Origin of the sequence: Vampirovibrio sp., assembly GCF_041737375.1 — a bacterium.
Lineage (GTDB): Bacteria > Cyanobacteriota > Vampirovibrionia > Vampirovibrionales > Vampirovibrionaceae > Vampirovibrio.
In genome coordinates, this window is record NZ_JBGSRV010000015.1 from 1 (window position 1) to 57,527 (window position 57,527).

55 protein-coding genes and 1 tRNA gene (1 of these 56 running past the window's edge) are annotated in these 57,527 nt (G+C 50.5%); 25 read left to right on the forward strand and 31 right to left on the reverse strand.

What is annotated here, in order from left to right:
* Positions 1-214 precede the first annotated feature (214 nt).
* From ACEW81_RS10185 to ACEW81_RS10205, 5 genes are all read left to right on the forward strand, one after another.
* On the forward strand, positions 215-1,831 hold the full coding sequence (locus ACEW81_RS10185; protein WP_373532881.1) for a hypothetical protein: 1,617 nt from the start codon (positions 215-217) through the stop codon (positions 1,829-1,831).
* 359 nt (positions 1,832-2,190) lie between these two features.
* Complete coding sequence (locus ACEW81_RS10190; RefSeq protein WP_373532882.1) at positions 2,191-3,834, forward strand: AAA family ATPase; 1,644 nt, start codon at positions 2,191-2,193, stop codon at positions 3,832-3,834.
* Positions 3,835-4,426: 592 nt separating this feature from the next.
* Complete coding sequence (locus ACEW81_RS10195) at positions 4,427-6,283, forward strand: 2-oxoacid:acceptor oxidoreductase subunit alpha (protein ID WP_373532883.1); 1,857 nt, start codon at positions 4,427-4,429, stop codon at positions 6,281-6,283.
* Positions 6,273-7,262, forward strand: a complete 990-nt coding sequence (locus ACEW81_RS10200; protein WP_373532884.1) for a thiamine pyrophosphate-dependent enzyme — start codon at positions 6,273-6,275, stop codon at positions 7,260-7,262. Before ACEW81_RS10195 ends, ACEW81_RS10200 begins: the two co-directional genes overlap by 11 nt.
* A 159-nt stretch (positions 7,263-7,421) precedes the next feature.
* Positions 7,422-7,709 (forward strand): hypothetical protein, encoded by a 288-nt coding sequence (locus ACEW81_RS10205; protein WP_373532885.1) that lies wholly within the window; start codon positions 7,422-7,424, stop codon positions 7,707-7,709.
* Positions 7,710-7,742: 33 nt separating this feature from the next.
* Here the strand turns inward: ACEW81_RS10205 and ACEW81_RS10210 are convergent, their stop codons facing one another.
* The 6 genes from ACEW81_RS10210 to ACEW81_RS10235 all read right to left on the reverse strand — a co-directional run bounded on the left by ACEW81_RS10210 (position 7,743) and on the right by ACEW81_RS10235 (position 14,617).
* Positions 7,743-10,553, reverse strand: a complete 2,811-nt coding sequence (locus tag ACEW81_RS10210; protein ID WP_373532886.1) for a vitamin B12-dependent ribonucleotide reductase — start codon at positions 10,551-10,553, stop codon at positions 7,743-7,745.
* Between the two features lie 118 nt (positions 10,554-10,671).
* A complete protein-coding gene (locus ACEW81_RS10215) occupies positions 10,672-11,475 on the reverse strand; it encodes a flagellar biosynthetic protein FliR (protein WP_373532887.1) in 804 nt (267 codons plus the stop codon).
* Positions 11,476-11,485: 10 nt separating this feature from the next.
* Positions 11,486-11,998 (reverse strand): flagellar biosynthetic protein FliQ, encoded by a 513-nt coding sequence (locus ACEW81_RS10220; protein ID WP_373532888.1) that lies wholly within the window; start codon positions 11,996-11,998, stop codon positions 11,486-11,488.
* Positions 11,999-12,035: 37 nt separating this feature from the next.
* On the reverse strand, positions 12,036-12,668 hold the full coding sequence (gene fliP / locus ACEW81_RS10225) for a flagellar type III secretion system pore protein FliP (protein WP_373533018.1): 633 nt from the start codon (positions 12,666-12,668) through the stop codon (positions 12,036-12,038).
* A 76-nt stretch (positions 12,669-12,744) separates the two neighbouring features.
* A complete protein-coding gene (locus tag ACEW81_RS10230) occupies positions 12,745-13,209 on the reverse strand; it encodes a FliO/MopB family protein (protein ID WP_373532889.1) in 465 nt (154 codons plus the stop codon).
* 34 nt (positions 13,210-13,243) lie between these two features.
* Complete coding sequence (locus ACEW81_RS10235; RefSeq protein ID WP_373532890.1) at positions 13,244-14,617, reverse strand: FliM/FliN family flagellar motor switch protein; 1,374 nt, start codon at positions 14,615-14,617, stop codon at positions 13,244-13,246.
* A 314-nt stretch (positions 14,618-14,931) separates the two neighbouring features.
* Between ACEW81_RS10235 and rpsT the strand changes: the two genes are divergently transcribed.
* Positions 14,932-15,189 carry a 30S ribosomal protein S20 gene (rpsT, locus tag ACEW81_RS10240; RefSeq protein ID WP_373532891.1) on the forward strand — a complete coding sequence of 86 codons (258 nt, stop codon included), beginning with the start codon at positions 14,932-14,934 and terminating at the stop codon, positions 15,187-15,189.
* A 55-nt stretch (positions 15,190-15,244) separates the two neighbouring features.
* Here the strand turns inward: rpsT and ACEW81_RS10245 are convergent, their stop codons facing one another.
* Together ACEW81_RS10245 and ACEW81_RS10250 are read right to left on the reverse strand one after the other, a co-directional pair.
* Positions 15,245-16,270 carry a glycosyltransferase family 9 protein gene (locus ACEW81_RS10245; RefSeq protein WP_373532892.1) on the reverse strand — a complete coding sequence of 342 codons (1,026 nt, stop codon included), beginning with the start codon at positions 16,268-16,270 and terminating at the stop codon, positions 15,245-15,247.
* Positions 16,267-17,382: a glycosyltransferase family 9 protein gene (locus ACEW81_RS10250; RefSeq protein WP_373532893.1), complete on the reverse strand. Its 1,116-nt coding sequence runs from the start codon at positions 17,380-17,382 to the stop codon at positions 16,267-16,269. Before ACEW81_RS10250 ends, ACEW81_RS10245 begins: the two co-directional genes overlap by 4 nt.
* Before the next feature lie 89 nt (positions 17,383-17,471).
* Between ACEW81_RS10250 and ACEW81_RS10255 the strand changes: the two genes are divergently transcribed.
* Entirely contained in the window at positions 17,472-18,875 is a 1,404-nt protein-coding gene (locus ACEW81_RS10255; protein WP_373532894.1) for a tetratricopeptide repeat protein, read from the forward strand.
* Here the strand turns inward: ACEW81_RS10255 and ACEW81_RS10260 are convergent.
* On the reverse strand, positions 18,872-20,041 hold the full coding sequence (locus ACEW81_RS10260) for a hypothetical protein (protein WP_373532895.1): 1,170 nt from the start codon (positions 20,039-20,041) through the stop codon (positions 18,872-18,874). The two genes, ACEW81_RS10255 and ACEW81_RS10260, sit on opposite strands and share 4 nt — an antisense overlap.
* On the reverse strand, positions 20,038-21,564 hold the full coding sequence (locus ACEW81_RS10265; protein WP_373532896.1) for a hypothetical protein: 1,527 nt from the start codon (positions 21,562-21,564) through the stop codon (positions 20,038-20,040). Before ACEW81_RS10265 ends, ACEW81_RS10260 begins: the two co-directional genes overlap by 4 nt.
* 263 nt (positions 21,565-21,827) lie before the next feature.
* Between ACEW81_RS10265 and ACEW81_RS10270 the strand changes: the two genes are divergently transcribed.
* Both ACEW81_RS10270 and ACEW81_RS10275 read left to right on the forward strand, forming a co-directional pair.
* Positions 21,828-23,336, forward strand: a complete 1,509-nt coding sequence (locus ACEW81_RS10270; RefSeq protein ID WP_373532897.1) for a YdgA family protein — start codon at positions 21,828-21,830, stop codon at positions 23,334-23,336.
* Positions 23,333-24,208: a hypothetical protein gene (locus ACEW81_RS10275; RefSeq protein WP_373532898.1), complete on the forward strand. Its 876-nt coding sequence runs from the start codon at positions 23,333-23,335 to the stop codon at positions 24,206-24,208. The genes ACEW81_RS10270 and ACEW81_RS10275 overlap by 4 nt, the downstream gene beginning before the upstream one ends.
* Before the next feature lie 12 nt (positions 24,209-24,220).
* Here the strand turns inward: ACEW81_RS10275 and cdaA are convergent, their stop codons facing one another.
* The 3 genes from cdaA to ACEW81_RS10290 all read right to left on the reverse strand — a co-directional run bounded on the left by cdaA (position 24,221) and on the right by ACEW81_RS10290 (position 27,195).
* Positions 24,221-25,198, reverse strand: a complete 978-nt coding sequence (cdaA, locus tag ACEW81_RS10280) for a diadenylate cyclase CdaA (RefSeq protein ID WP_373532899.1) — start codon at positions 25,196-25,198, stop codon at positions 24,221-24,223.
* A 311-nt stretch (positions 25,199-25,509) separates the two neighbouring features.
* Positions 25,510-26,913, reverse strand: coding sequence for a diaminopimelate decarboxylase (gene lysA, locus ACEW81_RS10285; protein ID WP_373532900.1), 1,404 nt, complete (start codon positions 26,911-26,913; stop codon positions 25,510-25,512).
* Between the two features lie 205 nt (positions 26,914-27,118).
* Positions 27,119-27,195: transfer RNA gene (locus ACEW81_RS10290), tRNA-Arg, on the reverse strand.
* Between the two features lie 190 nt (positions 27,196-27,385).
* Between ACEW81_RS10290 and ACEW81_RS10295 the strand changes: the two genes are divergently transcribed.
* The 5 genes from ACEW81_RS10295 to ACEW81_RS10315 all read left to right on the forward strand — a co-directional run bounded on the left by ACEW81_RS10295 (position 27,386) and on the right by ACEW81_RS10315 (position 32,328).
* Complete coding sequence (locus ACEW81_RS10295) at positions 27,386-27,634, forward strand: hypothetical protein (RefSeq protein ID WP_373532901.1); 249 nt, start codon at positions 27,386-27,388, stop codon at positions 27,632-27,634.
* Positions 27,635-27,913: 279 nt separating this feature from the next.
* Positions 27,914-28,339 (forward strand): flagellar export protein FliJ, encoded by a 426-nt coding sequence (locus ACEW81_RS10300; RefSeq protein WP_373532902.1) that lies wholly within the window; start codon positions 27,914-27,916, stop codon positions 28,337-28,339.
* Positions 28,340-28,373: 34 nt separating this feature from the next.
* Complete coding sequence (locus tag ACEW81_RS10305; RefSeq protein ID WP_373532903.1) at positions 28,374-30,416, forward strand: flagellar hook-length control protein FliK; 2,043 nt, start codon at positions 28,374-28,376, stop codon at positions 30,414-30,416.
* Positions 30,417-30,464: 48 nt separating this feature from the next.
* The gene (locus ACEW81_RS10310; RefSeq protein WP_373532904.1) at positions 30,465-30,962 is read left to right on the forward strand and encodes a flagellar hook capping FlgD N-terminal domain-containing protein; all 498 of its coding nucleotides are present in this window, start codon (positions 30,465-30,467) and stop codon (positions 30,960-30,962) included.
* Between the two features lie 178 nt (positions 30,963-31,140).
* Positions 31,141-32,328, forward strand: coding sequence for a flagellar hook-basal body complex protein (locus ACEW81_RS10315; protein WP_373532905.1), 1,188 nt, complete (start codon positions 31,141-31,143; stop codon positions 32,326-32,328).
* 163 nt (positions 32,329-32,491) lie between these two features.
* Here the strand turns inward: ACEW81_RS10315 and ACEW81_RS10320 are convergent, their stop codons facing one another.
* Positions 32,492-33,262, reverse strand: a complete 771-nt coding sequence (locus tag ACEW81_RS10320; RefSeq protein WP_373532906.1) for a CPBP family intramembrane glutamic endopeptidase — start codon at positions 33,260-33,262, stop codon at positions 32,492-32,494.
* A 32-nt stretch (positions 33,263-33,294) separates the two neighbouring features.
* Here ACEW81_RS10320 and ACEW81_RS10325 point away from each other — a divergent pair, with 32 nt between their 5' ends.
* Positions 33,295-34,641, forward strand: a complete 1,347-nt coding sequence (locus tag ACEW81_RS10325; RefSeq protein ID WP_373532907.1) for an MlaD family protein — start codon at positions 33,295-33,297, stop codon at positions 34,639-34,641.
* Between the two features lie 217 nt (positions 34,642-34,858).
* Here the strand turns inward: ACEW81_RS10325 and ACEW81_RS10330 are convergent, their stop codons facing one another.
* The 9 genes from ACEW81_RS10330 to ACEW81_RS10370 form a co-directional block, all read right to left on the reverse strand.
* Positions 34,859-35,248: a ribonuclease III domain-containing protein gene (locus tag ACEW81_RS10330; RefSeq protein WP_373532908.1), complete on the reverse strand. Its 390-nt coding sequence runs from the start codon at positions 35,246-35,248 to the stop codon at positions 34,859-34,861.
* A complete protein-coding gene (cysS, locus tag ACEW81_RS10335; RefSeq protein ID WP_373532909.1) occupies positions 35,241-36,806 on the reverse strand; it encodes a cysteine--tRNA ligase in 1,566 nt (521 codons plus the stop codon). The genes ACEW81_RS10330 and cysS overlap by 8 nt, the downstream gene beginning before the upstream one ends.
* Before the next feature lie 21 nt (positions 36,807-36,827).
* The gene (locus ACEW81_RS10340; protein WP_373532910.1) at positions 36,828-37,445 is read right to left on the reverse strand and encodes a CDP-alcohol phosphatidyltransferase family protein; all 618 of its coding nucleotides are present in this window, start codon (positions 37,443-37,445) and stop codon (positions 36,828-36,830) included.
* A gap of 106 nt (positions 37,446-37,551) precedes the next feature.
* Positions 37,552-38,952 (reverse strand): glycogen synthase, encoded by a 1,401-nt coding sequence (locus tag ACEW81_RS10345; protein WP_373532911.1) that lies wholly within the window; start codon positions 38,950-38,952, stop codon positions 37,552-37,554.
* Between the two features lie 80 nt (positions 38,953-39,032).
* Entirely contained in the window at positions 39,033-39,443 is a 411-nt protein-coding gene (locus tag ACEW81_RS10350) for an ExbD/TolR family protein (protein WP_373532912.1), read from the reverse strand.
* Position 39,444: 1 nt separating this feature from the next.
* The gene (locus tag ACEW81_RS10355) at positions 39,445-39,978 is read right to left on the reverse strand and encodes an ExbD/TolR family protein (protein WP_373532913.1); all 534 of its coding nucleotides are present in this window, start codon (positions 39,976-39,978) and stop codon (positions 39,445-39,447) included.
* Positions 39,979-40,003: 25 nt separating this feature from the next.
* The gene (locus ACEW81_RS10360) at positions 40,004-40,681 is read right to left on the reverse strand and encodes a MotA/TolQ/ExbB proton channel family protein (protein WP_373532914.1); all 678 of its coding nucleotides are present in this window, start codon (positions 40,679-40,681) and stop codon (positions 40,004-40,006) included.
* Between the two features lie 16 nt (positions 40,682-40,697).
* Complete coding sequence (tolA, locus tag ACEW81_RS10365) at positions 40,698-41,858, reverse strand: cell envelope integrity protein TolA (RefSeq protein WP_373532915.1); 1,161 nt, start codon at positions 41,856-41,858, stop codon at positions 40,698-40,700.
* Between the two features lie 122 nt (positions 41,859-41,980).
* The gene (locus ACEW81_RS10370; protein ID WP_373532916.1) at positions 41,981-43,021 is read right to left on the reverse strand and encodes a hypothetical protein; all 1,041 of its coding nucleotides are present in this window, start codon (positions 43,019-43,021) and stop codon (positions 41,981-41,983) included.
* 238 nt (positions 43,022-43,259) lie between these two features.
* Here ACEW81_RS10370 and ACEW81_RS10375 point away from each other — a divergent pair, with 238 nt between their 5' ends.
* Positions 43,260-43,970, forward strand: coding sequence for a hypothetical protein (locus ACEW81_RS10375; protein WP_373532917.1), 711 nt, complete (start codon positions 43,260-43,262; stop codon positions 43,968-43,970).
* A gap of 217 nt (positions 43,971-44,187) precedes the next feature.
* The gene (locus ACEW81_RS10380) at positions 44,188-44,517 is read left to right on the forward strand and encodes a hypothetical protein (RefSeq protein WP_373532918.1); all 330 of its coding nucleotides are present in this window, start codon (positions 44,188-44,190) and stop codon (positions 44,515-44,517) included.
* Between the two features lie 136 nt (positions 44,518-44,653).
* Here ACEW81_RS10380 and ACEW81_RS10385 read toward each other — a convergent pair whose 3' ends face one another.
* From ACEW81_RS10385 to upp, 3 genes are all read right to left on the reverse strand, one after another.
* Positions 44,654-45,184, reverse strand: coding sequence for a YkgJ family cysteine cluster protein (locus ACEW81_RS10385; RefSeq protein WP_373532919.1), 531 nt, complete (start codon positions 45,182-45,184; stop codon positions 44,654-44,656).
* Positions 45,185-45,189: 5 nt separating this feature from the next.
* Positions 45,190-45,798, reverse strand: a complete 609-nt coding sequence (locus ACEW81_RS10390) for a YkgJ family cysteine cluster protein (protein ID WP_373532920.1) — start codon at positions 45,796-45,798, stop codon at positions 45,190-45,192.
* Between the two features lie 199 nt (positions 45,799-45,997).
* Positions 45,998-46,657 carry a uracil phosphoribosyltransferase gene (gene upp / locus ACEW81_RS10395; protein WP_373532921.1) on the reverse strand — a complete coding sequence of 220 codons (660 nt, stop codon included), beginning with the start codon at positions 46,655-46,657 and terminating at the stop codon, positions 45,998-46,000.
* 205 nt (positions 46,658-46,862) lie between these two features.
* Here upp and ACEW81_RS10400 point away from each other — a divergent pair, with 205 nt between their 5' ends.
* From ACEW81_RS10400 to rpsU, 3 genes are all read left to right on the forward strand, one after another.
* Positions 46,863-47,651 (forward strand): hypothetical protein, encoded by a 789-nt coding sequence (locus ACEW81_RS10400; RefSeq protein WP_373532922.1) that lies wholly within the window; start codon positions 46,863-46,865, stop codon positions 47,649-47,651.
* Positions 47,652-47,791: 140 nt separating this feature from the next.
* Positions 47,792-48,127 (forward strand): histidine triad nucleotide-binding protein, encoded by a 336-nt coding sequence (locus ACEW81_RS10405; protein WP_373532923.1) that lies wholly within the window; start codon positions 47,792-47,794, stop codon positions 48,125-48,127.
* A 115-nt stretch (positions 48,128-48,242) separates the two neighbouring features.
* Positions 48,243-48,416, forward strand: coding sequence for a 30S ribosomal protein S21 (gene rpsU, locus ACEW81_RS10410; RefSeq protein WP_303672654.1), 174 nt, complete (start codon positions 48,243-48,245; stop codon positions 48,414-48,416).
* A 157-nt stretch (positions 48,417-48,573) separates the two neighbouring features.
* Here the strand turns inward: rpsU and ACEW81_RS10415 are convergent, their stop codons facing one another.
* From ACEW81_RS10415 to ACEW81_RS10430, 4 genes are all read right to left on the reverse strand, one after another.
* Positions 48,574-49,926 carry an MlaD family protein gene (locus tag ACEW81_RS10415; RefSeq protein WP_373532924.1) on the reverse strand — a complete coding sequence of 451 codons (1,353 nt, stop codon included), beginning with the start codon at positions 49,924-49,926 and terminating at the stop codon, positions 48,574-48,576.
* A 180-nt stretch (positions 49,927-50,106) separates the two neighbouring features.
* Positions 50,107-50,913, reverse strand: a complete 807-nt coding sequence (locus ACEW81_RS10420) for an ABC transporter ATP-binding protein (protein ID WP_373532925.1) — start codon at positions 50,911-50,913, stop codon at positions 50,107-50,109.
* A gap of 3 nt (positions 50,914-50,916) precedes the next feature.
* Positions 50,917-51,738, reverse strand: a complete 822-nt coding sequence (locus tag ACEW81_RS10425; RefSeq protein WP_373532926.1) for an MlaE family ABC transporter permease — start codon at positions 51,736-51,738, stop codon at positions 50,917-50,919.
* 87 nt (positions 51,739-51,825) lie between these two features.
* On the reverse strand, positions 51,826-52,725 hold the full coding sequence (locus ACEW81_RS10430) for a UbiA-like polyprenyltransferase (RefSeq protein ID WP_373532927.1): 900 nt from the start codon (positions 52,723-52,725) through the stop codon (positions 51,826-51,828).
* Between the two features lie 87 nt (positions 52,726-52,812).
* Here ACEW81_RS10430 and ACEW81_RS10435 point away from each other — a divergent pair, with 87 nt between their 5' ends.
* On the forward strand, positions 52,813-54,039 hold the full coding sequence (locus ACEW81_RS10435) for a S1C family serine protease (protein WP_373532928.1): 1,227 nt from the start codon (positions 52,813-52,815) through the stop codon (positions 54,037-54,039).
* A gap of 14 nt (positions 54,040-54,053) precedes the next feature.
* On the forward strand, positions 54,054-54,779 hold the full coding sequence (locus ACEW81_RS10440) for a response regulator transcription factor (protein ID WP_373532929.1): 726 nt from the start codon (positions 54,054-54,056) through the stop codon (positions 54,777-54,779).
* On the opposite strand, the gene ACEW81_RS10445 is transcribed toward ACEW81_RS10440, so the two are convergent.
* Positions 54,753-55,100: a hypothetical protein gene (locus tag ACEW81_RS10445; protein WP_373532930.1), complete on the reverse strand. Its 348-nt coding sequence runs from the start codon at positions 55,098-55,100 to the stop codon at positions 54,753-54,755. The two genes, ACEW81_RS10440 and ACEW81_RS10445, sit on opposite strands and share 27 nt — an antisense overlap.
* A 25-nt stretch (positions 55,101-55,125) precedes the next feature.
* Between ACEW81_RS10445 and rpsL the strand changes: the two genes are divergently transcribed.
* The 3 genes from rpsL to fusA all read left to right on the forward strand — a co-directional run.
* Entirely contained in the window at positions 55,126-55,518 is a 393-nt protein-coding gene (gene rpsL, locus ACEW81_RS10450) for a 30S ribosomal protein S12 (protein WP_303672647.1), read from the forward strand.
* A 40-nt stretch (positions 55,519-55,558) separates the two neighbouring features.
* Positions 55,559-56,029: a 30S ribosomal protein S7 gene (rpsG, locus tag ACEW81_RS10455; protein ID WP_373532931.1), complete on the forward strand. Its 471-nt coding sequence runs from the start codon at positions 55,559-55,561 to the stop codon at positions 56,027-56,029.
* A gap of 117 nt (positions 56,030-56,146) precedes the next feature.
* Positions 56,147-57,527, forward strand: the 5' portion of a protein-coding gene (gene fusA, locus ACEW81_RS10460; RefSeq protein WP_373532932.1) for an elongation factor G. 716 nt of this gene lie beyond the right edge of the window; only the first 1,381 of its 2,097 coding nucleotides appear in the window; the start codon lies at positions 56,147-56,149; the stop codon falls past the right edge of the window.

Genomic DNA, 57,527 nt, shown 5'->3' on the forward strand with positions numbered 1-57,527 from the left:
TAGCGGCTTTCCAACCGGTTTTTTACAGCCGTTTCTTCTGATTTTTTTACGACGAAGTTTTTTTTGTAACCCAAAGAACTGGTCGTGATAAAATCCAAAAATCTCTAATTCAAAGTGGATCTAAATTAAGGACCCGGTCACTACATCATTCGTTGAGGAACGAGAATCTGCATTAGAGCCTATACGAATCAAACAAACTTTAATCTTTTTTCCCTTGCAGGGTGAAAAAATTATTAAGGGTGAAGCTCCAGCACCGGAACCTGAAGCTATTTGGCAAAATATCCAGCTCATCAATTCTCTTGAAGATGAAACGCTAGACTCAGACTCACCTTTCAATAAGGAAACCTCAATATGTGCGGGTATTGCAGTCTTATTTATAAACCCTGAATGTAAAGAGTGGATAGACTCAGAACCTGATAAAAAAGAATGGTGCATAGAATATCTAAAAGACATTCTAACAACACCTCCAGAAGATAATATTGGATTATTATTCAGTACGTATACGCTTGGATGGGATAATTTTGCCTGTCAGGCATTTGCTACTCTTTGGATAGAAGACAAATCACCGGATATAGGAACAGCTATCGCTTACTTTGCTAGTTTACATAGGGCTCAAATAACTAAAGAGGTATTTTACACACTTTCCAAACATAGAAAAACTTTGGGCGATGACTTTACCAAGCTTCAAAATTTTATCTTTATTGCCTCCGTTCTTAAATGGCGATACTCAATACTTCGAAACTTTAATCAAGTAAGCTTTGACTTCAACTCTGCCATAAGGCAAGAAATGTTGTTATTTATCGAAGATAAAGTTCCCCCTATTCTACCTGCCAATTGGCATAATTTCATCCAGAATTTACATGATAGGTTTGCGCAGTCTTATCTACCAGTAGAAGCCCAAAGGCAAGACGAAAGCACCTTTACGTACACTGATGAACCACCCACATCAGAACAGGAGATTCCTCTACTACGTAATCCCGGCATAGATATGGTAATGATTCAAGCCGCATTCTCTTGGCTACCATCCTTGCGTGAAGCCGTTACCCCCACAGAAAGAGAAAACTGGATTGTATTTTGGTCTCAAGCCTTAAGATGTATACTAGGAGCCCTCCCTGAGGAAGAGGACGACAACTATAATAAGATACGCACCCCATATGAAACTGATAATTGGATCCTTACTCGATGCGCTCGCATACTCTATGAGTTAGACTCAAATACAGCGGAAACTTTCTGGAAACCAATTCTTGAATTAGGCTCATGCAGGAAGTATTGGATTGAGCATTTTTTGCGGGAGTTCTTCCTCAACTATCCTAGTGCTATTGCAGACAAGAAGAATTTTTCTACCATCTGGCAAAAAATAATCGAGTTTGGTTTTTCCTCACCTATTTGGCAAAAGCAACAGTGGCATAAGTCTGATTTTTGCCACTGCTGGGCCTACTTTTTAGGCATAGACTCATCACTCTATCTACAAGAGTTTGATCCTGCACTGATAGCCAACATGAAACCTTACTATGAAAGATGGGCTAAAGATTTTCTTGTCTATGATACCTCTGTGCAAGAGTTTTGTTCCTTTCTACAGAAACCTTACGCCTTTGAGCTAATAAACGACTCTCTTATTTGGTTATGGAACTTCAGAGGTGATAGTCATGGGTTTTCCGATAAATATTTGCGCCCAAATGTAACTTCACTTATAGCCCATTGTTTTAATAGTCATTTCCAAATAATAAAAAAAGACCCGAATGCTTATCAGGCCTTTATAAAAATATTGAACAATTTAGCAGAGAGCCAGGAAAGTATTGCTCTTGAGATACTTGACAGATTGTCTACATAATCTGAGTAACTCCAATTATCAACAATGAGACCGTAACCCGCATTGTCCAAAAACATAACTGATATAAGGCACATAAAGAGAGATGTTGAATCACCGGCTTTGAATGAGTGGAGCCCATAAAATTCATGCGTTTAATAAAGACTTTCGAGTCTAAGCTTTTGATTTAAAAAGGATACCAATCATTTCTTGCTCTTCAATCAAATAGGTTCGAAACTCGTCCAGAAAGATCCACCATTCTCTCCCAAAGGTTTCAGAGCTTTACCGAGTGAGACGGAAATAGATTGTGGGACACTGATGGGACACCCCATATCAATACATATCAATTTTGCCCATCATGGAATCTTACCGTTTTATAAACAATGAAAAATCCCCCTATTTTATTTAAAATCCCCCAACCCAACCATATTAGTGCTGAGCCCTTGGAAATAAGTTTACCTCCAGGTCAAACCTTGTTTCTGCTTGGAGCAAACGGAACTGGGAAGTCAAGTTTGCTGTTTGAGTTTTTTCGTCAACTTCCAGAAGATGAGAGGGAAGGCGACAAGTTTAAGTTTTTACTTGGACATAGGCAGCAAATTTTTAAAGAAAACTCTGATCTTAACCCTGCAACTGCATCAAGCCGTTCTCATGAAATGAAATATTATCTTCAATCAGATGAAACCAGACATTTTGATTATATCTCAGCCGAGAGGCCCAAAATAGCAATCCACAATCTTTTGAAATTAGAATCACACTATGCTTTCTCTATCTCAAATGCGGTTCAGTCAAATGACACAGGGAAAACTGAACTGCTAAAAAAACAACTGTCGCCTACCGTCTTAATCTCGAATATCCTAAAATCTGCTGGCCTTACTATATCTCTCGAAGCTGTAGATAATGAAACAATACAGGCACATAGAAAAGATGGTGCGCCCTATAATATTGCTAAACTCTCCGATGGGGAAAGAAGTGCGCTTTTGCTATGTGCAGAAGTTTTAGTTGCAAGGGAGGGTTCTATCATTTTTATTGACGAACCCGAACGACACCTCCATAAATCCATTAACTTACCCTTAATGAAGGAGCTAATTTCTCAACGACCTGATTGCTCTTTTATCATTTCGACTCATGATATTAATTTACCTCTCAGCTCCCCAGGCTCTACAACCATAGCATTAAGGAGTTACCAATTCGCAGAATCCCAACAATCAAACTGGACTGCTGCGCTTATCGAACCTCATACAGAAGTCCCTGAAGATATTAGAGCCGATATTTTGGGCTCCCGAGAAAAAATACTCTTTATTGAAGGAAATACTTCCAGCCTTGACCAGCCTTTATATTCGATCCTCTTTCTAGAGTGTACAATTATTCCCAAAAACAGCTGCAACGAAGTCCAACAAGCTATCCAAGGCATTAGAAGTACCCAAGCCAATCATTGGGTAAAGGCTTGGGGAATAATTGATCATGATGGACGTACTATTGCAGACATAGAAAAACTAAAAGCCAAGGGATTATTTCCTTTACCTTTATATTCAATTGAGTCTGTTTATTTTCACCCTGGAATTATTGATTATATTGCTCAAGAGCAATCAGAGACACTAAAAAAACCAGCTTCAGAAATAGCATCACTAGCAGAGAGTAAAGCCCTGGAAAAGGCTATACATAGTAAAGACACACTAATTCAAAACATCGTCGAAAAGAAAACAAAAGAACAAATTTTGAAGCAGATCCCTAACAAAGCCACACTGTCAAAAGAAAAAAAGATAGAATTTTCGATTAATGTCCCCGAGCTCTTTGCCGAAGAAGAGGGTGCTTTCAAAACAATTATTGGCAATAAAAATTGGGAAGAGCTTATTAAAAGATATCCTGTTAAAGCAACTGGAGCACCAAACATTATAGCCAGCACACTTGGATTCTCCAAGGTGGAACACTATCAGAATAAAGTGATAGCTCTTCTCAAACGCTCCAAAGAAGCGCGTCATTTTTTACTCTCTTTGTTTCCTGAACTCATTGAAGCCATTAATCAATAACAACTGTTATTACCCAGACAACCCTCACAGAGTATACTCGTTCAAAAACACCAGAATAATTATTTGATACTGTGAAGGTCGCTGGATCGAGTCGACTAAAGCTATTAGGCTTTGCTCAAAAGCTTTTTATTTTGCGTGGACACACTGTAAATTTCTCATCAAGGTAAGTAAACGCTAGATTTTTCTGGTCTGCTTACTTAAGAGATTATAAAGGTAAAAACTATAATTAATTAACGGGTGTAACTCTCAACTGATCTTTGGGATTTATAATGGACAAAGCCGGAAATTAAACCAATTCTACAGCGAGAGAGTAGAGGGTGGTGAGAAATTCACGAAATGGGCGTTCAAACCGTGATTTTTTACGGATTGGCTGAAAAACGAAACTCGAGCGTGAAAAAGCTTAACGATGGTTTTGGTTTCTGTTAGAATGTGCAGACTTTGGAACCGGTATGCCTAGCTTCCGCTGACTTTAACGATTCCAAGACCTCGGCAAAGTCCAGTTTGGCGCTGCGCCCTCAATAGTGCCTATCTAGGGGGAGTCGGCGCCCAAACCCTCAGGAAATAGTCAAGACAAAGAAAGAGCAACAAAAAGATGAACCGCACGCATGATTTATGCTGGATGATCGGCGGCCCACAAGGAACCGGGGTTGATTCCTCCGCCACCTTGTTTGGCCGCGCAGCCGCAGCCGCTGGCTACTGGATTTACGGTCGCCGCGAATACCACTCCAACATCAAAGGTGAACATAGTTACTTCCAGGTTCGGGTTAAAAACGAGCCGGTATACTCTCACACCGACCCCGTTCACTTGCTGGCCACCTTTGAAAACTCCACCGCAGAACTTCATGCCTTTGAAGTGGTGGACAATGGCGCCTTCATCTACGATCCCAAAGTAACCGATCCGACCAAACTGGACTTGAAACCGGGCGTGTTGCTGTTCCCTATTCCTTTTGAGCAGATTTTAGAAGAAATTGCCCAGGCCACTGGCAAAACGCCTACCAGCTTGGCGATTATCAAAAACACCGTTGCCGTTGCCGCCTCCATGGCCCTGTGCCAGGTTGAAATCGGCGCCATTGAAGAGGCGCTGACTGGTATTTTCACCGGCAGCAAAGCCAAGCTGGTAGCGCTGAACATGCAAGCGGCCACCAAGGCTTATGAAGTCATGAAAAACAACCCGGATACCGAAAAATTCAACTACGTTCTGGAAAAACCGGCCAACCCACCCGCCAAAGGCTCCCGCTACATCCTGAACGCAGCCACCGCAACCGGCCTGGCTAAACTGAAGGCGGGTTGCCGTCTGCAAACCTATTACTCCATCACCCCGGCGGTGGATGAGTGCATTTACCTGGAAGATCTGTCTGAATACGGCCTGCCGGTGGTTCAGTGCGAAGACGAAATCGCTGCCATTAACATGGCCATTGGTGGTGGTACCACTGGTGTTCGCGCTTCCACTTCAACTTCTGGCCCCGGGATGGATTTGATGGCTGAAGGCCTGGGCTGGGCGGGCATCAACGAAGTGCCTGTGGTTATGTTCAACTACATGCGGGGCGGCCCCTCTACCGGATTGCCCACCCGTCACGAGCAGACCGACATGCTGGCCTGCCTCTTCAGCGGTCACGGCGAGTACCCCAAAATTGTGGTTTGCCCCGGAGATGCCAAAGAGCAGTTCTTTGACACCTTCAAAGCCTTCAACTACGCGGATCGTTACCAGACCCCGGTTACTTTTATCAGTGACAAGTTGCTGGCCAACAACACCGTGTGCTTCCCCAAGTTCGACGACAGCAACATGAAAGTTGACTTGGGCCTGATGGCAGGCAAAGATGCCACCTTCGATGAAAACAACGTGGAAGCGGCCTTGGCCAAATTCCCCCGTTTCAAAATCACAGAAGACGGCATTTCTCCTCGTGCCTTGCCCGGTATGCCCGGTCATATCTACTGGATGACGGGCGATGAGCACTGCGAATACGGCCACATTACCGAAGATCCAATCATCCGGATTCCCATGCAGGAAAAACGGATGAAAAAGCTGGATCTGGCCCTGAAAGAAATTCTGCCAGAAGACCAACTGATGGTTCACAATCCCAGTGGCGCCAGCAACCCGCCAATAACCATTGTTAGCTGGGGTTCTACCAAGGGCGTGGTTCTGGACAGCATTAAGGAGCTGAAAGAAAAGCACAATCTGGATGTTAACTTCATTCAGATTCGCCTGTTAAGCCCATTCCCGGTTGAAGCCTTCAAAAAAGCCATGGCCAACGTTAAACGGGCCGTGGTGGTTGAAAGCAGCTTCGGCGGCCAAATCACCCAGTTGATCACTATGCGTACCGGCATCCAGATTGAGCACGAAGTGCTGAAGTGGAGCGGTCGTCCGATCTCTGAAACCGAACTGGTTGCCGCCATTCAAGAAATTAACGAGAAACAGTCCAGAAAGGTGGTCTTGTCCTATGGTCTCTAGTCCCACCCCCTTGAAAACGCCACTAAAAGGCGCTCAGCTCAAAAGCGACGTCCATTCCGAATGGTGCCCCGGTTGTGGCGACTTCGGGATCACCAACTCCATTCAGCAAGCCATCGCTGGTCTGGGAATGAAGCCCTGGGAAACCTTCATCGTGTCCGGTGTGGGTTGCTCCGGTAAAGTCCCTCACTACATTCATACCTACGGGATGCACACCTTGCATGGTCGCTCTCTGGCTTTCGCCCAGGGCGCCAAGCTGGCCAACCCCAACCTGAACATCATTGCCGCCGGTGGTGATGGCGACGGCTACGGTATTGGCGTAGGCCACTTTGTTCACGCCGGACGTCGGAACATGGACATGACCTACATCGTATTCAACAACGAAGTCTATGGTTTGACCAAAGGGCAAGCTTCCCCTACCCTGGCTCAGGGCGCTCAACCGAAATCTCTGGCCCTGCCCAACCCCACCACGGCGATCAACCCGGTCACCCTGGCCTTGGCTTGCGGCTATACCTTTATTGCCAGAAGTTACGCCTTTGACGCCAAGCACCTGAAAGAAACCATCATGAAGGCTGTGCAGCACAAAGGCATGGCGTTGATTGATGTACTACAACCTTGCCCCACCTACAACAACCTGCACACGAAGGATTACTTCGCTGAAATGGTGGATGTGGGCGGCAGCCAGATGCCTCGTGTGTACTATCTGGAAAATGATGGTTACGACGGCAAGGTGAAAAACGGCAACGACATTCACGAAATCAACGAAAAGCAGGCCCAGTGCTTCGAACGGGCTCACCGTGTTGAAGATCGGGTTGCGTTGGGTGTTTACTATCAGGTGGAACGTCCTACTTTCCAGGATATCCTGCAAAAGAACATTCCCCTGCTAAACGAATTCACCCCGGTACAACTGCCCTACTACGACCCCAAGACCATGATCGCCAACACCGATCTGGCCAAGGCGGCAGCGGAATTCGTTATTTAAAAAAACGCATTACGCTAAACTATAAAAAGCCCTGCCAGCAATGGCGGGGCTTTTTGTCAAAATGGCCCGCACCAAAGCAGAATGGATCGTTTTCATGCAATTGTTCATCATCATTACGATTCAGGATTTTAAACAAGCTTTTAAAAAGGAGTGTCCATTATGGGCGTTAATTTCTCCAATGTAAGCGGTGCCGTGAAACGGGCCGTTAGCTCAAAAGCGCGTGAAGCGCATAAAGCGGAACAACAACAGGTTCAAGAACGAATCGCACAAGCCAGAGCAAGTATAAAAGCTCGCAGAGCCAATGAAAACCAGCAAGCCACTGCGTTGTTCAATCAAATTAAAGATGAAGTGGATCTGGAACAAGCTGTTAAATTGAAAAACTCACTGCCCAGCGTACCGACGCATCGGGTAGGCGCAAACGTGCCTAACCGCCGCAATAACGGGTAATACCAAGCAATCCGTTGGGGTTGTTGGGCCTCATCAGGAGCATCCTTGCGAATGGCCGCAGTTATCGCAACGATAACAGGCCCCATCTCGCAAAGTAAGGCTGCCGCATTGGCTACAGGGCGGGGCATCTCCCATCAGGTGCATCAACTGGTTGGCGCGAGCATCCCGAAAAGCACCCTTGGCGCCGGATGCGACACCTTTGGGGTCATCCATGGTTTCCGCTTGTTGAGCCTGAAGCCGCTGTTGAATGCGCTCAGCGGCTTCACCGGTGGGAGCTATCTGGGCCAGATCCGTTCGCCCTAGGTATTCCAGCCCCAAAATGCGAATCATCAAATCAACCACAGAGGTGCAATGCCGGATATGGGGGTGATCGCTCAACCCGGCAGGCCCAAAGCTGGTAAAGGCAAAGGCATTTAAAAAGGTTTCCAGCGGTACGCCGGCCTGTAAGGCCACCGACATGGAGAACGCCAGACATTGCAGCAACGGCAGGGTGATTTCATCGTTAAACGTGCCGTCCACCTCAATTGCCGCCAAGGCGTGATTTGAAAACGCTTTGCTGGTTAATTGCAGGGTTTGTGCCCCCATCGAAACCTTCACCAACAGGTCATCGCTAAGCGGTGGGCTGCTTTGGACTTCATCAGCCGGTTGCTGAGTGCCGCTTAAGGGCTGGGAAAACTTGGAGCCATCCCGGTACAAAGCGATGCCTTTTAGCCCTCGCTGCCAGGCGTCTACATAAATGGCCTCAATCTCTTCGACCGTGGCGGTATGCGGCAAGTTTACGGTTTTGGAAATAGCCCCAGACAAGAAGGGCTGAGCCGCCGCCATCATGCGGACATGGGCGAAAGGTTCAATATAGCGTTTTCCCTCACCCGAAGGGCTGGCGCAATCGAACACCGGGTAATGATCCGCCTGAAGGCAAGGGGCGCCTTCCACGGTGCTGGTGCGGTCAATGTGTTGCAGTATGGCTTCTATCTCGGCTGGAGGGTAGCCCAAGGTTTTCAAGGCCAAAGGCACACACTGATTGACGATTTTAAAATAACCGCCCCCGGCCAGTTTTTTCCACTTAATGAGCGCAAAATCCGGCTCAATGCCGGTGGTGTCACAATCCATCAGCAAGCCAATGGTACCGGTAGGGGCTAACACGGTGGCCTGAGCGTTTCGATACCCATATTGCATCCCCAGAGCCAATGCCTCGGCCCACACCTGCTGAGCCTCCGCCACCAGCGCTTCAAACCCGCAGGGCTGATTGGCCAAAACGCTGACCGCCTGTTGATGCTTAGTCAAAACTGCCAGCATGGGAGAACGGTTGGCCTCAAACCCGGCAAAAGGGCCTAAACGGGCAGCCAACTCCGCAGATGTGCGGTAGGCCTCACCGGTCATCAAGGCGGTAATAGCCCCGGTTAGGGCGTAACTTTGGGGGCTATCGTAAGGAATGCCATTGACCATTAACAAAGCGCCCAGATTGGCATAACCCAAACCCAAGGGGCGAAAGGCGTGGCTGTTTTCAGCAATGCGTTCGGTGGGATAGGAGGCCAAACCCACTAAAATTTCCTGAGCCGTGAAAAAAATACGGCAAGCTTGGCGAAACGCTGTAGTATCCAAGTGGCCAGTCGCATCCCGAAACTTTAACAGGTTGAGGGAGGCCAGATTACAGGCCGTGTCATCCAGAAAATGAAATTCCGAGCAAGGATTGGAGCCACGAATGGGCCCACTGTGCGGGCAGGTGTGCCATGCGTTAATCACATCATCAAACTGAACGCCGGGATCCGCGCAAGCCCAGGCGCATTCGGCAATTTGGCGCATTAAAGCCCGAGCCTGAAAAGTGTCGCAAACCTCTCCCGTGGTGCGATAGGTGGTTTGCCAGGGTTGATCATGCAGATAAGCCTGCATAAAGCGCTCACTCAGGCGAACCGAATTATTGGAATTTTGCCCGGAAACCGTATGGTAGGCTTCTCCGTTAAAATCACTGGAGTATCCAGCCTGAATCAGGGCCTGAACCTTGCGTTCCTCCTGATGCTTCCAGTGGATAAACGCCACAATTTCGGGGTGATCCATATCCAGACACACCATTTTGGCCGCCCGGCGGGTGGTTCCACCAGACTTGGTAGCCCCCGCCCCCCGATCCAGCACCTCCAGAAAGGACATGAGTCCTGAGGAGTAGCCGCCGCCTGATAGCTTTTCTTGTCGGCCCCGAATGCGGGAAAAGTTGGTGCCGGTGCCAGAGCCGTATTTGAACAGGCGGGCCTCGGTTTTCATCAACTCAAACAGGCCCATCAAGTCATCATCTACCGATTGAATAAAGCAGGCCGAACATTGGGGATGTTCATAGGCCGTGCGGACCTGCTCAATTTGGCGGGTTTCCGCACTCCAGAACCAGTGACCACCGCTGCCCTCAATACCATAGTCATGCCAAAGCCCGCAATTAAACCAAACCGGAGAGTTAAAAGCCCCCATCTGGTTCAGCAACAAATGGGCCAGCTCCATTTCAAAGGTTTCAGCGTCTTCAGCGGTGGCAAACAAGGCCAGCGCTTGACCCTGGGTTCGAATGGTGCGGGTAATACGAGAAATAACCTGCTTCACGCTTTTTTCGGAACCCGTTTCAGGCACACCCGATTTACGGAAATACTTGGAGGTCATAATATCGGTGGCCAATTGAGACCAGGCGGCAGGCACCTCGACATCCGCCATTTCAAAAATCACGGAACCATCCGGGTCGGTAATGCAGGATTTGCGATGCTCAAAAGGGACCGCTTCAAATGGATGCAAGCCAGGTTGGGTAAACAGCCGGTTAAATTTTAGGCCACCGGCCAAATAGGGGGTTGATTCATTGGTACTGGAAGCCATGCCTGCCGTTCCCTCATGTTCCGCCGCCCAGCGGTTTACCTCGATTTCATTCCCGTTTCATTTCAGTGCGTATGGATGTTGTTTGTATCGGCTTTTATTGAATGCCACTGAATACTGCTTAAAAGATTTTGGCATATTCGTTCAGGTAGTTGCTCAAGGCCTGTAAAAACGTGGTTAGGGTCATAATCATAACCGCAATGCCAATAGAAGGCTTTAAGGCGAAACTGAGCTGGAATACAGGCATTTGCTGGGCGGTTCGGTTCATGATGCCCAGCATTAAATCCACCGCCATGGTCACTACCATGACCGGCGAAACCAGTTGCACCCCAATGAGCAAAATATTGCCCGAAACCAGAATCAGGTAATCCAGACTAATGGTTTGTACCAGCGGTTGCTGCATGGCATAGAGCGGAAACACGTCAAAACTGCGCTTCAGGGCGCTTAACATCCAATGCACCCCACCTAAATCAATAAACAGCAAAATGGTAATGTTGTTAAACAGGGTTTCCAGCAACATGGCCTGTTTGCCGCTGGAGGGGTCCATAATCATGGCCGAAGATAAGCCAATCTGGTTGTTCATAATGTTTCCGGCGGCATAGGCGGCCTGTAAAATCATATCGGCGATAAAGCCCAGCAAAGCGCCCACCACAATATTCAATAACAACTGAATGAGGTAAGGCGGGTATTGTCCCGCAGGCGACAAGGGGCCGATCGGATCGGGCGGCACCATCCAGGCCAGCGCCCCGGTGAAAAACACCGCCGCACTGATTTTAATAAGAATGGGTATATTTTTACGATTAAAAATAGGCCCGGTGGTGGCAAAGGCCAGCATGCGAAAAAACATGAGCAGAACGCCATCGGCCACAGGCCCCAATTGCTTGTACATCAGGGCAAAGGATTCCATTGCGGGATCAAAGTGCATCCGGTAAATCCTAGCGATTCTTGTCGTTTTGCAGAGTCATTTTTTCGGGAATGCTCAGGGCGCCATCTTTATTGCGGCCTTGGCGCACTTTCAAGCTGGCCCCAGCCGCCCCTTCACTGGTTGGAATTTCCCATTGGGCGGCATATTCCCGAAACTTGTCGCTCTTCATACCTTCCCGAGCCTGAAGATCAAAAAACTTTTTGGCCCGAGCCTGACTGGCCGTTTGATGACGGGAACTGGGCATAATGAAAATGCCATCCTCAGGCACATCGTTAAACGCAATTTGCATGGCTTCTCGCACGTAATCGGACATCAGATTCATCATCAACCCACCGCCCAGCAACAGCACGGCAAACACACCCACAATTTTGGGAGCGGCGGCAATGGTTTGTTCCTGAACCTGGGTGACCGCCTGTAAAATTCCCACCACCAGCCCAATGGCGGCAGCCGTCAGTACGCACGGCAACGACATCAGCAGGCTCAGCATCAAGCCACGCCCCAAATGTTCCAGCAATATGTCCATCCAAAACCGTCCTCACTTGTTGGGCAAGCCCGTGGCCCTAGTTAAAGCTTTGTACCAGCCCGTTCACAATCAGGCTCCAGCCATCCACCGCCACAAAAATCAGGATTTTAAAGGGCAGGGAAATAATGGTGGGCGATAACATCATCATCCCCAGCGCCAGCAAAATGTTGGCCACCACCAGATCGATCACAATGAAGGGAATGAAGATAATGAACCCGATTTCAAAGGCGGTGCGCAACTCACTAATCATAAAGGCGGGGGCCACCTCCCATAAGGTCAAATCCTTGGCCGATTCCGGCGGTTTACTTCGAGACAGTTGCAGGAAAAAGGCCACATCGGATTGGCGGGTCTGGCGCATCATAAAATTTTTGAGTGGCTCCGAGCCAGTGACCATCAGTTGAACCACCGACCCATTTTTTTTCATCACCGGTTCAATTTTGCTGTAGATATCGCCGAATACGGGCGACATGGTGTACATGGTTAACACCAGCGACATGCCCACCAACACAATGGAGGGCGGCACTTGCTGGGTTCCCAGTGCTGTCTTTAATATTGATAAAACAATCATATAACGCAAAAAACTGGTCATGCTGACCACGGCAAATGGAATCAGCGACAGCGAGGCCATCAGGATGATTAGCTGGAGGGCCGGATCCAGCTTCCCGAACATCAGATCCACGGCAAGTCTTTCCTTTCTTTCAAATTGAGCGGTGCGCCTGTTTCAACAGGAAGGCGTGTTCACCTGCCTACCTCATGCGAGATGACACCAGCCATTGCACACTTTTGACAAAGCGAGCGCCAAAGGTGTCCGGCTTTCGCCCTGAATGAACGTGCGTGGGCTGCTGCAAGGCGTACCAAGGCTCTAAACGGGGTGTTTCCTGAACCACCGGAATTTCAGACATTTCGGGCGGCTCGCTAAACTCCGGCTCCAGCTGGGACAACAGGGTGGTGTCATCACCAGAGGCAGCAAGCAAAAAGCGTTCATGCCCGGCCCGAACCACATACAAATTTTTCCGGGGCTCCAGCGGCAGGATAGATTCAATTTCCAAAACCGGGCGCTGGGAATTGTTATTTTTGGCGGCACCGGATAAAAACCCGCCAGAAGAGCGCCGGGCATACCAGTAAGCCCCGTAAATCAAGGCCACCGCCCCCAGGGTGTACAAAACAAAGCTACCCAGATAATGCCATAAAGCACCCGTGTGATTTAACATAAAACCATTCCTCTGCTTGAAACTGATTTCACCATTACCAGTCCTCTTCCTCGCCGCCTTCTCCGGTTTCGTCGAAGTCCTCGTTCAGGAAGTTATCCAGACTCATTTCCTCCTCAGCAGGGGCCATTTCCTGAGCGGGAGGGTTTTCAGCCGCTGGCGGGACCACATTAACCGGCTGACTAGGGCGGGCCTGCGAAGACAGCAACGCCATCGTTCCCAATTCAGCAGGCTCGCCCTCTTCGGGAATAACCTGACTGACACGCACCCCAAACTTATCGCCCACAATAATCAACTCGCCATAAGCCAGGGTCTTGCCCTCTATATGCAAGCTAACCCGGTTATGCACCAGGTCGCCCATTTCAATGACCAAGCCCTCGCTCATTTGCTTGATTTGCTTGAGGGGCAGCTTAATCGGCTCAAATTCTGCGCCCACATCAATCATCAGGTTATCCCATAATTTTTGACGGGCCAAGCCGCCCGGACTGGGGGTATCCATCTCGTCAAACTCCTGTTGGTAGGGAAGGGTAATGGCCTCGGGGTCTCGGATTTCCACGGTAAACGGAAAATGCTCGCCCGAATCCGGGGCAATTAAAGCCATCGTGGAAATATGGCTGTCATCCAGCACAATGATATCTTCCGGCTCCAAATGATCCAAATCAGCCAGCGCCACTCGAGTGCCGCCCAAATAAATGCGAGCGGGCGCTTGTATATGAAAAAAGAATTCATCGGGAACCGCAGGCCATTGAGACTCGGCTTCTGACCCCACGGTACACTGCAAGGCGTTTGCAGGCAGGCTCAACACAATTTTCCCCACCTCCAACCCCTCTAAAAATCGAATGGCCTCGGCCGGATCCATAATGGATTCCAAGTTCAGGGCAGGTTCTTCCAAGGCCACCACCCACACCAGTTGCAATAATTGGTTTTTGCTTTTGGGGGCAGGCTTTTTAACCCATTCCTTTTGAACCAGCTCCTTTTTAAAAGTACCCAGCAAATCCCGGCTGAATTCATTCAAAATAGTGGCTTCCAAGGGGCTTAGTTGCCGAAAGCTAAAGTCGGACTGGCTGGTGGGCCTTGGTCCTAAAACCCGAGTGAGCAAGGTGGCGCATAACGATTCGGACAAGCGCAGCAAAGCCATGGCCGGCGTTTTGGCCGAATCAGTCATTTTTTCCAGCTGTAACTGAGACACATGAAAGTCATCCATGCGCCAAAAGTAGTGCGCTTTATCGCTAATGCCCAAAAACACCACCTTCATAGGTACCCCCCAGAACTGGGACAGTACTTCAGACAGGCTGGCGGTTACCAGCGCGCAAGTTTGCACCATGCCTTGCCATTGCACAGACCCCATCGAGCCTGAGGCTGACGGGGATTGACTACCGGAAACTCCGGCTTGACGGTTATCCACGCTCATATCCATACGCTTTAAAACCAATCGGGGCTTTCTTCCACCTTGTTGCAGCAACAGCATACCGAATTACGCCGGGAGGGGCATCCATCCAGTGGTCTACGGAAATGCCCGTGTGTATTGGTCAAAGGGTGGGTGACCCACCGGGGTTGTTGTAGAATGGTATCCGAATCCACGGAGAAATCCACTTCAGCGCCCCGGACCGTCTCTCATGTTGATCGGGTTTTGTGTTGGTGCTATAAGTTGAACTCAATAGATTTATCGATTTTTATCGAACCCATATTTAGTGTGTCCCCTCAACCGTAAGAAGGTATTACATCTTGCCTAGAATTAAATCCGCCAAGAAACGTGTTGATGTTGCAGAACGCAACCGCCAGCGTAACATTGCTTTGAAATCCGCCATTAAAACCGCTTTGAAAAAAGCGTTGAACGGCGAATCCACCGCCCGTGAAGAAGGCTTGAAACAAGCTTACAGCTTGATGGATCGTGCCGTATTAAAAGGCATTATGCACAAGAACACCGCTGCCCGCTACAAATCCAAAATTGCCGTAGCACTCAACAAAGCAGCCGTGGCCTAGTTTTTTTAAACACAACCTCACAGTTTTAAAAGCCTCTCGTTCTCACGAGGGGCTTTTAAGTTGGCAGTAGCGCCAAGGCCGCTTCTGTCACCGTTGGCACACTGATTTGCTTCATGCAGGCCAAGTGCGCCTCGCCCGTGTAGGGGCATTCCGGCAACTCACAAGGCCAGCAGGCCAAAGCATCGGGCGGCGTTAGCAAAACAGCCGGGCCATGCGCCAGGGGGCCGGTACGGGCCAAAGCCGTTGGCCCGTAAATACCCAACACGGAAATCCCCACCGCAGCCGCCAGATGCATGGGGCCAGTATCACCCCCCACCACCAAGTCACACTGGGCAAGCAAGGCCGCCGTACCCGAAATATCATGCTGGCCGCAGTGGTTTTCAACCCGATCTGCGCCGGTACCCAAGGCGGCACCAAGTTGCTCCGCCAACACGGATTCATCGGGGCCGCCAATCAATAAAAGTTTTAGGGTGGGTTGCTCAGTAAGCAAAGCTTGCATCAACGCTACATAATAGGCTGGCAACCAGGCCCGGTTAGATCGCTTGGCCCCTACGCCGGGAATGATGGCCACCCAGCGCTCCCCCTCAGGCTTTACCGGGCCATCCCCTGAATCCAAAACGGTTTTCTTCAAGACAGGCAACAGCGATTGAGGAACCGATAGGCCCAATACCTTTTGAAAAGGCTGAAAAAAGTCCTGCGCCGCATGACGACGGGCCTGAATTCTTTGGGCTGCCCCTTTGGTGGCCAGCTTTTGCTTGCGATATACCGCCGCATTCACCGGCCATAACAGCCCGGTGATTAGCAAAGACTTGAAGGAGGGATGCAGATTGACCACATCCGTAATGCCAATCTGTCGCCAGCGCCAAGCCAGCTTAAACAAGGCCAGCCAGCCCTGCTTTTTTTCCCAGGTCCACACCTGATCCACCCCCGGCAACAGACCTGCCAAAGCCGTATAACCGGAACTGGTAAGCAAGTGAACCTCCATATCCGGGTAGGCAAGCTTAACCGCCTCTAGAGAGGGGGAAGCATGAATCAAATCGCCCAACGCCCCAAAGCGAATAACCAACAAGCGCCGCTTCATACCGAAAACCCTTGAGCGGTTAAGGTTTGCTTCACCACGCCCAAAATAATCTCGGGGGTCAACTGGGTCATGCAGGCATGGGTTTGAATGGGACAGTGACGCTCAAAGCAAGGCTGACAAGAAAGCGCCGTGGAAAGCACCGTATGATCTACGCCAACGGGGCCGGTTCTGCCGGGGGCAGTGGGGCCATAAAGGCCAATAATAGTGGGTCCGTTCACTGCGTCCGCCACATGCAGCGGGGCGCTATCCAGCCCAATCAGCAGGCAAGTGCGGGGGAACAACGCGTACAAGTCGGGCCAATCGGTTTGCCCCACCCAATTGGCCAAGCGATCCGGGTTGGCATTGGCCACCATCTCATCGGCATCAGCCCGATTGGAAGGAGCGCCCAGCATCAGCACCCGCACCTTCAGCTTCAGTAATTCCGGCACTAGGGTTTGCCAGTAATTCAAAGGCCAATGCTTGCTGGGCCAGCGGGTAAACGGGGCCAGCACCACTAAGGGCCACTCCGGGTGAGCCAAGCCCGCCAATAAATCCTCTACTTTTTGGGCCGTTAAGGGTTGAACCGGGGACAACACAAACTCGGGGGGTTCCACCGGGCAACCAATGGCACGGGCAAAACCCAAATAGCTTTGCACCGCCGGGGTATGTGCGTCCCGAATGCTCATAGGGGGCAAATGCCGGTTATAAAGCAAATCCGCAAACTCCCGGGTGGCTTTAAAGCCATAGCGAATGGGAATGTTGGATAACACCGGCCATAAGGCGCTCTTCAAAAGACCTTGCACATCAAAGCTGATATGATAGCCCGCCTCCTGAATCTCACCGATAAACGACTGAACTTCCCGCCACACCAGCAGCCATTGGGCCGGATTTTGGATTAATTTCATCCAGCGTTTGCGATCCACCACATGCAAGCGATCGATCAAAGGATGATCTTCAAGCAAAGGGGCGGCAGAGGCCTCAACCAGCCAACCGATAAAGGCATCGGGCTTATGGCGCTTAATGCTGGCCAACAGGGGCAGGGTGTGCATCACATCGCCGTGCGCACTTAAGCGCACTATCAAGATACGAGCGGAAGGATCTGGATTAGAAACGGAAGGTTGGGGGTATTTCATCGGATAAGCGCTTGCTTGCGGACCAGTGTTAACAATGTAACTTATAATGAAAGCAAGGGTCAAAAAAGTAAATTAGCGGGATCATCCCATTGGACTGGCTGCAAATCAACTCTCAATCCACCATAGTGGCCGTTTTAATAGCGGTTGTCTCCAGCATTGTGTTTATCATCGTGATTCGTAGCGCAAAGGGTAAACCACTAATCTCCAATTCCAGCCACCTGAAAGACGTGGCCACGGGGCAACCGGAAGTGGCCCCCAAAGAATCGCTCAGCTTTATTGATCACTTGAACCGGGGCAATACCCTCCTTAGCCAGTATAAATACAACGAAGCCCTTCGCCACTTTAAGGAAGCCCTGAAACTGAAGCCCGACGAGCCTTCGGTTCACTTTAAAATCGGCAGGCTATTTGTACAAAAAGACGATCTCAAAAGCGCCTTGAGCGCCTTTAAAACCACCCTGAACCTGAACCCCAACCAGGTAGAGGCCCATTATGAAATTGCCCGCCTTTACCAGCAGCTGCACCAACTGGATCAAGCCCATGCGGCGCTCTCTAACGCATTAAAAATCAATCCTGCCCATGAAGAGTCTCTGAAACTGAAGATTAAACTACTGGAGCAAACCCGCCACTATCAACAGGCCTTGCCCGCTATTCAGAAATTAATTGAAACCTCTCGATCTCCCTTAAAATACAGGGACCTGAAAGCCGATTTTTTAATGCAACTGGGCAACTACCCGGAAGCCATTGCAGAACTTGAAAGCCTGATTGCGCTAAACCCCAGCGGCCGTTCACAGTATCAGGGCAAAATTGGGCAAGCTTACTTTGACCAAAATCAATATGGCAAAGCCATTGAGCATTTCAAACTGGTGCTGAAGGAACAGGACTCAAACACGGACCCTGACTATATCCAATCGGTCAAAAGCCAGATGGGAGCGGCGCTTTGTAATGAAGGCGTCAAGCGCTACGAAATGGGAGACGCCGCCGGGGCCATTCAGCGTTACCAGGAAGCCCTGCTTTACGATGGCGGCAATGCCGATATTCACTTCAATATGGGCAAAGCATTCAGCCAAACGCAAGAATCCAGCAAGGCCATCAGCCACTTTGAGCAAGCCTTGAGCATGAACCCCAAAGATGCCAGCTGCTACTATGAACTGGCCGTTTTGCAGGATGAAAAAGGCATGATCAAAGAAGCGGTGTCTCATTACGAAAAAGTGATTGAGCTGGACCCCGGTAACGCCAAAGCTTATTTTGGCTTGGGTACCTTGCATGGGGTGGAGGGCGAACTGGCTCAATCTATCCAGATGCTCAGCAACGCCATTCGCATTAACCCAAACTATACCGATGCCTTTTACAATCTGGCCGTGGCGCTGGAGCGCAAAAAAGAAGTGAACAAGGCCATTAAAATGTATAAAAAAGTACTAAGCCTGGATAAAAACCACGATAAAGCCAAAAGTAATCTGGCCCATATTCAGCACACCAAGCAATCATCCTTTTAAAAAGCGCTACGGTTAAAAGGGTTTATAGCTGGGCTTTGAGCGGAAAAACCGGTTAAAGGCTGAAAACCGTTGACCGGTTGAAAAGACCGCTGAAAAGGCATAGACGGCGCAACAGCTGGGGTGGTGGCACTGGAGATGGCAGCAGCTTGTTGTTTGTCATACTGCCGCTTGTTCCACCAGCCGTTAAAGGCCATGGGCGCCCAGCCAATGGCGCCAATCATCAAGGCGAAACTCACCATATCCGCGGGTAAACGATGCACTTTGGCAAAATGCTTAAGGGCGCCTTTTGCTTGCCCCTGAAGATTTTTAGCAATCTCCAGTACTTCTCTAGAGCCATTTTCACAACCGTTTTTGGCACAGTGCTCCAAAATATCCACAATGTCCTGCTGGGCCTGATCGAAGGATTTATAAACCGTTTTCGCCTTGTCAATCGGCAGCTTTTCGGCAAGCTGCTTTTCGGCAGGAGTTCCTTTTTCGGGCAATTTGTATTTTTCAGGACTAAATTCATCCACAAACTGGGCCACTTCCCGTTTCAGGGTTTTCAGGGTGTTGGCATAATCGGCTTTTTTGGCGGGATTCAGGGCGTGGTATTTTTCAGTCAACCCGTCATCTTTTAAGGCATTAATGGCATTTTTCAAGCCATTGCCATTTCCTTCTTTCACCAATTGCCACAAGGCTTTGGGTGTATCAATCTCGTAATTCCGAAAATCAGAATAACTCAATACCCCGCCACCGTCCTTCACCAGATTGACCCCTTTAACCTGCTGAACGAAACGACTAATGCCATTCACCACCGGCGACAACGCAAACACAAACAGGGTAATGGCGGTCACATCGCGGCGCAACACATCGCCCATTTCCCGGTAATCGTTATTTTCCTTGCCACGCTGATAAGCCCGGTACAAACGGGGCCCCACCGTGCCGGGATACAACAGCAACAGCAAGGGCAACTTGGGGGGTTCTGCCAGTAATGTTTTAAACTTGCCCACCGATACATTGGTGAAACTTGAAAAATCGGAAGTCAGCTGATTTTTGACAAAACCCGCAACCGCTCCCCCCACCTTGGGCTTCAGCCAAGCTTCTGCTTTTTGGGGCAATTGGTAAGTATTACGGGCTGCCTGATATCCCCAGGGATTCTCGCCACCACCAAAACGCACTTGAGTCATGCCTGACCGCCTTCTGCCCGTTTGCCCTGAAACAAGGGGTGGGGCGCAGGAACTGAAGAGCCGAAAGGCAGTTGAGCTGCTTGACTTGCTAAAGGCTGCATAAGCCCGTTTCCGCTGAGACTGGACGGTGGACGGACTGGAACCTGATTGGCAAAACGCGAAAAAGCCGGTTGTGAGCCAAAAGGCAAACCGGCTTGAGGTGAAAAAGGATGATTGGGAGTACGACCAGACACAGCGTTATTGTTCTTTTTAGCGGCATCTTCCGTCAACAGACGGGTTGCCTGATAAGTACCATGATTTTGCGCCCAAAAGGCCAGCTTAACCAGATAAGCGGCGGTCAGCACGGTAACCCCACCGCCAAACAGCCATTTGTTGCGGGTCAGCTCTTTCATGGTTTTTTCAGTGGCTTCCGCAATGTTGGTATGGCCTGCTTTTTCAAAGTTATCCCATACTTTATTCAGATACCCGCCCACACGGCTCACATCATTTTGCACTTGGGCAAAATTGATTTGGCTGACCAGCTTCTTGGCATCGGCCAACCCTTCTTTGGCCACCCCTTCACTTGAACTGGCCGCTTTGCTTTTTGCCTTCTCTAAAGCATCCGGCTGATAAGAAACCCAGGCCTTGCCACGGTTGTTCAAGGGCTTGGTGTCACGAATCACGCCATGTTCTAAATGATACTCGTTAATTCTCTCCTCGCGGTTGAACCACCAAATGTCGCGATCCAGTTTTTGGCGACTTGCGGTTACAGATGCCGGATCTTTCTCCCGGTTAAAAGCGTGTTTAGCGTTCGAGGCCAACCGCTCCAAACCCGGCTTTTGGGCATGCTCAACCGATGACTTCACTTCACTCTCTATCCACTCGGAAATTGATGCGGCGTGTTTTTTGGAAAATTCGGTATCCGCAAACACCTTTTTCAAGTACGTTTGGGCGTCTTTAATAAATTCTTCTTTCTGGCCCTTGGCATAGGTTTTACCTTTTAAATGCTCTGTCAGGTGCGTTTTCAGGCCCAGGCCCAACCCTTCAATAGCGGGGGCGGATAACTCGGTGGCCGGATTCGCCATGGCCCGGTTCAACATAAACGCCAAGGCGGGTACGGCCAATAAACCGGGACCCGTGGCAATTTCCCGCTTGGTGCCTTCAAAAAAGTTAACCCAGTTCAAACCCTTACAGTTGCCACTTACCCAAGCCTTCACCTGCTCGTTAAAGGGCTTGTCCTTCGTCTGGGGGTCCTGCATGGGATCATACGGTTTCTTGCCCTCTTGCAGCGATGTCCACACCCGAGGCAGCCACATAGCCACCATATCCTGAGCCAAAAAGCCCCACAAAAAAACCTCGGTAATATTCTGGAAGGTACCCACCGACCCATTCAGCAAAGTCTGTTTAACCCCCCCGCCAAACTTCACGGCAGTGGCAGGCAAAGCTGGGTACGACTCTGGCTTCCGGTTCCCGGCTTTGGGCCGAGCGGAAGGAGAAACGTAATTGGGAGGCTGTGGGCCTCGATGTCCAACCGTTTGAGTCATCGTTGAGAATTACACATCCACTTGCTAAAAACACATACTGAAATATCCGAGGTGACTCTATAAAGGGGGGTCAACATGATCTGGTGCTAACTTATTAAGAAACGTAAAGCATTGTTTTTAAACCCCAACAAACCGGGCGAAATTGAGAATTCACAGGGAATCTTGCCCCTCCGCCCGTAACACTTATTAACAAACTAACACTCGGTTCCTTGCCCGGTTTTAATACAAGCGGATAGTTTTCCCATGGAACCAACCTCTGACTGATGGTGATGGAAGCAAACAAAACATCGTATTATCCCAAGCCTTGCACTCAGCCCAGAAAAACCGTTCAGCAAGCCGCTCCCAAATTTTCAGGGGCGCTGGATAGTTTTTCCAGCCTGATTGGCATCATTGATAGCAATCGGCACCTGGAGCTGATGGCTTCAGACGGGATTGGCATGATTTTGCCCAGAACCGCCATGGCCTACAATAAACGGGGACCGGATGATGGCCGGGAAACCTTTCTAAGAGAGTTTTCGGGACTGATTGGCAACGTGTTAATTACCGGCTGGTTCGGCTGGGGCATGCTCAAATTGCTGGGCAACCGGGTCAATGCCTATAATCCGCATGGGCTGGCTCTGGATGCTCATATCAATGCCGTGAACATGGATGCTTTTAACCAACTTTATGAGAAGGCGTTAAAAGAATCAGACAATGCGAATGAGGCCAGAAGCAAGTTTGTTGAAAAAGTGTTGGGCGGCCTGAACTCAGACAATCCCCAGTTTATGTGGAAAGCCCAACAGGGCGCATTTGATAAACTGAACCTTAATAGCCCCGAAGCGCCTAAAATTATGCTGAAAACCCTAAGCCAGGTGGTGGGGGAAGAAAACGCCAAGGCCATGCTTGAAGACGTTAAAGACCAACCGTTTGAACAGCAACTTAAAATTTTGGGTAGCAAACTGGATCAGCAGAACGGGAAGCTCTCTGAAGAGGCATTGGGCAAGCTGGCCCAAATGTTTCAGCCCAAAAACACCCTTGCGGGAAGCGATCTCAGCCCCGATGCGGGGACCTTGACCCTGGATAAAGAAGCGGAAGCCCGAATTAAGCATTGGGAAAAATCCAAGGCCCACGGAGAAGCACACCAAAAACTGAAAAACCCAGCCTTTCGGCAAAACGAAAAACTCAAGGCCCGTCTGGATATTTACAAGGATTCCAAGCGCGCTACCGAAGCGTTTTTAGAGCTGGTGGATAAAACGGCGCTCTATCACGGGGTAACCGGCACCGTGCATATCAACGATGGCAAGCAGACCCTGGCCTCGGGCCAGAGCCGAAAAAACGTATTGCGAGAACTCAAATACTATCTGGAGCATTTTGTGGACCGGGCCAGCCACGAAACTCAGGAAACCGCTCACACCGCCAAAGAACAACTGCTGCGTATTGAGGAAAAACTGTTCAAGCAGGCCAAAGGCGGCGTTATGGCCCACATTTTGCCCAAAGCTGAAGACGGCCTGATTAGCGCCGCCATTAAGCAAAAACACGCCTTAACCTGGGTGCCTATTACGCTGGCCATTGGCACAGCCGGTTTATTTACCTTTTATAACCAGTACATTACCGCCCAAAAGCACGGTGGAAAAATGTTCTTCCCCGGCGAGGTGAGTCCGACCGCCAATCCGCAGGGCCTCAAAACCGAACCCCTCGGTACTCAGCAACAAAACCTTCCGCTTAACAGAAATTTCCAGCCCTTCAGTGGTTTTCAGCAAGGTCGCTCCACCAATGGAGGGATTATGGCATGATGCAACCACCCAGCCTCCTAACCTCACCATTGGCCAGGACCAAATCAGGGACGTTTCCCGCCCAATCAAAACCCGTGGTTCGCTTTGCCGCTGGAGAACAACCGCCCGCGCCTAAAAAACTGGCCCCTCAGCTGGGTAAAGCCCTCAAGTATTTCGACTTCCGGGATGTGGGCTTGTCTCATGTGGCCCAAATTCAGTTGGTCTATGCCGCCTGCATTCTGTGGCGATTGGTAGCAGCCAACCAACGGCGCAAAGCCAGCCCCACCCAAAGCTGGAATGAAATCCGGGAAAGCCTGTTGCGAGATTCTGTGGGTTACGCCTTCTGGTTTTTCGGAACACCGACCCTGCAACGCCTCTATTTAAAAATGATTCCCAAGGATTACCAAAAGGCATTAATTCATACCAACCAGCAGCACCAGCCAGGGCCGTGGCAAAAAATAAAGCAGTGGAACCCCATTTCTCGTTATGCGGTACCCACCAGCGAACAGGTCAAAGATATGAAGGCTCAGGCATTGGCCCGCATTGAAGACGCCGGAATCAAAAAAAGCGATGAGGCCTTTCTAAAGGTAGAAGACTACTATAAAAAGCTAATGACTCACCGCAACGTGGCCACCGGCATTGGGTTGCTTTCTACCATTGGCTTGTTGGGCATTGGGATTAATTACCTCAACTTTTACCTGACCAACCGAAACGTAAAACAGCGAGAAATGGAATTGCTGAAGCCACCCTTCCCAGAACCGCCTCGCCTTCCTAAATTTCAACCCACCCCATCGCTGTCGGCCCCCGCATTTAATCAGCGCCCACCCCAATTCTCCAGCGGAAATGGCGGGTTGCCATTCTCTCCCCCGTTGCTGCCTAAGCCAGTGGGCTAAAGTAGCTACCGCCTAATGCCCAGCACCCGACTTGGGCTTACCGGACGATGATTGTTCCGGCGTCTTGCTCTGAAAAATCTTTTGAAACGGTACCACCATGGTTTCGCCAGTAAACAAGCCCGATAATTTTTCGCCCAACGGAATTTTTCGGGCCGAAGTACGATCCATGGAAACCTCATAAAGGCGGGCCAGCGTTTTTCTAAATTCTTCCGGGTTGGCGATTTTTTCCAGCTTGCCATCTTGTACCAGGGAAATGGAACCTGTTTCCTCGGAAATGACAATGCAACGGCTATCAGACATTTCAGTCAGCCCAATGGCCGCCCGATGCCGGGTACCGTACTGCCAGCTCAGCTTGGGGTCTTCGGTTAAAGGCAACAAAACACCGGCGGCCACCACCCGGTTGTTGGGGCCAATCAGTACCGCCCCATCGTGCAAGGGGGTGTTATGGTGAAAAATGGTGAGCATCAGCTCGGTACTCAGCTTGGCATCCAAAGGTGTCCCCATTTCCAGGTAATCACCACCATGGCTATTGGCCGATTCCAGCACAATCAGCGCCCCCCGCTTGGCCTTGCTTAAAAAGCGGACGGTTTCAGTCAATTCATGAATCAGATACTCGGCCTTGGACTCCTCGGGCGATTGAACCGTAGCACTACTGCCAAACAATTCGCCCTGCCCCAAAAACAAAAGCATTCGGCGCAATTCCGGCTGAAAGATGACAATTAAGCCGATAAACAAAATCTGGATGCTGGCGGCAAAAATATTTTCCAGCATGGGCATATGAAAAATATTGGCCAGCCACCACATGCCCACAAACAGCATCAGCATAATAAACAGCCCTTTTAACAGCTGTTCGGCATGGCTTTTGCGAATAAAGCGCACATAAACAAAGTAGATGATGCCCGTTAAAATGGCGATTTGAACCAGCAGGTTACCGGCCATCCAAAGGGCGTCCTGACGGGGTTCCCATTGCTGGATCATCCATTCCATCATCTTGCCTTGTCATTCCTGTCACTTCTTTTCCAAACCCGGCATAAAGCCTACCGTTTGGAACCTGCTCACCGGGACATCAACCTGACGGTATCACTTTGACGTGTTTACCCACAAACAGTTGATTGTATAGACGTAAAACACAGTGTACACACTTCATTTTCCGGCCAGATCAAGATTCTGAAAAACATCCACTTCCATTCTAACCGATGTTTAACCCAGTTGCCATTATCGATGGATGGCCAAATTCTCAAACGCAAAAAGCCAGCACCAAGGGAACCGGCTTTTTGAAGAATGATGCGGGATTTTATGGGTTAGTGGGCGGGCAAAACCGATGCGTCCGAACTTCTGCGAAGGTGCAAGGGGATTAAATCCTGCTGAATGATGGTGTCGTAGGTTTCCCGCTGTACCAGCACATGGGCCTTGCCAGCTTCTACCAACACAACGGCGGGCCGTGGAAAACGATTGTAGTTAGAAGCCATGCTGTAGTTATAGGCCCCGGTTCCAAACACCGCCAAAATATCGCCATTTTCCAAATGCGGCACCGGCAGGCCCTTAATCAAAATATCGCCCGATTCGCAGTATTTGCCCACAATAGTCACTGTTTCTTCCACCGGGGCGTTAATTTTGTTGGCCACCACAGCGGAATATTGGGCCTGATACAGCGCGGGGCGAATATTATCGCCCATGCCCCCGTCCACGGCCACATATTTACGCAAACCGGGTACATCTTTCATGCTGCCTACCGTGTACAGGGTTAGCCCAGCGGTTGCCACCATGCTGCGGCCCGGCTCCATTAACAGGCGAGGCAACGGGTAGTTCAGGCGCTTGGCGTAAGCGTTCAGTTTTTCGGCAATGCCTTGCACCGCAGCGGGAACCGCCGGGGGATCATCCTGCCCCATGTAAGTAACGCCCAAACCACCCCCCAGATCGATGTCTTCCATTACCAGGCCGTCGTATTGCTCCCGTACATTGTAGTAAATATTCATCATGATCTCGATGAGATCTTCATACGGCTTGGTTTCAAAGATTTGAGAACCAATATGGGCATGCAGCCCTTTTAAAGTAATGGTTTCCCGAAAGCCATCCTGAATCAGATCAATGGCGGCGGGCAACTGGCTTAAATCAAAGCCGAATTTGCTATCAATATGGCCGGTTTTAATATAGTCGTGGGTATGGCACTCAATGCCCGGCGTAATGCGCAGTAGCACATCCACTTTTTTGGCCTTACTGGCCGCTATTTTATGGATGAACTCCAGATCCTGAAAATTATCCACCGAAATGCGGCCCACCCCATGATGAATGGCCAGCTCCAGTTCCTGCGCCGTTTTGTTGTTGCCGTTAAACAGCACTCTATCTAACGGAAAGCCTGCCTGAATGGCCGTATACAGCTCCCCACCGGAAACCACATCCAGCCCCATGCCTTCCTGTTCCATCAGCTTCACCAGACCCATGCTCATATTGGCTTTGCAGGCATACAAGGGCAAACTGGCACCGGGGTACGCCTGAGCCAGCGTTTCTTTATACGCCTTGGCCGAAGCCCGAACCGTGGCCTCATCCAGCACGAACAAGGGGGTTCCGTGGGTTTGGGCCAACTCCACCAGGTTAACGCCGCCCACCAGGGGTTGACTGTTGTCATCCAGACTGTAGGTAATGGGCTTCATGGAAGTATTGGGCGCTGGGCGATCAAGGTCGCCGAGGAAAAACGAACTGCTCATGTCATATCCTTTATAACGGGGAATTTCTTTCATTATGCCCCATGAAAATCGGCTTGTAAATTTGCGACCCATCGCCCCCTCACACTGGAGCTGCCCAGAGCAGAGGGGGTAAAATCGCAGTTCTGCTTCACGGGGATGAGGCTTGAGTCACTCAAAACCCGACATTCGCCGAGCCACAAAAAAGCCCGCAAAAATCACGGGCTTTTGGTGCCCCCGGAGCGACTCGAACGCCCGACACCCGCCTTAGGACGGCGGTGTTCTATCCAACTGAACTACGGAGGCTTGTGTAAAATCGTAGCACAAGCTGTAAACAGGGCCAATTGGCGTTTTGGGTTGGGTTGCGCCCGTTTTTGAAGGTCCGCTATTTAGCCCCCTTGCCAGCCCTAAGCCCTCCTGCCCACCTGTCTAGTAGGCGTGGGACGCCAATGGCGTTACCCTAGAATCTGTGGGGGAAAATAGGGGGTAGTTGGGTATGAAACGGGAAATCCGGGTGCTGCTGGATGAGGATACCATCCAGTTTCTGGAAATGGCGCGGGGGGCGCAGCAAAACGCCTCTATCAGCGATTTCATCAATAGCCTGCTTCGGCAAGAACGCTTTCGGCGGGGATTTCCGCCCTATTTTAAAAAGCCACGCCTTTTAAAAGCCCGCAACCCATGGCCGGAAAAATGGATAACGCTGTGTCGTCAATTACTCCCCATAACCACCCCACCCCGGCACTAGCAAAGACTTTTAGGCCATCCCCGAAACTTCCTCCACAGGAATGAGTTTGGCTGAAATAAACCACATGAACGAGGAAACCCGATCCCGTCATGCCCTATCTTGAGAAAAGAGCGAATCCCCACCTCGGGAAATTGTTCGAAGGGCGCCGCGCCCCTTGTTCATCACAACGGGTCGGCAGTGTGTGTGTGAAAGAGAAATTGAAAACGAAATCCATTTCAGTGTCGGATAGGAGATACGGTCATCGCGCTCAAGCAGTACCGTTTCAGGCTGCAAGCGGTCTTGGACTACCGGACCGAGCAGTTGAACATGATCCAGCAAAAAGTCGCTGAAGAGGAACAGAAAAAGTTCCTGATCCAGAAACGCATTCAGGAATTTGACACCATCATCGGTCAAGCCTTCAGCGAGCTGCAAAACCAGCTTGAAAGCGGCCTGTTAGACCCCACTCAACTGCAACATTTCCCCAACTATATCTGGAAACTCAAGCAAAGCCGCTTTCAGGAAACCCATGCCCTGCAAGCCCAGGAACAAAAGCTGCGGGACATGCGCACCCTGCTCCAGCAAGCCTTAATCAAGAAAAAATCGCTAGACACCCTGCGAGACAAAGATTTTGTGAAATACCAAAAAACCATTGAAAAGGCCGAAGAGGAATTCCTGGCAGAAATTGCCCTGACCCGAGCCACCCGCAAAAACCCCGCGTTTTCCTAACCCACGTTAGCGCCAAGGGAAAAAGAGAGTTTCAATGACCAACCCCCTCGACTTCATCCAGACTCTGTCGCAAAAAGTGCTATCCGGCAAAAAAGCCGGAGCGGAAAGCCCTGCGCTTACTGGCGAATCCGGCAATCAGGCCGAGGCTTTTTCCAGTGCGTTAAATCAGGCATTACAACCCAAATCGCAGCCCGTAAAACCGGGCAAACCCGACACCAAACTCAACGACTTTGAGCCGTTAGACGAGCCTGCTGATTCAAGGGCAGAGGATGCCAGCGAAGTGTTATTACCCGCTGACTTATTGGCGCTTCAGCCCATGGTTATTGCCATTGAACTGCCCCCGCCAGCGGTAGGCATTACCCAGGCGCTTTCTCAACTGGCCGCAAAAACCACATTCAATGCGCCATTGGCTCAACCAGCACCAGAGGCGATTGAAGCAATGGTACCAGCAGCGCCCCCACTAACCCCTCAGGCTTCTATTCAAACCCTCCTGCAAACCACCCCCGGCCAGCAGCCGGTAAAAGCACAGGCGCTTCCAGTGGAAAGCACCGCTGAAACAGTGCCAAGCCCATTTCAAAGCATTGAAAACCTGGCTGAAACAACCGAAACAGCAGCCCCAAAAAGCACAGAAAAAGAGCAGGATAAGGTGCTGCTGGCCCAATCACTAGGGTTTAGTACCCTATCGCCCGAAGCCATGCTGATGATGGGCATTCCGGTTGAATTCCAGATCCAAAACGCCATTCAGCAAATCCAGACCCAACCCACCGCACCCGCTGCTATAGAAGCCACCCAACCTTTATTACAAAGCCAGTCACCAGCATGGCCCCCCACGGCCCCTGCTGCCGAACTGGAGCTGGACGCCACTTTACCCACCCCCGCACCAGCAAACTTATCCGCCCCCAACTTTGAAAACACCTTACAACAAGCCATTTCCCAACCCGACATCCCCAACCCAACCGCCAGCCCTCTAGCAAATCTGGAATCGGCCTTTGTGATTGAAGATGCGGCCATGTCCCCCGAAATGCCAGCCATGGCCCCCATGCTGGAATTACCCAACGGACCAGATAGCCTCCAGTTCAATCAGGTATTAACGGAATCCGGATTGCCCTTACCCAATGCTAAAAATGAAGCCACCCCCGTTCAACCGTTGGAAACACTGGATTTTGAAGCACTGGATTTTAAAACAGCCGATCAAGCGCCCTTATTACCGCTTCAGCAGGAAGCCAAAACCCCAGCGCAAAACAACAGCATTCAGCCTTCTACATCCCCAAGCGTGGAAGCCTTGCTAAACCCGCTGAGCGAACTCCAGCAAACTCTGGACGCACTGGATGGGGAGATTGAAAGCATTCGGGATACCGCCTCACCCACTGCCTCCTTTGAAGAATCGACCCTGCCCGAAGAAATTCCAGCCAGCGAGCAGGCAGCCCCCACGGCTTCCATGTTCAGCGATATTCAGGCACCCATCAACTTAAACAGCATCCCAACTGACGCAAACGCCAGTAAGCTGCCGCAGTTTCTATCATCCGCAGCGGATCCTGCCGATCAGGTAGTGGACGGCACCGTGTATAGCGTAAAAAACGGACATAAAGAACTGATTTTAAAAATCAACCCGGACAATCTGGGTGAAGTGCGGATTAACCTGACCAGCATGGGCGAAAAAGGCCTAAGCGCCAGATTGATTGCCAGCAACCCGGAAAGCCACGCCTTGTTAAAAAATCAGGCAGAGACGCTAAAGGCGTCATTAGAAGCACAAGGCGTTCATGTGGAAAGGCTTAGCATTGTTTTGGCCGGACAAACCGAAACCAGCAGCAATGCGGGCAAGCAAGAACAACCACCCTCCCAGTCATCACAACAGCAAACCTCCAGCAGCGCCCAGCAACAACAATCGTTTCAGCAGCCCGAACAGAACCTGAATCCATTTTTCCAATCCGGTGGTCCGTTTCAAAATAAATCCGGCTTTGCCCAAAATCCGGGCAGCGGGCGCTACGGACAATCCGGCAGCGCAAACGAGCCAGCCACCGCCTCAGATAAGCCTATTCGCCGCAATGACAACGGCAGCGTCAGCGTACTGGCTTAACCTTTCATAACACTTTCAAAATCAGGGATACCCAAAGGAGAAACACGGATGAGTACCTACAATACCCTCATCACCATGCAAAACAACACCAATCAGGTACAGTACGAAGCTGGCCGTAAAAGCCTGGGCAGCGGCAAACTGGATCGGGAAGGTTTCATTCGGCTGATTATGGCCCAATTGCAATATCAAGACCCCACCGAACCCAAAGGCAACGCCGAAATGCTGAGCCAGCAACTCCAGCTGGAGCAAGCGGACCAGATGAAAGAAGTGGTAAACGCTACCAAATTCGCTCAGGCAGGTTCTATGGTAGGTCAGCAAGCCACGCTAATGGATGCCCGATGGGATTTCAAAACCAACACCACCGGCACCCCGGAATTTGATTATGCCAACAATATGCCCAAAACCGTAACTGGCATTATAGAAGCGGTGCAGTTTGATACCCAGCTGGGCAAAGCCTTGGTGCGTATTAACGGCAACTATTACGATTCCGAAAGCATCCAGCAATTGTCAGTCATTACCCCACCCACCAATCCCGCAACGCCCTAACCCAATGCCTTAAAGGATTAAAAACCCAGCGCCAAACACAAACCCCTGAAAGGAGCGTTTACCGCCTCGAGAGTGTTCATCGCCTAAACCCGTTCATCATCATCAGTCAAGTCAATGTTTAATTCGTGAAAGAGATTTAGATTCAGAAATCCTAGAGAGATAAAGTGGAGGAACCCCCATGAGTCAAGGTATGTTTACCGCCGTATCCGGTATTCGGGCTAACCAGACCCGATTGAATGTTATTTCCAACAACATTGCCAACGTGAACACACTGGGCTTTAAATCCAGTTCCGCCAACTTCGCCACCGTGTTTGCCAGCACCATTAGCGGCGGCACCCCACCCAACGGCTTACTTGGTGGTACCAACCCCCGACAAATCGGTAACGGCACCCTGGTTTCCGAAATTGCCTCCAACTTTAGCCAGGGCGGCACCCAGTTTACCGGACGTAATACCGACTTAAGCTTAAACGGCGAAGGCTTTTTTGCCGTAGAGCGGGTTGATACCAACAACGGCAACAACTCCACCGACTTCTTTTTAACCCGTGCGGGCAACTTTACGCTGGATTCCGCCGGAAACATGGTGACCTCCTCCGGGAACCGACTGCGGGGTACTTCCCAAATTTCGGGGAACGCCACCTCCACACTGGGTCGGGTTAAAATCCCCACCGATTTTTTAATTACCAAGGATTATGACGCCACCGGCACCAGCGTACTCGGCACCCACGTTTCTCCAACCGGTACAGCAGGCGCCACCATTACAGCCGCCATTACAGCGGGCGCAGCCAGCCAAGTCACCATTCCCGTACAATTGCAAAGCTTTACGGTAGGTAACGATGGCTCTATTGCCGCCAAATACTCCAACGGCGACATTATTACGGTTAGAACCGATCAATCCACGGTAACCGCCAACCCCGGCGATCCTTCCCAATGGCGCACCGAGATCATCCATCGCCCTTATGAAGGCGGCACTTATGCGGCCAATGACGTAACCGCCCAAGACGCTGGCTCCATTGGCCAAATTGGCGCAACTGCTGTGTTTGACGGTGGCGTGGGTCTGGCCATAGCAGGCGCAGGACTGGAAGGGATGCAGCTACGGGTACAAACCGCCAGCGTAACCAACCCACCCGGCTTGCTGTACGACGGTAACAACAACTTCATCATCAGTGCCAACTCAGGCTCTACCGCCTTTGGGTCGGCTGGTTCAGGCGCTCGGGGCAGTATCAATGCCGGGGCGCTGGAATCCTCCAACGTGGATCTGGCCGGTGAGTTCACCAACATGATCATTTCCCAGCGTGGGTTAGAAGCCGCCAGTAAGGTGGTTCGGACCCAAAGCGAAGTGATGCAGACCATTATTCAAATCATCTAGTCCTAACCCTTTGATCTCTACTGACTCAGGGTCTAGTTAATCCACTCTTCCTTGAACCATACCCGCAGGTTATACCAACCTGCGGTTTCTTTTTTCTTCCGGTTTCTATCCCCTCAATTTGGCAGAGTTTGAGGCAGATCCTGAAGATTCCTGCTGAGCAATGCTAGCCCTTGGAAAACATCAACAGGGTGGCCAGCCCATTGTTAAACCAGTGGGCAAACATGCCCGGAATCAAAGAACCCGTCCGCTCTCGCCACACGCCAAAGCAAAGGCCCAACACCATGACATGCGCCAAGGCCTTGATGTTGCTCAAATAACTGGCATGCAGCAGCATAAAAATAACGCCGGTAGCGATTACTGACCAGGCCTGGCTGAAAAATTTATGCATGGTGGACTGGATCAAGCCTCTAAAAATCCACTCCTCCAGCAAAGGGGCAATAATAACCGCAAAAAACGCAAGCACCCAAAGCTGGGAGCCGGTAAAATCAGCATAAGGGTCCACTCCCAGTGGTAAGCCCGGTTTCAGGTGTTCCAATAACATCCAAAACAAACTTAACAGCAGGGTTAAGGCGTTACTGGCCACCAGTAGCAACAGCGTTTCCCACAGGTAATACTGCCGGGGCCGGGTCAGCGCAAAGCCCAAATAACGATTCAATTGCCCATACTTCCATTGAAGAATCCCGAAAATAGCCAGCCAGGTTAGCAAAGTAACGCTTTGCTCCACAAACAGCTGTTCGCTCTTTTGCATAAAAGGATCGACTAACAACAGCACGTTGGACAACAACAACGGCACCAGAATATAGCCCGATAACAGGCACACCAAAACCGTATACAAATCCCAGGGGGGCAAAGGCTGGTACTGAGGGCTTTGCGGCGTTTGTTCAAAAGAACTGACCTCAGCCTCAAACTTCAACTTGACACCATGCTTTCCCAATTAAAATGGTCCTGTTGTATGCTATTGGCATTATGTTTACCAGCCTAAGAAAATCCATTAATCAAAAGGTGTCTCTGAACAGAGCCATTATATCAGACATCCTGTTATGGATAACGCTGGCGGGGTTACTGGCATATGGGGCTTACCTGATGGTGATTGCCATTCCCAACCACAGGGGGCAAACCATCCATCTGGAATTTCGAAACGCCAATGAAATTAGCCGGGGGGCCCCAGTACGGCTCATGGGAACCGCTATTGGCTTTGTGGATGATGTTCGCATTCAACAAGATCATGTGCGAATTACCGTGCAAACGGATCCGGGAGCCGTTAAAATCCCCTCGGGTTCGGTGTTTACTATTTTATTTACCGGACTGGGCGGGGCAAAAAGCATTGAGGTCAGCCTTCCGGCAAAGCCCGTACCGGAGGTGGATGGAGAACCCATTTACAGGGTGATAGAACCCATTAGCATGCGTGATACCCTGAACGCCAGTTTGGATAGCGTTGAAGCCTTGCAGAAGGGTTCAGAAAATATTTCTGATTTCTTTGGAAAACGAAAGCCGGTGGAAGAGCTTCAGTTTAATATTAAACAGGCTTTGCAAATGTCCAACGTGGCCAATCGAAATACGGTGGCCCTCAATCAGGGGCTGGGCAGCATGCGTAAGGACATTAACACCTATAGCCAAATGGGCGTGGAAACCATTCAATCGTTCAACTACGGGGCTAAAATTTTAAATCAAAGCACCCAGCCCGCCAAAATTCGCCCCCGTATTTTAGCCGCTAGCCATAATATGCAAGCCGTACACGATGCCTTTGTAAGCCAAGGTAGGTTAACCGCCAAAATTCCGGCCCGCCTGCACCAATTTAGCGCCATGAATAACCAAATCAGCATCCGACTGGGCATGATGGGCCAAAAATTAAACGCACTGGCTTTGCCTCAGTGGCTTCAGGATTTTGAAAACGGGCAAAACAACATTCACGCAACCCTGGATCACCTGGACGCCTTCTTTGCCACCGATCGTTCCGGGGATCTGGAACAGGCCCGCAATAACGTTAAGCAATTTAACCGACAACTGATTCAGTGGAACGCTAAAACCAGTGAGTGGGAACGCGAAGGGTTACTACAACCCAACCCACCGTCTCCGCCCATACCCCCCAGCAGCCCCCAAGGCTTGCGGACACTACCCGCAGAGTCCTCTGCCGTTGCATTCAGCCACCCAAAACAAGCCGCCATGCTGCCCAACAAAAGAGAGCATGAGCCAACCACCGCTCCAGGCAACAAGCCCCCATCGCGTGACCTGGCGGAAACCACCAGCCAGCTCAACCCGCTAGTTCGGGCCTTTCAAATGGCTGGCGAGTTAATCGTGTTTCTGTTTTCCTGAAACCATGCCAATGCGTAACACCCTTTTAACCGCCAAACAAACATCCAAAAGGGTTTTCATCGCAAAAAAAAACGCCAAATCAATACTGATTGGCGTTAAAGCGCAAATTTTAAAATTTAAGGAAAGAAAGAAATTTTCATCCAGCCTTGTTAATTGCATAAAAACAATCAATTGGCGGTTTGGAACAATTTGTAACCGAATATAAAGCTCAGTTTAATTAGAGGAGCACATCCTGCAACAACAACGGCTTGGCCAACTCAAACAGGGCCGCCAGCCGAGACGTATTGCTTAAATGCAAAGCGCCTATCAGGGTTTCAAAGCCCGTTGCTTGCCGATGCGCCGCCTGATCCGCTCGACGCCCAGCACTCACTCCTACATTGCGGCCCTGACGCACCACTTCCAGCTCCGCATCCGTTAGACAGGGCTTTAAATGATGCAACAAATCCACCTGAGCACTGGCCTTGGCTCGGCGTACCGTAAAATCGTGCAAATCCTTGGAGTAAGACAAGCCTTGCGCCACCGCCAGTTCTCGCAAAAAAAGCTCAAACACCGCATCGCCCAAAAAGGCCAAAGCCCGAGCGTGCGGCAGTCCGGCAAATTCAGACACGAACAATTTCCAGCCCGTCTTTTTCCACGGTGGTGGTGCCGTCTTTGTTATCCAGCAGTTGATAACCCTGCTCCATAATCTCATTGCGAAGCCGATCCGCTTCTGCCCAGTTTTTCTCGGCTTTGGCGGCTCTACGCTGTCTCACCTGATCGGCCAGAAGTTTAGCGGGAGAATCAACCACAGCCCCTTCAGCATTCATGCTGCCAAACGCCTGAAGCGGCCCGGTTGTACCCACCAGTTGTGCGCCAAAATAGGCCAAATCAAAACCCATCAGAAACATCATGAGCGCAGTGTTTTGAAGCAGCGTTTCATCGTTCAGACTTTCCTCAGAAAACCCCTTGAGCGCCCTGTTTAGCTCTCCCAGCGCCTGAGAGGTGTTTAAATCTCGTTGCAAAGCCAGGCAAAACTCACCGCCTAAAAACGCTTGTTTGGCCTTGCTATCTACCCCATTCAAAATATCAAGCAGGTTTACATTCAACTGCACAAATTTCCGCCGAACCCGCACAATCCACTCTTTGCAAGCTTGCAAGGCTTCATCGTTAAAATCCACCGGCATGCGGTAATGATTGGTCAGCAAAAAATAACGAATGGTATTGGCGTCATAGCGCTCTAATAGTTTTTTAACGGTGGAAAAATTACCCAGACTTTTGGACATTTTTTCACCACTGACATTCACAAAGCCGTTATGTAGCCAGTATTTGGCAAATCGGGAATGCTCATCATGCCCCGATAACCCAGACCAGGCCTCGCTTTGCGCAATTTCATTCTCGTGATGCGGAAAAATCAAATCCGCCCCCCCGGCGTGAATATCAATCTGATCCCCAAACACGGCCTGATTCATGGCGGAACATTCCATATGCCAACCGGGCCGTCCCCAGCCTTTGGCAGCAGCCTGCCCTTCAGCAGGCCATGGCGATTCCCAGCCATTCGGATCCGAAGGCGAAACCGCCTTCCACAAGGCAAAATCCAGCGGCGATTCTTTGCCAGCGTCCACTTCCACCCGCGCGCCGGATTTCAAATCATCCAGATGCTTTTTTAAAGCCTCCGGGTTCTGGGTGCCAAACTTCAACTTTCCATAATCCGCCTTGGCGGAAACCCGAAAGTAAACGCTGCCATCGGCGGTAGGGTAAGCCGCGCCTTTAGCCACCAAGGTCTGAACGCCTGCCAGCATATGCGAAATATAATGGGTGGCCCGTGGTTCCTCATCCGGCGGCAGCACATTCAAGGCTTTCATATCATCGCTAAAGCTTTGATAATTCCGCTCCGCAAGTTCAGCAGGCGTTTCGCCCCGTTCTGTGGCCCGGTTGAGGATTTTATCGTCCACATCGGTCACGTTCCGCACGTATTTCACGCCGTAACCCGAAAATTTCAGAAAACGATAAAGCACATCCCAGGTAATATAGCAGCGGGCATGGCCCAAATGGGCGTCATCGTAAACCGTGGGACCGCACACATACAGCTTCACCTGTTTGCCAGCGGGATCCAGGGGAATAAAGGGTTCTAACGTTCCCGTTAAGGTGTTAAACAGTTGTAAGCCAGGGGAAGAAGACTCAGCCATAAGGGGAAAATATCCTGTTGCTTAAGCGGAAGGGGATGCCTTGGTGTCATCCGTCAAAAAACGGCGACCTTCGATTAGTACCGGTAAACCTCGCACCACGCAAAAGGCCACGGATACATAGGTGGAAATCAGGCCAACGTTGGTAATATTGGCCGCTACAGTGGGGGGAAATCCGGGGGTGTGGCCCAGAATTAAAAAAGCGAAAGCCGCCGCCTTGGCCACCGCATAGGTGGTACGACTGAAATTGGAGCTAACCAACAACCCGCCCAGCTTGCTTTGCTGCATGCTGGATTGTCCAAACGCTGTAAATCCTTGCTCCAGAGCCATGGCCCGCAGACCATCCACAATAATGCCACGCACAATCACCACCAACGGCACCCACAGGGGCAACCATCCCAGTGCCAAAAAAGCGACCCAATAAATCTGCTCTACAATGCGATCGCCCAAAATATCAATTACCGCCCCCAGCTTAGAGGATTCGTTCAACTTGCGGGCCAGATAACCATCCAGGGCGTCCATGGCAATTACCGCAATGGTTAGCGCAAAACAGGCCAGATAAACGGCCTGAGTGTGTATAAATAGAAGCGAAATGACCAGCAGACCCAACAGGGTACGGATCAAGGAAACCAGATTTGCCATGAGGTTATTTTATACTACCCCCATCGCTTTTAAAAGCAGGTGAACCCGCCGTGGGCAAAATTTAAAGGGAGGCCAGCCAAAGCACGATAAAGCATTGAAAGCCGGTTTAAGCCGAGATCGGCGCCGGGTGGGTTAAATGAGCGTACAAGGTTTTGTAAGCCTCAGCGCTGGGCTTCCAGCTATGATCTTCATCCATGCCACGCCCCACTAACTCCGGCCAAACGGCGTTGTTGTGATAGTAATCAATGGCCGCCTGCACGGTTTCTTTCAGTTTAGCGGCGCTGTACTCGGCAAATTTGAAGCCATTACCACGATGCGGCTGGTTGCGTACATCGGTAATGGTATCCACCAAACCACCTACGCCACGCACAATGGGCACCGTGCCGTAGCGCAAGGAAATCAACTGCCCCAGTCCGCAAGGCTCAAAGGCACTGGGCATCATAAACATATCGCAGCCCGCATAAATTTTTTGGGCCAAAGCCGTGTTAAAGCCAATAAACGTGCGAATGTTCTGAGACTTGGTGTTCAGCCCCTTCAGGGCCTCTTCCATTTTAGGATCGCCGGTGCCCAACAAAACCCACTGGGGCTTGCTGGCCTGCTCATCCATTTCCTTCATTGCCTGTAACAGAATATCCAGACCCTTTTGCTCTGCCAGGCGACCGATAAAGCCAATGAGAGGGGCGCCCGGAACAACCGGCAGACCCATTTCAACCTGTAGAGCCTCTTTACACTGTTTTTTTCCTTCCGCAAAGTTGCTGCGGTTGTATTTAGTGGTAATAAAGGCATCCGCTTCCGGGTTGTAAAGTTCGGTATCAATACCATTTAAAATGCCAGACACCTTGTGGGCGTACTCCCGAATCACCGGGTCCAGCTTGGCCCCAAACTCGGGGGTCTGGATTTCCTGAGCGTAAGTGGGAGAAACCGTAGTCACCGCATCGGCCTTCAAAATGCCTTCTTTCAACCAGTTAATCTCCCCGAATTCACCCTGATAATTCAGGTTATGAATGGTCAGCACCGACTGGGTGCGGGAAAAATACTGATCATAAGGCCGGATATCGGCCAAAGTGGTGGCCACCGAAGCGGTATGCCAGTCATGAACATGCAAAATATCCGGGCGATAGTTAACCCGCCGCAGCAATTCAAATACGGCCTGGCTCAACACCAAAAAGCCTTCCAGCTCCCATTCCGGCTGCCCGTAGGGATAAACCTGCTTGCGAGAGCCAAATAAATCGTAATTATCTACAAAGTAAATCACCACCTCACTGCGAGGCAGTAACCCCTTCCAGATGGTAATGGGGTAAGCCTTGCCGTGAAACTGAACCTCAAAGCTGATATCTGTTTTTTGCAGTTGATGCGCCTCAGCATCCACCAGCCCATACAGGGGGGTGATGATCACGGCTTGCGTGTCTTGCTCGGCGATGGCTCTGGGCAAACTACCCAGCACATCTCCCAAGCCACCAGCCTGAGAAAAAGGCGCGACTTCCGCTGAACAAAATACAACTTTCATGTTGGGCGACCCCCCAATGAACAATATGTAGGCCCGTTATATGCCAAACACACCCCTTGAGCTACTACCCAAGCGGAGAGCTAGCCTTCTTTTTGCTCGTCGGCGGTAACGGCAACCTTGGTGATACCCGCCGTCTGAGCGGCATCCATGGCACGGGTCAAGGACTCATGGGTGGCCTCAGGGTTGGTGCTAATAATCAACCCGTCGGGCTTATCGCCTTTTAATTCTTTAAACTTGGTAATCAAAGCCATCGGCGATACGTTGGCCCCGGCAATGGAATACTGGCCTGAGGCGTCAATGGAAAGCTGAATGGTTTTAGGCTCTTCCTTGGTTTCCTGGGAAGGCCCCGTGGAAGGCACCGCCACTTTCAGGCCCTTGGTATCCAGCATGGGCGCAACCACCATCATAATAATCAGCAACACCAAAAAGATGTCGGTGAGCGGCGTGATGTTGATTTCGTTGAAAACCTGCTTACGATTACCGCCTCGCATGTTACGCCCCTCCTTGTGGAACGGGTTTGGCCATCGACGTATCGGGCGCCGCGTCAGGTTGTTTCAATTCATCCTGACGAGCCGCCGCCAAAGGCTCACCGGCAACCGTAACCTTGGTAAATCCAGCGTCACGGGCCGCTTCAAAAATTTTAAGCACCTGTCCGCTTTTGGTGGCCTTGTCCGCACGAATAATCAGGTTTTTCTCCGCAGGTTGATCCGCTTCGCCTTCGCCCGATTTTTGATCGCCGCCGGTGTTGGCTACCAATTGGGCTTCCTGAGTTTTCAAGGTTTCTGTTAACTGTTCTGGCGTAGTGGGCTGGCCTTGCACATAAATCTCGCCCCCGCTGGCCACTTCCACAGTCAGCTTGTTTTGCTCAACCGGGCCGCCACTGGCAAGTGAAGGCGGCTTAATATCCTTACGGGCCTGCTGCATCATAGGGGCAACCACCATCATAATAATCAGCAACACCAAAAAGATATCGGTAAGGGGGGTGATGTTAATGTCGTTAAACACCTGTCTAGCGCCGGTTTTCATAAGGCCAGTATCCTAATACTTCTTTCTAGTAACCGGGTTGCTGGGTAGGACGACGCTCTTGGCCAGTGGTCACAGCCATGGGGTCACGCTCATCCACAAAACTCAGAAACAACAGTTTCAACAACTGAAAATCATCTTCGTAACGGTTTACGATGCTTTGGAAATAGTTGTTCAGGGCCACCGCCAAAATAGCAACGCCCAAACCAAAGGCGGTAGCAATCAGCGCGGAACCGATACCAAACATAATTTCTGGCGCGCCGCTTTGGCCGCCCGCTTTGGACAAATCGCCAAAGGTCAGCAAAATCCGTACAACGGTGCCAAACAGACCCAGGTAAGGGCAAATGGTGGCAATGGTACCCAGAATGGGCAGGTTTTTTTCCAGCTTGCGAGCCGCCAAAGAAGCGGTAATGTCGTAAGAGCGCTCAAAGCTTTCTGGCTGTTCCGCCAAAACCCGAATACCCTCTTCAGACACTTCCCCGATAATGCCGCCCAGCTGGCCGCTTAGCATTTGGGAATTTTCTAAACTGCCACGTTGCAGCTCTCGTTGCAAGCGGTGAATGAACTGCACCACGTCACGGGAATTTTTTTTGTAAAAGTAATAGCGCTCAATGGTCACGGCCACGGTCAGGACGGAGCATACGAGGATGGGGGCCAGTACCAGCCAGTCGTTAACAATCGCGAACCATAATAAACTAAAATCCATTATTCGGTATCTCCTCTTACCATTTCAAAGCCTGTTTCGGGTTCTTCGGATTAAGAACATTATAATCAAACGCGAATTCTACCGGAAGTATATCTTCCCTGAACTGCGGAGGCAGTATCATAAAGGGCGCTGAGGCATTAACCGCCTGTTTGGCTGATTCATCCGCCTCTGGATCCCCGGACGATTTCTTCACTTCAATTTTAACCACCTTACCATCTCGGGCGATAAAAAGCATCAAGACCACTTTGCGGCTATCCGCGCCACGAGGGGGCGACCAGTTTCGCTTGATGCGCTTCTCTAAATCGGCCATAAACGGCCCAAAATCTGCGTCTTCTGCCACATCCACACCGGGAGTCGTCCCTTTGCCTTCCTGTGGATTCCCAAGCGATGCCTCTGCGACGCCACTGCCTGTAAACGTGGCCCCCGTGGATGCCTGAGAACCGGGATTAGAAGGCGAACCACTGGCAGCAGCCGTGGCCTTTTGGGCTTGAGACGAGGAGGCCGCCTCCTGCGTTTTGGCCGGTTTGGGAATGGTAGGCAAGCCCGTGGATTTCACCGGGGTTTTATCAGCCGTGGGCTTTTGAACCGGCGGCTTTTGCTGGGGCTGCTGTGTCTTAGGTGTTGCCTGTTGCGGCGGAACCGGCTCGGCTTGCTTTTTGGGCGGCTCCGATTTTTGAGCGGCGCTGGATTGCGGCGGTTCTTCAACGGCCTTTAAAGGCTGCCGCTTGTTGGTCTTTCCGCCCGCTCTCTGGTTAAAATTGCCCCTGAATTTGGGGTCATCCGGGCGGGTGGCCTGCGTATCCTTCACCAGCGAAAATTCCATATCCGGCTTTTTGGCGGAGTGAAACAAATCCCAAACGTTAAATTTCATCACCCAGGAAAGAAAAAGCAGTACCAGCAAAGTAATAACCGCTAAAGCCACCGGGCCCAGCACGTGGAAAACGGCCGATAAACCCGTGGCTCGTTTCATGGAAAGCGCGTCCAGCCGCTCCTCGGTACCCACAAGGCTAATGCCCTTGCGGTATCTAGCCTGCAAAGCCTCTCTGGATATAGAGGGGGACATACCCGTGGATATGGCCTGTTCCGGCTTTTGAGCCATCCCGTTTTTTACGCCCTTTTGCCCCGCTTCCCCGCTTTGGGCAGGCGATTTAAAAACAGGTTTTTCTGGCTGGGACATGGTTCCTATCTCATCTTTGGCAAACGGATGGCTAAATTTATAAAACCAACAATCTGGTATTTTCCAGCTAACTCATGAGAAACGGCGAAGCAAGCAGGATTGCCTCGCCGTTTCTATCAGTGCTAATTTCCGTAATAGTTGGTATAGGGCTGCTGGTTTTGAGGCGCAGTGTTATTGTTAGGCTGATAATACTGAAAGCCTTGACCTTGGCCCTGATCCTGCTGAGGTTGAGCGTAGCCAGAAGCGCCCATACCCATAGAGGCGGGGGATGTGGTTAATGGTTGATCCAGCACGATATTAAGCGGGGTTCCTGAATCCAGCACCGCAGCCGTTCCTTTTTGGAAAGCGGAGCCTAAAGCCCCCATGCCTGCCCCCAAGGCCGTACCATAAATGGCCCCACGACCAACCCCGCCGCCCGACAAAGGCCCCATTGCGGTTCCCAGAGCGGCCCCCAAGCCAGCGCCCACACCCGTGGTCACTGCGGCCCGGCCAAAGCGTCCGGCGGTAGAGCCGCCTCGAATGATACCGGAGCCATCTTCGGTTTGAATTTTAGCGGACAACGGCACCCGTTGGCCATTGGGTAGCGTGGCAGAGGTAAAGCGAATATCCAGCTCCCCATTTTTGCCACTGCGTCCGGCGGCTTTCACCATCACCACTTGCCCTTCCATCTGGCTGCCAGCGGGCAGAATAACATTGCCCCCCGAGGCGATGGGCGAGCCCAGCGTGGCGTTAAAACGATCGCCTACCCGTGCGAAATCACTGGAAACAGGACTGGCCAGCGTGGCCGAAACCACGGTGCCCGGAGGGGCCGTCATGACATACCCTTGCAGCGGAGGCTGCTGACCGTAAGACTGATTGTTGTTATAAGGGGCATAGGATGGCTGTTGTGGTTGCTGGCTTTGGCCATAAGGCTGATAACCCGTATTGGGCGTACTACTGTAGGTATTGTTGTAACTGGGACTGGGGTTACTGCCGTAATTGGTAAAGCCCCCGGTTTGATAATCGGAATTTTGCATGGGAGGCAGGCTTTGACTAATTTGCGCCACGGGTTTTGGCGTAAACTCAGCAGCGTAACCAAAGGGCGCCTCAGGTGCCGCCAGCGCGAAACCTGAAAATGAAACAAAAAACGCCAAAGAAAGGGCAATCTGCCGGGATAGCTTCACCTGAAATCTCCTTAAAATATGATAAAAACCTGCAAAGGTTCATTCTGCGACAAGCTCAAAACCATGACACTCATGACTAGCCTGAGTGTGGAATGTTCCAATTATACAACGCCTAATGGAGGCACATGCCCAAGAATTCTGTAATAATAACGATGATAAAACGGTCGTTTTGTTTTTAGACCCTTGATTGGTTGGATGATACAGAATGGGCAATCTCCCCCCTACAGCATTTGATAGCATGATGCAACAGCTTGGCACTTTACCCCTGTGGGTCAAGCAGGTCATTTATGCCCAATTTCGGCATGAGCTGGAAGCGACCTTATCCAAAGCCACTTTGGAAGCCTTTGGCCCTGAGCATACCCTGCAGCTCTGGATTCCAGAAATTACCCGGCAAGGCGTTCAAGAGCTGGAAAAACCGACCGGTCAGCTGGAACAAGGTATGCTCAGGCTGCTGCATTTAACCCGCTTTCATAAAAATGTGTTAAGCATCACCATTATGAACAACTGGAGTTTGGAGCAGTCCTCTATTTTCATATCGCAAGCCATTGAAAAAGAGTTTATTTCTCCGCCCATGTCCATGGTGATTGCGGGAACCGTTGACTATCTGGCTGGCCGAACCCGCTTGGGCGAGTATTTGGTTCAAATTAACCGTTTAACCATTGAACAGCTGGATCAGGCCCTGAGAACCCAGCGAGCCATTGCGGAAGCCATGGGCGAGCGTACCGGAATCGCCAATGTGCTGATTAACCTGGGCTACATTAAAAAAGAAGACAGCGAAGCCATTCTATTTTTAAAAGAAGAGAGCAAAAAACCGTTTCCCGGTATTCAGGGCGGGCTTCCCGCTGGCGGAAACGAAGCCTTGGTGCGCTTACAAGGCCAGCTTCAACAGGCCATGAATCGCATTAAAGAATTAGAAACCGCCAATTACCAGCTTCAAAAAAAAGTTTAACGAGCCTCCCGACAGTTACCACTGTTAGCCCCTTGCCTGAACCCAAACGCTAAAGCCGTTAGCACAAAATACCCTTTCCATGTTTTTATGCTGGTACGGGACAAATAGGGACGTTTAAACCAGGGACATTGTGTTTAAACAGGGGATATTCACCAGGAACAGGAAGTTAGGCACTTCTCTTTAATCGTGTGGGACATATGTAGGGGGTATTTATTGTATGGGACTTGGAGCTAGCCAGGCACGTCTATTAATGCTGACGGCCAGAAAATCCGATTTGGAATTACATCTGCAAATGGTCAATCAGGCCAGACAACAGGTGGCCAACATGGTATCGGGACTATTCACCAGGCAATCCAATCTGGATCCTTCCAGCGCGGATAGCCAACGATTAAATTCAAGCATATCGGCCATTCAGGAGCGGGATAAATCGCTGGAGCTGGAATCTAAACGGTTGGATACCCAACACCAAACCGTGCAGACCGAAATTGAATCCGTTCAGAAGGTTATTTCCAAAAATATTGAAAGCAGCTTCAAACTAGCCGGTTAATCCTCTAAAGCCCTGACATAAACAGGACTTTGAATAGGGCTTTAGAGCGGCAATGTTGATGCAGCCAACCCATTAAGCAGGTCATCCTTAGCCAAAGGAATAAACCTGTTCAAATCTGCGAGCGATTCTTCTGGGCTTAAAGATCGCCAGAAATACCCAGCACCGCCAGAATTTCCTCAATTCTGGCCCAGTTTTGCGCGCCCTGCTGCTCAAAGCCGCAACCCGGATGATAAATAGTGCTTTTGTGCGGAAACGGATAAACCCGGCAACCCACCGGACGATCCTCATGCACCCCGCAACGCCCGTCTTCCAGCACGTATTTGCATTTAAAAAAAGAAACCTGATCCGGGTCCTGTCCTTTGCTTTGGGCAAAATCCCGTACCCGATCCACAAACTCGGAAGCCAGGGTCCGCACCTGAGCCTGACTGTCGTATGGCAAAAATACGGAGGCAAAGTCTCTGGCCGACTCATGCCCATCCGCTTCTGGATTGGCAGCCAAAGCCAAAATTTGTGCGTAAGAAAGCGAGCCTTTAAACGTGGCCACCCGGCAGCAAATGCCCCGCTGTTTGCACAAATGCTGAGGCATTTTCATCAGTTGCTCCACCTCTCGGGCAAAACCCAAAGGAGATTCAACCTCAGAGGGGCGGGAATCGGGGGCGTTTGTCATCTCATCTACCAATAGTGGGAACCAAACATTTTCCAGGGCTTAATCTTCTCTAGCACCATTAGCCGTAAATCTTCCAGCTTGGTATCCGGGCGCACCGGGTGATGCACCCCATCCGGGGAAAGCTGTTCCATAATATAGGCGCTGGTCTTCAAATCCCGAATCATCCGCTTTTGCTTCTCCCGCTGCTCAAACTGCCAGCCTTCAAAACCACAGTTGGGAGGCATGACCGACCAGCCATGACCGGGGGCCTCACGGCAGCATCGGGGGCGACGCTCATAAATGGTGCAAAGCCCTTCCGGGCTGACATAACGGCAATGATAAAAGGTCACTTCATTGGCATCCATATCATCACGGTCCGCAATGGTTTTCATCACCTGCTCCACTTGATCCGGCACCACCTGGCGGGCATCCTCAATGGAGGCGTAAGGCTCAAAAATTTCCAAAAAATCAATGGCCTCTTTATCGCCTTGCTCTACCAGGGCCAGCAATTTTTTATACGAGTTAAACGTGGTGGCCGATCGACAACAACGGCCACACTTATGGCACAAGTCAGGCAAATCCTGTTTCTCAGACTTTAGCTCTTCATCTGTGCCGTAATAGTTCATATCGAACATGGAACAAAGCCTTTAATTCGTGAAAAAGGGCGCTTAAATCATCATCGGCGGATCAAACCGATGCTTTAATGATCATAACCCATAATAAACACACAGGTATAAACGCCACTGAAAATTAGAGCGTTTAGCCCGCTTCAGTCTGGCCTGAACAGGTTAACCCCAAAATAAGGCCGCCGAACTGGCTAAAACAGTGCTTCGGTTAAACCGTACCAAAGGTGCGATCACCGGCATCGCCCAAGCCCGGTACGATATAAGCCTTGTCGTTCAACCGCTCATCCACGGAACCCGTGTAAATCTGAATGCCGGGGTGTTGCTCGGTCAGATGCTGAATGCCTTCCGGGGCGGCGATAATACTGACAAAGCGAATGTTGGAAGCCTTGGTGCCCAGTTTTTTAATAATATCCACAGCGGCCACCGCTGAACCACCGGTGGCCAGCATGGGATCCAGCACAAAAATCTGAGCCACGCTGTAGTCAATGGTGGAGGGGAGTTTATTGTAGTAGGTTACCGGCTTGAAGGTTTCCTCATCCCGGTACAGGCCAATATGGTACACACTGGCGCTGGGCAAGATATCAATGGCCAACTCCGATAAAATTAAACCCGCCCGCAAAATGGGTGCAATCAAAATGGGTACATTGGGAGACAGAATTTTGCATTCAGTTTTGGTAATGGGGGTTTCCACAATGGTTTTGGCGGTGGGCAAATCAACGGTGGCGTCCATAAAAATCAACTTGCCCAAACGGATCATGGTGGCCCTGAACTGCTCGGTGGAGGTGTTTTTATCCCGTAAAATACTCAGGTTATGTTGCACCAACGGGTGGTTGGACACTTTAACGGCCGGGTGAACGCTGGTGGACATAAACTTGAACTCCTGCTTAAAGCTGATCATTACGAGTTTATCCATCCTATCAAAAAAACCAGTGGGAAGCCCCAGTGGCAACAAGTTGGGTTGAGGGGGTTTCTAATGGACAACACCCGGTAGTGCCGTCTCAACTGCTTTATCAAGTGAGCGAAACGCTTTGCCGCCGGGCCGAAAATCAAAAACAAATTCAAAAAGGACCCCCATGGGCAGTCTTTCTTTCACCCCTGTATATCCTTTCCCCTCGGCAAGCGGGGCATTTCAAGCAACCAATCGTACGCCCTCCTTGTATCAGAACCCGTTTGCCCCACCGCCCCCGTCCGATCAAGCCATTATTCGCCATGCGCTGGGCTTGCTGGGGCAAATCAAAAATTTACCCCAGGATGAACAGTACATGCGCCATTTGGGCGTTTATCCCGGTTTTCAAAATGGACAACAGGCCCTGGGGGTCATCCAAAGCAAAGGCATTCAAGTGGAATTTGGAGACATGGGCGACAGCCCCGCCCACGCCCAATGGATTTCCGATGAAAATAAAATTATGATCAACCAGCGCTACAAAGGCGATAGCAGCCCCGCTACTTTGTATGCCATTTCCGAGGCCATTTACCATGAGGCCGGACACGCCGCAGGCAACGGCGACGGGGAATCCTCCATTCAGGAAGAGTTAAATTGTCTGGGCTTGAACACCCTCGCTTATCGCTATCATGCGGCCACCGATCCCGGCTACGCCCAAAGCGCCCTCAACAATCGCCTGCTCTCGGATGGGGTGGCCCTTTACCCCAAGTTGTTTTTTGATCCAGATCCCTCCAAAAAAGCGCTGATTCAACGGGTGGTTCAAAAATACGGGGATCTGCCACTCAGCAGCCCCGGCCATCCGGTGCCCCTCAGTCCTATGCCGCTGGCATCTCGGGTAAAGTATCAATACCAGCAGCAAACCCAGCGCCCTGGAACCTCCCCAGCAGGCCCGACCCCGCAGTTATCCTATGAGGCTTAAGCAACCCCGCTTTTGCACACTGCACAACTTTACAGAAAACAGCCTTCTGAGGATCATTAACAACACGGGAGAAACAACACGAGAAAACAAACCTCCCCTCTCAGCCATTGGGCGTATCATCCAGAAAGAAGGACGGGCCTATGACAGCCGACTGTTTATTTTGCAACATTTTAGCGGGAAACATTCCTTGCCAGAAGCTAGGGGAAACAAAAACCGTGCTGGCCTTCAGCGATATCAACCCACAAGCGCCCACCCATGCCCTAGTTATTCATAAAACGCATACGGCCAGCCTATCAGAAACCAACGAAAACCAGCTTTTAGGCGAGCTTTTGGGAGGGGCCAGAGACGTGGCCCAGCAATTGGAACTAGGCGACTATCGGCTGGTGATTAACAACGGCGCAGCCGCAGGGCAAAGTGTCTTCCATTTGCATGCCCACATTCTGGCCGGACGCCCCCTGAAATGGCCGCCCGGTTGATCGGAGCGTTTTTTTGAAATTGAAACTCAACGGATTGTCATGATATTTTTTATATGTTACTCTCACTAAACCAATCAAGATTGAAAGACCATTTGAAAGCGGGGTGAAATCCTTAATGGCAGAAGTCCAGGTACAACCTGGTGAAAGTATTGAAAGTGCACTAAAACGGTTCAAGAAGAAAATTCAGAAAGCCGGTATCCTGTCCGAAATCAAACGGCGGGAGCACTACTTGAAACCCAGCGTTAAAAAGAAAAGAAAAGCCGAATCCGCCCGCAAGCGCAAAAGCTAACCTTTTTCCAAGATTTAAAAAAGCCTCTCGTTACCGGGAGGCTTTTTTATAGGGAATTTCTTTTACCAAGGTTTTCGTAAAGGGGAATAACGGTTAGTCAGGGGCGAAATTACAACCCGGCTTTATTGGGGGCTTCTGTATTTACAAGCACTGCTACTTAAAACAGAAGCTTAAACAGGGTAAATCGGCCGCTGAACTTGGCGCTCAGTTTCTTCATGTTTTTGGCCGTTTCACGCGTATCTTCCAAAATGCCTTTCAGGTTCTGATCCTGACCATCGGTCAACTCATCCACATTGCCCAGCACCGAATCCAGCTTGGTGAGCGAGGTGTCCAGCTTGATGCTGATGCGCTCCATCCGGTTTTGCAAATCTTGATCCTGAGCGGTTTTGCGCAACGTAAGCATCAGCTCATTGGCGTTTTTAGAGGTGTCCCGAGTGGTGTAAATGGTTTCCTTCAAGGCAGGGTCGTTCAACAGCTCTTTCATCGCGTTGGAAGATTCCCGTAAGGAAGCAATGGTAGAGCTCATTTCGCCTTTCAGCTTGGGATCGCCAATAATATCGTTAATATTGGCACTCACCTCAGAGACATTCTGGGCCAGTTGCTCACTAACGCCCACCAATCGATCCAGATCCTGACGGGTGGTCTGGAATAAGGCGTTGGCGGTATTCATCACCTCATGCGCCTGTGCGGTCAGCACTTCCGTGTTTTTAACCGTACTGTGCAAACTGTCGATGGTTTCATCCGACAACAACTCGTTAATTTTTTCGTTGGTCAACTTCAACGCCTCAGCGGAATCCATCTGAATTTCCAGGAAGCGCTTCAGCCGCATGGGCTCTTCCACCGTAAATTGCAAATTCTTGGGCGGGGCCTGGGCCAAATAAGCCTCCTTGGGCAATACACGCAGATAATACTCGCCGGTTTTATCCAGAGTCAGCTCAAATAAAGGATCTTCAGGCATAATGGCACCCGGTAAATTAATGCGGTAAGACAAGCGATGCCGAACCAGATTGCCATCCCGGCTTTGTTCCACCGCTTCTACAATGCCCACCTGCTTATAGCCCTGCTCGTATAAAAATTTAACCGGCATCCCTTTTTGAATGGCCTTGGCAGGCTCTTGAAAAGTGGTTAATGTCACGTCTCGCAAACGAGGCGGGGTAATTTCCAAAAACTGCTCGCCAATCAGGCCGGATTGCTCAATAGACAGCATGGACCCTTTGGGGGGCGTCACGCCCAAATCTTTATTCAACCGAAAACTAACCTTAACCCCGTACTCACCATTTCGACGATCCGGCTTTACTTCTTCCACAAAGCCCACCCGAATCCCCATCATTTGGACCGGCGCGCCTTCTTTCATGCCATTAACGTCGTGAAACCACTCCGTTCTGGACTCACCGCTATCCAGGCCCCGTCCACGCAGCCATATGAGGGAAATCATCAATAACAGAATACTGACCAGGGTTAGCGCACCAACTTTGATGGTGGATGCTCTCTGCTTGTTCGCTGTACTCATAAAGAAATAGTGCCTGTCTTCTGTTTGGGAGATTTTACGGTGTTTGTTTAGCGGTTAGGATTATGGGCAAAAGCTTGTTTATCACAACTAAAACATGGGCCATCGATTTTTCTTGAAGGATATTATACTCCAGCCGTGCCAAACAATCCTGTGGGGATTGAATCTCCCATCCGGGAGAAGTCAAGCGTTGTCGGTTAAAGGGCCTTCCAGGTTGGCTTGAGAGAACTGTCGGGCGTAAGGATCGCTGGAATTATAAAACTCCTTGGGGGTTCCTTGCCAGCAAATTTCGCCCTGATTTAACAAAATAAGCCGATCGGTACGGTTAATGGTGGAAAACTGGTGGGTCACCACCACACTGGCCGCGTTCAAATCATTCCGCAGGTCCCGAATGTAATCCTCAATCACGGTAGAGGCAATGGGATCCAGCCCAGCAGTTGGCTCATCGTACAAAATAATACGGGGATTACTGACGATGGCGCGGGCAAAGCTGACCCGCTTCTGCATACCGCCCGATAACTCGTTGGGATACTGATTTTCAATCCCCTCCAGGCCTACCATTTGCAACTTTTCAGCCACAATTTTCTTGATTTCCTGAGGACTCAGCTTTTTTTGCCGACGACGGCTAGTGGCTAGCGCCTTTTCATGATCGCTATCGGGCCGCTCCAACAGAGAAAAGGCCACGTTTTCATAAACGCTTAACGAGTCGAAGAGCGCCGAGTACTGGAATACCAGGCTGTAATTGGGATCACTCAGTTCCACCTCGCCACTGTCTGGGGTTTCCAGACCGCTGATGATTTTAAGCAGCGTACTTTTTCCGCAGCCGCTAATGCCAATAATGCCCATGGTTTCATGCGCCCTGACCTCAAAGCTAATGCCCTTCAGCACGTCATGGCCGCCAAAAGACTTCTTGAGGTTACTGACCCGGATTAAAACCTCGTCCTTGGGGCTATTGGGTTGTTGAGGCTCTATCACCGCTTCATCGCTCATTGATTAGTGGGTTCCATAAACTAAAAACGTTAGTAAATAATCCACAATGGCCATTAATACAAACGACCATACCACAGCGCGGGTGGTGGCTACCCCCACTTCACGGGAGCCGCCCGAGGCGTTCAGCCCAATGGTAGTGGCCATCATAAAAATAATAAACCCAAACAAAGTAGATTTTAAAATCATGGTGAAGATATCGAGTAAGTCCACCTGATGCCAGACCGAATCCAGATATTTAGCATAACTTAAGTCGGCCACCATCCCGCTAATGAGCATGCCGCCCAAAATACCGGCTACGGCGGCAATAATGGTCATCAGCGGCAAGGCAACCATGCCTGCCAAAATACGGGGCATCATCAGGTAACGCACCGGGTTCACATGCAGCACTTTCAGGGCGTCCACCTGGTTGGTAATTTGCATGGTGCTGAGTTCAGCGGCATAGGCCGACCCCGCCATGGCGATTACTGAAAAGGAAGTCATAATGGGGGCCAATTCCCGAACGATGGACAGGGCCACCAAAGCACCCACAAAATCGCCAGCCCCTTGTTTGACCATTTCGGTGGCAATTTGAAGCGAAATGACCATGCCGGAAAAGGTGGCCATAATCAGGGAAATGCCAATGGTATCAACCCCAACAAAGGCCAACTGCTGAACAAATTGCTTGAAATCAAAACGTCCGGCCAGCAAAAAGCCGATAATATCGCCCGTATAGTAAACCGCGCTGCCCAAGGTGTCCAGAAACACGCCCCATTCTTTGCCCATGGCCTGAATGGCACGACGGGTAAAGGGGAATAGTCTTAACTTCTCGGGTCTGGGGTTTGCCATGTTTTTATTTTACCGTGTATTTTGCCGTAATGGGTATCGTTAACAACTGCCAGCGGCTCTAAAGGGGCGTTTCAGGTCTCATCAAGGTTAAAACAGCTTGTCTGCAAGCACCAAAAGAAAAACAGCCATGCTGATGCGGCCATTGACCGTAAAAAAGGCTTCATTCACCTTTTCCAAACGAATGGGCGTCATGTCATCGCCCCGAATCAGCCAATGCTCATAAACCAGCATACCGGCAGTCATCAATATAGCAAACCAGAAAAACAACCCCACCGAGTACCCCAGCGCAAAGCCCACCAGCAAGCCAACCGTTAAACAATGAAACAGCCGACTGAGTTGCAAGGCCCCCTGCAACCCCAAAGCCACCGGAATGCTTTTCAGGCCCGCCGTTTGGTCAAATTCGTAATCCTGACAGGCGTAAATCACATCAAAACCGGCCACCCAAAACACAATGGCCAAACCAAACACCACCGGCTGCCAGGCCAAGGCCCCAGTAACCGCCAACCAGCCCCCTACAGCCGAAGAGCCCAGGGCAATGCCCAACACCAAATGAGCCAAAGGAGAAAACAGCTTCATATAAGAATAAATGGTGAGAATCAAGAATGCCAAAGGCAGCAACAGGCGGCAAATAAGAGGCAACTGCCAGACAGACAACACCAACAAAAGCCCAGAGGCCAGAATTAAAACCCAGGCCCCTTGCTTACTAACCCTTCCCGCCGGAATAGAACGATTTTGAGTGCGAGGATTCTGCCCGTCAATACGGGCGTCAATCAAGCGATTCAGGCCCATGGCATAGGTTCTGCCGCCCACCATGCATAAAACCACCCACAGCACCGTCCAGAAAGAAGGCAACTGAGAACCGGGAACGGCAAGCAACATGGCTGACAAGGCAAAAGGCAGGGCGAAAATGGTGTGTTCAAACTTGACCAGCTCGGCATATTCAGCCAATCGGCCCCAAACACCTAACTTGGGAAGGCTACTGGTCATGGTCAGTCCACTTTCTGGATCGGTTGGTGTAAAATACTCTGCACATTGACGCATAAATGTGGTCTGGTTTAAAGAAAATGAGGACCCATGAAAGAGCATACAACCGAAATCGATACGGCCAAGCCCAAACAACCCGCTTTATCGACTCCCGCATTTGGCTGGCGTTTTAGCTTCGCTAAAGTCGGCAAGCTGGCCGGTTTCTCTCTATGCGTAACCCTGCTTAGTTTTTTAATGAGCTGCGTATGGCAGTGGCCTTTAAGCCCAGAACAACCCACCAGCGGAACACCCACCGTGCTGGCCGCCCCGGAAAACGCCATTTTAACCCCGGATGAAAAAATAAATATCACCATTTACCAAAAAACCAGTCCGGCGGTAGTCAACATCAGCAGCACCGTTTTGTCCATGGATATGTTCTCTAACGTCGTGCCCGAAAGCGGCTCCGGCTCCGGGGTCATTCTGACACCGGACGGCTATATTTTAACTAATGCCCACGTGGTGGAAGACTCTCAACAACTGGAAGTAACACTTTTGGACGGAAAAGCTTACAAAGCCAAGCTGATTGGCGGCGATGTGAGTAAAGATGTGGCCCTGATTAAAATTGAGCCGGGAGAACTAAAACTTCCAACTATTGAAGTAGGCGATTCCAGCCGCTTGCAAGTAGGGCAAAACGTTTACGCCATTGGTAACCCCTTTGGACTGAACAGCACCCTGACCACTGGTGTCATCAGCAGCCTGGGACGAACCCTGAAGGCCCGCAACGGGCGCTTGATGGAAGGTATCATCCAGACTGACGCCGCCATCAACCCCGGCAACTCAGGCGGCCCACTGCTAGACAGCGCCGGACATCTGATTGGCGTGAATACGGCTATTTTTAGCCCCTCAGGCAGTAGCGCGGGCATTGGCTTTGCCATTCCAGCCAACTCGGCCCGCCGTATCGCGGAAGATCTGATTTCTTACGGGCGAGTTATTCGCCCCTTTCTGGGCGTGGAAGTCGGCATGGAAATCAACCCTTACCTGGCCAAGGCGCTAGATTTGCCAGTAAAAAAAGGGCTGATGGTATCCCGAACCGTGCAAAACGGCCCCGCCGCTCTGGCCGGATTGCGTCAGGCCAGTAAAGTGCTGGTGGTAGGCAACCGACGAATTCCGGTGGGCGGCGATATTATTGTGGCCTATGACGGTCAGCCCGCCGAAAGCGCCGATCGCTTTATTAATCATGTTGAATTCAAACGCCCCGGCGATTTATTGAGTTTGCGGGTAAACCGGGATGGCAAGCTGCTGACTTTAAGCGTTAAGCTAACCGAACGGCCCCGCTAGAGTAAGGAAATCCAATGGCCAAAATCATTGTGGTGGATGACGATTTCGCCATCCAAACCCTCATCAAGATTAACCTGCAAATGCAAAGCCACAAAGTCCTCACCGCAAACGATGGGGTGGAAGGCTATGCCCTCATCCAGCAAGAGCTACCGGATTTAATCATACTGGATGTGATGATGCCCAACGCCGATGGGTATACCGTGTGCCAGCGGGTTCGAAAAAACCCGACCACCGAGCATATTCCGGTGCTTATGCTCACCGCCCTAGGGGTGGTTGAGGACAAGGTAAAAGGGTTCGACGTAGGGGCAGACGACTATCTGGTAAAGCCTTTTGAGCTACCGGAACTTCAGGTCAGGGTCAGGGCGTTGCTTCGTCGCAGCGGGAAACTGCCTAAATCGGCCACCAGCAACGAAATTTTATCGGTCGGCGACATCACGCTCATTCCCGAAAATCTGGAAGTGAAAATCCTGCATCAAATCACCCGGCTTACCCCCACCGAATTCGAGATTCTGAACTGCCTGCTGCAAAACCATCATCAAGCCATTTCCCTCAGCAAGCTATTGCAAGAGGTGTGGGGCTACGCTCCTAATGATGATGTGGAGACGATTCGGGTGCATATTCGCCACTTGCGCACCAAGCTGGATAAAGTGTCTGAAGGCAAAAGCTATGTGGAAACCATTTACGGGGGCGGGTACCGGCTCATCCCGGAAGGGTTAAGCAAAAATAAAACCCAAAAATAAGTTTGCTTGGCCTTCCGGCATAATCCTGCTACCATGCGGCCAAGCCGAGTTAAACTTTGTCAAAATTGGATCTAGCGCCTTGCCACAGGCCATCGAAAACACCCTTTCTACCCAATGGCACAAGTTGACATTGATTTTTGCTTTGGCTAAAGTGATCATCCAAGAAAGTGCCAGTTCCATCTTTGGTTTTACAATCAAAGAAGTAGACGCAACGCCCTGCCTCACGAAGCGCTCAAGCCTGTTTAAAACCGCAAAAGCCCTTCCGGGATCTGACCCTTTCAAGTTTGATTGATGTGTAAACCCCAGTGCAGATTTAGACAATAAACCATTTCAGGAGGTTACCCCCTTGCCCACAATCGCTCAGCTGGTTCGGAAAGAACGGACCAAGTTCAAACGCAAAACCAAATCCCCCGCTTTGGCTTCAAACCCTCAAAAGCGTGGCGTTTGTACCCGTGTTTATACCACCACGCCCAAAAAACCCAACTCCGCTTTGCGTAAAGTTGCGCGTGTGCGTTTGACCAACGGCTTTGAAGTGACCACCTACATTCCTGGCGTTGGCCACAACTTGCAAGAGCACTCTGTGATCCTGATTCGGGGCGGCAGAGTTAAAGATTTACCGGGCGTTCGCTACCACACGGTACGTGGCACCCTGGACTTCGCTGGCGTTAAAGATCGCAAGCAGTCCCGCAGCAAATACGGCGCTAAAAAGAATCAGCCCGCTGCCAAAGGCAAAAAATAACGCAAGCATTCAGAAGTAAGAAGCAAGGAGTTTTCCGTTTATGTCGCGTCGCTCGAAACCGAAAAAACGCATCCCAATGCCCGATTCCATCTACAACGATGTTGAAGTGGCCAAGTTTATCAATCGCCTGATGATGAAGGGCAAAAAAAGTGTCGCTGAACGGGTATTTTACGATGCTATCGAGTTGCTGGAAGGCAAAACGGACGACAAGGGTATTGACGTTTTCAGAAAATCCCTGCGTAAAGCCAAGCCGCTGGTTCGTGTAAAAGCCCGTCGGGTAGGGGGTTCCACTTATCAGGTGCCCATTGAAGTGCGTGAAGACGAAGGTCTGGCCATTGGTTCTCGCTGGCTGATTGAATACGCCAGAAAGCGCAAAGGCCGCTCCATGACGGAAAAGCTGGCCGCCGAGCTGCTGGATATTTACCGTGGAACGGGCGCTACCGTTAAAAAACGGGAAGAAACTCACAAAATGGCCGAGGCCAACAAGGCATTCGCTCATTACCGTTTCTAAACCAACTTTACCGAGTGGCACTTGTCTCCGACAGGTGTCATTCGGTTTTTCACTGTTTTAGAATCATCCTGCTCCAAGTCCATCCAAAAATTGAAAAAGAAAAAGAGGTTTTAAACCGTGGCCAGAAAGATCCAACTCGAGAAAATTCGCAACATCGGTATCGCCGCGCACATTGATGCTGGCAAAACCACCACCACCGAGCGAATTCTGTACTACACCGGCAAAGTCCACAAAATTGGCGAAGTGCATGAAGGCACCGCTGTAACCGACTGGATGGAACAAGAGCGTGAGCGGGGCATTACCATTACCTCCGCCGCCATCACCTCTAGCTGGAAAGATCACCAGATCAACATTATTGACACCCCTGGCCACGTTGATTTCACCATTGAAGTAGAGCGTTCCTTGCGGGTTCTGGATGGCGTGGTTGCCGTCTTCTGCGCCGTTGGTGGCGTTCAGTCCCAGTCTGAAACCGTTTGGCGCCAAGCCGATCGTTATAAAGTTCCCCGTATGGTGTTTGTCAACAAGATGGATCGTACCGGCGCCAACTTTGAGCGTGTGGTGGGACAAATCATTAGCCGCTTAGGCGCTAACGCTCACCCCATTCAGTTGCCCATTGGCGCTGAAGATCAAATGACCGGCATTATCGACCTGGTTGAGATGAAAGCGCACATCTACAAAAACGATTTGGGAACCGATGTAGAAATTACAGAAATCCCTGCTGACTATATGGATCAAGCAACCGTTACCCGTGAAGCACTGGTGGAAGCCATTGTGGAAAACGATGACGTGTTGATGGAAAAATACCTGGCTGGCGAGGAAATTTCGATTGCCGAACTGAAAAAAGCACTGCGTAAAGCGGTTTGCGATGTAAAAATCGTACCCGTCATCTGCGGAACCGCTTTCAAAAACAAAGGTGTTCAATTGCTGCTGGATGCGGTTATTGATTACCTGCCCTCCCCTCTTGAAGTGCCGAGCATTCAGGGTAAAAACCTGGATGGCAGTGATGCCGAGCGCAAAAGTAGCGACGATGAGCCGTTTGCCGCTTTGGCCTTTAAAATCATGACCGACCCTTATGTGGGCCGTTTGACCTTCTGTCGGGTATACAGTGGTGTGCTGCAATCCGGTAGCTACGTTACCAACGCCACCAAGGGCAAAAAAGAGCGCATCAGCCGTCTGGTTCAGATGGAAGCCGATGACCGTAAGGAAATCGATGAAATCCGGGCGGGCGATATCTGCGCGGTGGTTGGATTGAAAGACACCACCACCGGCGATACGCTGTGTGCTGAAAACGCGCCTGTTATTCTGGAATCCATTCACATTCCTGATCCGGTTATTGAAGTGGCCATTGAGCCCAAAACCAAAGCGGATCAAGAGAAACTGGGCAACTCCATGTCCAAGCTGGCAGAAGAAGATCCGACATTCCGGGTGCGTGTGGACCAGGAAACCGGTCAAACCGTCATTGCCGGGATGGGCGAACTCCACCTGGAGATCATCGTGG

Excerpts from the sequence above, each read along its gene's own strand:
- ACEW81_RS10190 (WP_373532882.1), top strand. The coding sequence starts at position 2,191 with ATGAAAAATCCCCCTATTTTATTTAAAATCCCCCAACCCAACCATATT.
- ACEW81_RS10195 (WP_373532883.1), top strand. The coding sequence starts at position 4,427 with ATGAACCGCACGCATGATTTATGCTGGATGATCGGCGGCCCACAAGGA.
- ACEW81_RS10200 (WP_373532884.1), top strand. The coding sequence starts at position 6,273 with ATGGTCTCTAGTCCCACCCCCTTGAAAACGCCACTAAAAGGCGCTCAG.
- ACEW81_RS10205 (WP_373532885.1), top strand. The coding sequence starts at position 7,422 with ATGGGCGTTAATTTCTCCAATGTAAGCGGTGCCGTGAAACGGGCCGTT.
- ACEW81_RS10210 (WP_373532886.1), bottom strand. The coding sequence starts at position 10,553 with ATGGCTTCCAGTACCAATGAATCAACCCCCTATTTGGCCGGTGGCCTA.
- ACEW81_RS10215 (WP_373532887.1), bottom strand. The coding sequence starts at position 11,475 with ATGCACTTTGATCCCGCAATGGAATCCTTTGCCCTGATGTACAAGCAA.
- ACEW81_RS10220 (WP_373532888.1), bottom strand. The coding sequence starts at position 11,998 with ATGGACATATTGCTGGAACATTTGGGGCGTGGCTTGATGCTGAGCCTG.
- fliP (WP_373533018.1), bottom strand. The coding sequence starts at position 12,668 with ATGTTCGGGAAGCTGGATCCGGCCCTCCAGCTAATCATCCTGATGGCC.
- ACEW81_RS10230 (WP_373532889.1), bottom strand. The coding sequence starts at position 13,209 with ATGTTAAATCACACGGGTGCTTTATGGCATTATCTGGGTAGCTTTGTT.
- ACEW81_RS10235 (WP_373532890.1), bottom strand. The coding sequence starts at position 14,617 with ATGAGCGTGGATAACCGTCAAGCCGGAGTTTCCGGTAGTCAATCCCCG.
- ACEW81_RS10245 (WP_373532892.1), bottom strand. The coding sequence starts at position 16,270 with ATGAAGCGGCGCTTGTTGGTTATTCGCTTTGGGGCGTTGGGCGATTTG.
- ACEW81_RS10250 (WP_373532893.1), bottom strand. The coding sequence starts at position 17,382 with ATGAAATACCCCCAACCTTCCGTTTCTAATCCAGATCCTTCCGCTCGT.
- ACEW81_RS10260 (WP_373532895.1), bottom strand. The coding sequence starts at position 20,041 with ATGACTCAAGTGCGTTTTGGTGGTGGCGAGAATCCCTGGGGATATCAG.
- ACEW81_RS10265 (WP_373532896.1), bottom strand. The coding sequence starts at position 21,564 with ATGACTCAAACGGTTGGACATCGAGGCCCACAGCCTCCCAATTACGTT.
- ACEW81_RS10270 (WP_373532897.1), top strand. The coding sequence starts at position 21,828 with ATGGTGATGGAAGCAAACAAAACATCGTATTATCCCAAGCCTTGCACT.
- ACEW81_RS10275 (WP_373532898.1), top strand. The coding sequence starts at position 23,333 with ATGATGCAACCACCCAGCCTCCTAACCTCACCATTGGCCAGGACCAAA.
- cdaA (WP_373532899.1), bottom strand. The coding sequence starts at position 25,198 with ATGATGGAATGGATGATCCAGCAATGGGAACCCCGTCAGGACGCCCTT.
- lysA (WP_373532900.1), bottom strand. The coding sequence starts at position 26,913 with ATGAGCAGTTCGTTTTTCCTCGGCGACCTTGATCGCCCAGCGCCCAAT.
- ACEW81_RS10295 (WP_373532901.1), top strand. The coding sequence starts at position 27,386 with ATGAAACGGGAAATCCGGGTGCTGCTGGATGAGGATACCATCCAGTTT.
- ACEW81_RS10305 (WP_373532903.1), top strand. The coding sequence starts at position 28,374 with ATGACCAACCCCCTCGACTTCATCCAGACTCTGTCGCAAAAAGTGCTA.
- ACEW81_RS10310 (WP_373532904.1), top strand. The coding sequence starts at position 30,465 with ATGAGTACCTACAATACCCTCATCACCATGCAAAACAACACCAATCAG.
- ACEW81_RS10315 (WP_373532905.1), top strand. The coding sequence starts at position 31,141 with ATGAGTCAAGGTATGTTTACCGCCGTATCCGGTATTCGGGCTAACCAG.
- ACEW81_RS10325 (WP_373532907.1), top strand. The coding sequence starts at position 33,295 with ATGTTTACCAGCCTAAGAAAATCCATTAATCAAAAGGTGTCTCTGAAC.
- cysS (WP_373532909.1), bottom strand. The coding sequence starts at position 36,806 with ATGGCTGAGTCTTCTTCCCCTGGCTTACAACTGTTTAACACCTTAACG.
- ACEW81_RS10340 (WP_373532910.1), bottom strand. The coding sequence starts at position 37,445 with ATGGCAAATCTGGTTTCCTTGATCCGTACCCTGTTGGGTCTGCTGGTC.
- ACEW81_RS10345 (WP_373532911.1), bottom strand. The coding sequence starts at position 38,952 with ATGAAAGTTGTATTTTGTTCAGCGGAAGTCGCGCCTTTTTCTCAGGCT.
- ACEW81_RS10350 (WP_373532912.1), bottom strand. The coding sequence starts at position 39,443 with ATGCGAGGCGGTAATCGTAAGCAGGTTTTCAACGAAATCAACATCACG.
- ACEW81_RS10355 (WP_373532913.1), bottom strand. The coding sequence starts at position 39,978 with ATGAAAACCGGCGCTAGACAGGTGTTTAACGACATTAACATCACCCCC.
- ACEW81_RS10360 (WP_373532914.1), bottom strand. The coding sequence starts at position 40,681 with ATGGATTTTAGTTTATTATGGTTCGCGATTGTTAACGACTGGCTGGTA.
- tolA (WP_373532915.1), bottom strand. The coding sequence starts at position 41,858 with ATGTCCCAGCCAGAAAAACCTGTTTTTAAATCGCCTGCCCAAAGCGGG.
- ACEW81_RS10375 (WP_373532917.1), top strand. The coding sequence starts at position 43,260 with ATGATGCAACAGCTTGGCACTTTACCCCTGTGGGTCAAGCAGGTCATT.
- ACEW81_RS10380 (WP_373532918.1), top strand. The coding sequence starts at position 44,188 with ATGGGACTTGGAGCTAGCCAGGCACGTCTATTAATGCTGACGGCCAGA.
- ACEW81_RS10385 (WP_373532919.1), bottom strand. The coding sequence starts at position 45,184 with ATGACAAACGCCCCCGATTCCCGCCCCTCTGAGGTTGAATCTCCTTTG.
- ACEW81_RS10390 (WP_373532920.1), bottom strand. The coding sequence starts at position 45,798 with ATGTTCGATATGAACTATTACGGCACAGATGAAGAGCTAAAGTCTGAG.
- upp (WP_373532921.1), bottom strand. The coding sequence starts at position 46,657 with ATGTCCACCAGCGTTCACCCGGCCGTTAAAGTGTCCAACCACCCGTTG.
- ACEW81_RS10400 (WP_373532922.1), top strand. The coding sequence starts at position 46,863 with ATGGGCAGTCTTTCTTTCACCCCTGTATATCCTTTCCCCTCGGCAAGC.
- ACEW81_RS10405 (WP_373532923.1), top strand. The coding sequence starts at position 47,792 with ATGACAGCCGACTGTTTATTTTGCAACATTTTAGCGGGAAACATTCCT.
- rpsU (WP_303672654.1), top strand. The coding sequence starts at position 48,243 with ATGGCAGAAGTCCAGGTACAACCTGGTGAAAGTATTGAAAGTGCACTA.
- ACEW81_RS10415 (WP_373532924.1), bottom strand. The coding sequence starts at position 49,926 with ATGAGTACAGCGAACAAGCAGAGAGCATCCACCATCAAAGTTGGTGCG.
- ACEW81_RS10420 (WP_373532925.1), bottom strand. The coding sequence starts at position 50,913 with ATGAGCGATGAAGCGGTGATAGAGCCTCAACAACCCAATAGCCCCAAG.
- ACEW81_RS10425 (WP_373532926.1), bottom strand. The coding sequence starts at position 51,738 with ATGGCAAACCCCAGACCCGAGAAGTTAAGACTATTCCCCTTTACCCGT.
- ACEW81_RS10430 (WP_373532927.1), bottom strand. The coding sequence starts at position 52,725 with ATGACCAGTAGCCTTCCCAAGTTAGGTGTTTGGGGCCGATTGGCTGAA.
- ACEW81_RS10435 (WP_373532928.1), top strand. The coding sequence starts at position 52,813 with ATGAAAGAGCATACAACCGAAATCGATACGGCCAAGCCCAAACAACCC.
- ACEW81_RS10440 (WP_373532929.1), top strand. The coding sequence starts at position 54,054 with ATGGCCAAAATCATTGTGGTGGATGACGATTTCGCCATCCAAACCCTC.
- rpsG (WP_373532931.1), top strand. The coding sequence starts at position 55,559 with ATGTCGCGTCGCTCGAAACCGAAAAAACGCATCCCAATGCCCGATTCC.